The organism is Halomonas sp. S3-1-1 (assembly GCF_023757625.1).
In the GTDB taxonomy this organism is placed as follows: Bacteria; Pseudomonadota; Gammaproteobacteria; order Pseudomonadales; family Halomonadaceae; genus Vreelandella.
In genome coordinates this window covers 1-57,437 of the sequence record NZ_JALGBZ010000002.1, presented here as the reverse complement: position 1 = coordinate 57,437, position 57,437 = coordinate 1, and the positions used below count along the sequence as shown (strand labels likewise).

Here is a 57,437-nt window from a genome sequence, read left to right as displayed (position 1 = left end):
GCATGCGTCATTAGAGTTCTCCGGCCTACAATGAGGCAAACGGAGAGCAACATGAAGAAATTACGGTACAGCGAGTCACAGATCGTCAAGATTCTGAAGGAGGTTGAGAGCGGTCGACTGGTCAAGGTGTTGCGACGTTGGGGCATGAATGGAATCGCAAGCGGTTCCACCGGCTGTATTGTGTACTCAACCTGAATAAACGACGACAGGGCAAGCAACGGCTCCCGCCAAGATTCCCGGAGCCATTGAGCGTACCCGCCACCGTTAATCGATACGGGTCCATGGATTTCATGAGCGACAGTCTGTTCTGTGGCCGCCGGTTCCGAACGTTTAACGTGCTGGACGACTTTAACCGGGATGTTACAGTCATGACCTATCTGGCTGCCGTTACACCAAGCCAAAACTGAATTAAAGGACGAAAAAATGGCACTACCAGTTACGGGCAGTGCCATTTATTTCAGTCCAGATATCAACTGAACAAATAACTTTCTAGATCCGTTTCAACGCCAATAAGATTAGCCGGATCAAGATAATTATCCACCTCTGATCGGCTGAGCTGCTGGTGCTCAGCGGAGTCAGTAAATGCCAATACCATATCAATCAAGCTGACCTCATCGTTTTGCATGACCTCTTGCCAATACTGCTCACCTACCGTATCAGGCGCCCGATTCAGTACCTGCTCATAAAGCGTATCGATTAATGCCTCGACATTTAATGGCTCCCCATTCGTTAACAACTCTTGGCTTTCCAGCAAGCTTTCCGCTAACGCTTCTGGCGATTGGCCACTCTCCAGCCATTCACTAAACATTGCTTCATCGGGCACTTCACCTATCAAGCCGGTATAGAGTCGCACCAATGTTTCCGCCAGTGGGTCTTGATCTACCGATACGCCGGTATCAAAGCCTAACGAACGCATTTCCATTTGCTCAAGATTCACACCCCAGGCCAGCAACTTGTTCCCGTTCACGATTGGGGTGCTGACGTTAATATACTCCTGTGATTGGACAAACCAGCGGGCGACCTCGCTACGATCCCCGTTACTATCCAGTAAGACGTCTAACCAGTAATCACGGCCGCTTTCATCCGCAGCGCGGCCAAGCGCGTCTTGATAAAGTGTCTCCACAAAGGTGGCATTATCGCTACCCATGGCTTGCAACGCAGTGACCGTCTCTTCTGATAACATGAAATCTTGAGCAATGTGGTTGAAGCTGCCCCCAGCGTTTTGTTGTGTTACCCAGTACTCCAAACCCTCTCGCTCAGCAACGCGATCAAGAATGCCGTTGTACAAACGGATGATAGGCGTCAGCACCATATCGAACTCAGGGTAACGTACAAAGGTTGTCGTATTACGCAACTGTTCCAGAAGTTCAGATGGTAATTCCCATCCCTCCGCAGAAAGTATATTAACAAAGTTAACGAGCTCGACTGGTTCGGGCTCAGGTTCCGGCTCCGGCTCCGGTTCTGGCTCAGGTTCTGGCTCAGGCTCAGGTTCAGGCGTCGGTGAGGCTTCCACGTTAAAGGTCAAAGTGCCGGAGACACTCTCCACGCCATCTTCACCTCCATCAGCCAGGGTAAAGTCAAAGCTGGCATTGCCTGCACTGCTGCCTGCGGTAAAGGTCACCAAACCACTATCGATGTCTTGTTGGGTAAAGGTTTCACCTGCTGTCAAGGCAGTGCCGTTAAGCAGCAATGCGCCTGAAGTTGGCAGGGTATTCAGGGTATAAGTGAGCCCATTGCCATCATTATCCGGATCGCCTGCGTCCAGGTTAGCCGTTGTTAAAGTGATGCTACGTCCCGCTTTTACGCTAGGGCCTACGTTGGTGGCGATGGTCGGCGCATTGTTAACTCCTTCCACTGCCACCGTTAGAGTAGAAGAACTGACATTGCCTGCAGCATCTTGAACATCGACGGTCACGCTGGTGGTAAGTGTTTCGCCGTGGGCAAGGGCCTCAAACTCGCCATTGGGATTGAAGCTGGCCGTGCCATCAGCATTGACGATAAAGCGTCCACCGTTGCTGCCCACCACCGCGTTGCCCAGCGCATCGGCGCGATTATTAATTGCGGTCACCGGGGCTGTATCGTCAGCGCCTATGTCGTTATCGGTTAGCTTGTCGCCTGCTCCGTTAACGTTGGTCAGCAGGGTCTCCCCCGCATCTTCGCGTACTGTGGCAGTCGTATCATTATTGGCCGTGGGCGCGGTGGTATCCAGAGTCAACGCAAGATCCGCAGACGCACTGCTGGTATTACCTGCGCTATCGCTAACAATGGTATCAATGGTGTTGATGCCTTCGCTCAAGTCGCCTGCGGCCAGGGTGAAGGCCCAGTCGCCGCTGCCATTGGCAGTGGTGCTACCCACGCTGTTGCCATCGACACGCACCGTCACGGTAGCCCCCGCTTCGGCGCCTGTGCCGGTCAGCGTGGGCGTTGTGTGGTTGGTGAGGTTGTCGCTATCGCTCACGCCGCTATCGGAATCGGCCGCTAGCGTGGGCGCTGAGGCAGCCGCGGGAGAATTAGCATCAACCGACAAATTAGTATTATCGGCAAGGTTTTGCCCGCTGGGTAACGTATCAAGATTCGCCGCTATGCCGTTATCGTGGGCGACTAGCGTGGCTCCACCCGTCAGATTTAGCGAGGCGACGTTAAGCCCCGTAGCATCGGTCTCACCTTCTTGCACCGTATAGCGGCCACTAAACTGCACTTGATTAGCGGCATCGCTACTAGTGAGGAGAATCGTTGCGCCGGTGTTGAGCGTGGCCGTCAGTGCACCGCCGTTGGCCGCAAAGTCGACCGCTTTATCGAAAGACACGGTGACATCTATGCTGCTGCCTACCGCAAAGGTGCCATCGGCGGTGGGCGAGGTGATCGCCTGAATAACCGGGCTGGTAGCGGTCACTACGCTGAAAACATCGCTTTGCGTTACGGCTGTCAGCGTATTACCCGCTGCATCCTGAGCATCGCTGATGCGCACGTCCACGTCCTTGATTACTTCATTGGCATCGGTGGTATCAAAGGTGGCGATATAGGTGGTCGCATCCACCCAACTGCCAACGTTAAAGGTAAGGGTATTCGTGGGGTCTTCCGTTGGGAAGGTGATGGTGGGGGCGATGCCCGTATTCATCGCTTCGTTGAAATTTAATGTCAGGGTAAAACTACTACTGCCGATCTGGTCGTCAGTAATGGTGGTTAGCGACGGTACGATAGCGCCATCCAGGCTGGGGCGAACAGTGTCAATGGCATCACTGCTCTGGCTGATAGCATTGGTGTAAGCACTAGAGCTATTGCCCGCCGCATCGGACAGCACAAAGTTAATGGGGATGTCGTCGCCTTTAGCGCGAGAGGTATCCCCCTCCCGTACCGTGTAATTGGCGGTGTAGTTGCCGCCGCCCTGATCGGTAAAATCGGTGACCGCTACCCCGTTCACCGCGCCAGCATCCAGCGATAAGCCTGCCTCTCCCGCGCTAATGGTGACGGTCACAGTATCGCCGATTTTATGACTGTTATTGGGTATAGAAACGCTCGTGATGACGGGGGCGACGGCATCAATGAGGATGTTCTTGTTCGAGCTCAGCGAGTTGGCGGCACCCGGTGTGGGCAGAGTAAGTTCGCTGTTGTTACCAGTTGCATCACGAATTGAGCCGCCATTGAGTATGATTCCGGCATCGGTCAGCGCGAGGTCACTGGACTCGTCCCCCGCCTGAACGGTATAAGCAAACGTCAGCGTGTCGGTACCTGAGCCGGCCACATAATCTATGGTGCGATCCGTTGCCCCGGTTTCCAGTATCAACTGCGGTGTACCGCTGACCGTCACGGCTTCACTGAAGGCTAAAGTGATGTAAACTGTGTCGCCCGCTTTATAAGTCCCGTCGGCATTCGGAGAGGTGATGTTGCTCACACTCGGTTGCACTCGATCAACGCCGTGTGCCGAACCGCTGGTATAGGCGGCTGCTATATTCCCCGCAGCGTCCTGTACGTCCGTATTACTGTCGAAATCAAGGCGCAGAGTGCCGTCGCCAGTAAGAGTGTCCACGGTGACGGTGTAGCTACTGCCGGAGCCGGAAATGGAGGCGATATTACCCGAAGCGCTGCCGGTGGGGTTGAGTATGAAGTCATCGATAGAAATACCGTCGACGTCTTCGCTAAAGGTAACAATGTAATCCACAGAGGATGCATTAGCCGCAGGCGAGCCGCTGGGCGCAATACTCGTAATGCTAGGTGCGACGGCATCAATCACAATATCTTTATTGCTACTCAAAGAGTTAGCATCGCCTGAGGCGGGCAAGACTAACACCGCGTCGTTACCTGCCGAGTCCTTTATAGAGCCGCCATTAAGGATGATCTCGGTACCCGCCAGCGCCAGATCGCTGGTTTCATCCCCGGCCTGGACGGTATACCTAAACATCAGCGTATTGGTGCCAGAGCCCGAGATATAACTAATGAGTCGGTCGGTCGCGCCGGTTTCCAGCGCTAGCTGTGGCGTACCGCCCCCCGTGTTCACCGAAACGTTTTCACTAAAGGTCAGCGCAATATCAACGGTGTCACCCGCTTTATACGTCCCGTTGACCGTCGGCGAGGTCACGTTGGTGACGCTCGGTTTTACCAGATCAACGTTGTGGATCGTGCCGCTGGTATATCCTGTCGGGGTATTGGTGGCCCCATCATCGATATCGGTGCCACTGTTAAGATCAAGACGCAGGTCGCCTGAACCACTAATACCGGTAACGCTGACCGTATAGCTATCACCGCTGCCAACAACCGCAGTAATCGTGCCAGACGCCGTACCGGTGGCTGTGAGGGTGAAGTCGTCGACCGATACATTGCTGACGCTTTCGCTAAAGTTAACGGTGTAATCTACTGAGGCGGCATTAGCATTCGGCGGGCCGCTGGGCGCAATGCCAGTAACGCTAGGGGCCACATCATCGATGACGTTGATGGTGACACTTTCAGTTGAGGGTGTCGTGCCATCGGTAGCTCGTATGCTAAGTGTATAGCTGCCGTTGGCACTGGCGTTGAGCTGGCTGGTATCGCTCAGGGTAATCTCGCCAGTGGCACTGTTGATAGCGAAGACGCTACCCGTGTTGCCGGATTCGATGGAGTAGGTCACCGAGTTATCGTCACCCGTGGTAGCGATAGTGCCTACTGAGGTGCTATTAGCATCGCTCTCGTTAATGCTGAAGGATTGGCCGGTGGTGATGACAGGGGCGATATCGTTAATTGAAATGGTGATGTTTTGAGTGGCGATGTTGTTAGTACTTTCGCCATCGTCGGCCTGCACCGTCAAGGTATAGCTAGTGGCTGTTTCATAGTCGAGCGCTGCTGCACCGGCGGCATTAAGGCGGACCTTACCATCGTCAGGATCGATATCAAAATAGCTTTGCCCCGTACCGCCTGTAATGGAATAGGTAATACTGGCGTCCGCCACACCACTATCGCCATCATCTGCCTGCACATCCAACAGCACGATGTTGTCGTTGGTGGCGGTTTCATTAATAGCGAAGGCGTTTACAGAGTTAAATTGTGGAGGGCTATTGGGAATGACCGCGTTATCAACCACAATATTGTTAATGGAGGAGTAGCCGCTGCCGTCGGCGTAATAGATGCGGACTTCATCAACGTTTGCAAAATCTGGATTGGCAGATAAATCTTGAGTTACTCGAACAGATGTGGCATTGGCACTAAAATTGACGATTGCACCAACACTAAGGCCATCGCGAAAGGCCTCGATTAATACCGTCTCACCTATTTGGTTGCCCCAGTCGTAAAAATCAAATCCATTAAATTTAAATTCTTCACCGTCACGACTTTTGACGGCAAGCCCGGCCCATTCATTAAAATAGCTAGAATAATCGATAGTGATGCCATTAAAACCATCACCTGTGGCAAGATCATTACTACTGTACCAATTTATAGAGTTGACTTTATCACCGGCGGCACTGCTAATATTATAAAACTCCAGCACTATCATGGGGTAATCAGCACTTCCCCCTTCACCATCTTGAGCAATTGAATCCGTATCCCAATTAGGGTCGTCCGCACTAAACGTAATGGTCGTGGGTGATAATAGATGCTGATAGGTAGTTACAGCGAGGCTGGAACCATGCGATGGTGCTGTGGTGATATCAAATCGCCAACTACCCCCTAACAAGTCGCTGCCGATAGGCGTGCTTGATGCGCTAATATCGACATCAAGTAGAGCATTTAATCGGCTTATCAAAAAAGCGCCATCATCGCCTTTAGCAGTAGAACACGAATATAAAAATAGCTCTTGTTGAATCAGCTGACCAAGCTTCTCTAGCTGAGGTGCAAGCTCGGCAAAATTATCATTAGCAATACGTGTATTGCCAAGGTAAATGGTGCCTGGCTGCCCATGACATAAAAGATGCAGCGCCTCAACCGGCAGGGGTTGTGAAGAGAGCTGTTCAATCAGGAAGCCAAGGCTATCCTGGTCATGTGTAAGGTACAGCACCTTCATGCCATGCGACGCCGCAGCGTTAGCAAGCACATTATAATCCGGCAGAGCAGAGTCGATAACGGCGACGGCGGTCATGGCAGCCTCATTAACAGTGAACAGGTACAGTTTGTCTTCAATGTTAGTTAATTAATTGTTGGTATTAAGGGCGGGGTGAATAGAGGCCATTAATCGCAACACAGTAACGAATACCCTGCTGGGGAGGCAGGTTGCTGAAAGGTACTGCTTGCCCTGTCGATCCTACCTGAACCTGACCACCCTCGACGCTTACAGGAAAGGGGGACGTCAAAGTCTCAGACCAAATGGTTGCACTGCCAGGGCCGCCCCCTGAAGCGGCAAGATAGGGATTAGCACTGCCAGGTGCGGATGAATTATTGCTATTGTTACTCGAAACCGGCAATTGTGTATTGGTGACAGTAGCTGCATGGGTATGTGGGGCTAGATTGGCACTCATCAAGGTAGTTGTTTCGGTACCACGGGTTTGACCAGCAGCAACAGGGGATAATCCTGGTCCATTACCTAAACCCACCGGAGTCCGCCCCTGTAAATCGGGTAGTCCAAATGTCTGTCTACCATCGCCGCCATAGGTAGTACCCAGCAGCGAAAATAAAGCGGTGTTTTGTGCGATAGACATCAACTGCCCTCTCGCCTCAAGGTACTGATCCGGACAATAGCTAGCGGCGGTCAAACATATTGACCCCATGTAGGGTTCGCTACTGCAGGTGGCATTAGCAGGAGAAGAAAATACAGCCATTCCTAATATAGACAAAGATAAAGCTGGTGAAAAAAAATTCATATCCCACCCCGTTTTTTGTCTTTTATTTCTCTATGATTAGCTATTTTTTCTTACTTGTCACTAAAAAATACTAGTTTTCTCAGGAATAGATCAAATTTATTTAACACCTTGAAATATATAAACTTATTGCCAACACCTCAGCTTTTGCTCTTGAGTCGACGCCAGAGTAATCTGGACCTTTCGTGTTTTTCTTGAACCATCCAAACATTGTCATCTCCTGGCCTAAGTTAGGCCTCATCATGAGGCAGCAGCTTTGGATTCCATACCACCTCCCAAAGGTGCCTGTCGAGGTCTTGAAAGTACCCTGCATAGCCACCCCAGAACGTTTCATGTGCCGGCTTGACGATCAAGGCGCCAGCCGCTTCCGCTTGCTTGGGTCATCACTTGATCGACCTCTGCTCTGGAAGAGACATTATGGCCGAGTGTTAGATCAGTGGCGCTTGGCCGATCGACCGGCAAACCCGAATCATGGGCAATACTCGCCTGGGGCCAAATGGCCAGCTTCAAACCGGGCTGGAGGTCGCACGAATAGATCTTGAAGAGCAACGGTGATATCCATCTTTCGCTAGCGGATAATCTATTGAAAGTACCGGCATAAATCAGGCTTGCTCGATGTCTTTAACGCCCTTTTCAGAGGCTCACTGCACTGCCTGGTTACGCAAGTATGGCGTTTATCAATAACGCGACAGATAGCGCAAAACCACCGATGTAAGTACCCAACGCACCGATGAAACGCAAAGGATTTGGCTTCGCCATGGTTTTGGGCGCCACAATTCCAATAGCCGCCAAATACCGGCATGCAGTGACGAATACCATGCACCAAAGCACCCAATCCGATGGTGCACCCTGGCCCAGAACGTAAATCAACAAAGCAATGATGGGCACATATTCGATTGCATTGCTGTGGGCGCGCACTGATTTATACAAATGGTCTTCTGGATCCTCTTTATAGCCGTACATGGCTTTTGACTTGGCTCTAGCCATGGAAACGTTGAACCCAAGGCCGATAACCAGTGCCGAGAGTAATGCGATACACATTAATGAAATTGACATGAATTTTCCTCGATTAGATTGAATGCATAACGCTTGAATTCATTGGGCTGCGCGTTTTCTTTGCGCAGCTCCGATGGAGCGAATCGTTAGCCGCTATCACATTATGTTTGCGCTTTCCCTACCCACTTGTTAACCGTAGGTGGTTCGTAGCGGGTGAATCGCTCGAGCAGCGTTTCAGATGAAGAATCGACCATCAACATCGAGCGGTGAGGTTGTTTGACGAACTGCTCTGCTACAGCATGATCAAAAAATGTCGTTAACGCGTCAAAGTAGCCTTCCACATTGAGCAAGCCACACGGTTTTTGGTGGAATCCAAGCTGGGACCACGTCCAAACCTCGAAAATCTCTTCCAGCGTGCCTATCCCTCCGGGCATGGCAATAAACCCGTCAGACAGTTCAGCCATCAGGGTTTTCCGCTCATGCATGGACTGCGTTACATGCAGTTCGGTCAGGTTTGGATGAGCGACCTCCTTTCGCACCAACGACTCAGGGATGACCCCAACAGCCTGCCCTCCAAGTTGCAAAACGGTATCGGCTATCAGACCCATGATGCCAACACTGGCGCCACCGTAAACAAGCGTTAGGTTTCGGCTGACCAGCGATCGTGCAAGGTCACGGGCTGCTCTGGAGTACGCCTCTTGCCGACCAGGGTTTGAACCACAATATATACATAGGCTCTTCATGGCATTCCTTGTTCGCTAGCGACATTGACCGCCGAAATCGGTGAATAGCCTTGGTTTATCAGCGTGTTCAAGGGTGGAAATAGGGGTCTTGGGAGAGCATCCCATTCAAACCATGTCCAGCCTTCGCATTTGTCTGGCTCCATCAGTTTAGGCTCACCGCCCTTAGGGCTTGCCAGCACGAAGACGGTGACATAATGCTTCTGATCGGCTTCGAACACGTTATTGGTGAAAGGCCCGTGCTGAATACCCTGGAGCACAAGCCCGGTTTCTTCCATCACTTCCCGTCGGGCACAGGAATCGATTGATTCCCCAAATTCAAGATGACCACCGGGTGCCGACCAGGTGCCCGCGCCATGAGCGCCCTTTCTCTTTCCAAGAAGTACGCACCCATTCTGAATAATCAGAACACCTACCCCCACTTGCGGCGAAGACATACAACAAAACCTCTTTGTGATTAACGCCGCAATTCACGCGTTTGTCGCGGCCATTGCCTGGTTAGCCGCATTCAACTGAATATCCGGCAGATTATCGAATACCTCAAGATAGGTCTTTTGGGATAGAAGCACGTCGAGAACAGGCGTTATTGGCGCTGCCCATATTTGCGGCAGATCCGCTTCCCCCACAGTGGCTATAGAAAATGCCAAACGCTCAGTCGGTGGGCAGAAATCAGTCGTGACACCCTCTTTATTTCCTCTAGCATCGACCCGATACCAGCCATGTTCCTCAAGATATAGAGCGTTCAAACCATGAAGACAAAAAGGTGGCCCATCCCCATCATCACTAATGGTTAAACGTTGATAGCATAGGCCTGCCGGTATTCCATTTGCTCGAAGCAATGCTGCCAGCAGGTGGCTCTTCGCGTAACAGTAGCCTGTTCCATGTTTCAGCACGTCAGATGCCTTACATGTCACATGGGTCACACTCGTAATCCCAACTATGCTTGATTTGATCGCGCACAAAGACAAAGCATTTTTCTGCGACCTGCTCGGGACACTCTGCGCCAGCGGCTAGTAACTTCGCCATAGCCAGCACCTCTGGTGAACTCCAGTCTATATATTCCGTTGACTCTAGATACTCATGCATGGTCTTAATTTCAAACATGGCTAACGCCCGCATTTGTGGATGGTTTGGAGCGCAGCGTAAAACCACTCCGACAACATGCGCTTGTTATCTTTTGACACTACGTAAAGTCCATTGTGTAGATGACTTCCGAGCACTCAGGGCACTTAAACTTGTAGACAGCAGGATTCCCCCCTTTTTCGTAATGCTCGAGAATCTTTTTCCAAACCTCCGGTTTTATCATTTCAACACTTAGAAACCTTTCTAGCGCTTCGCCCGTCAACTCAACTAAATCTTTTTTCTCTGCATCTCCATGGAACTCACATGCTGTACCGCAATGTGCCTGCCATACTTCCTGCTGCCATGAGTTATACCCTGGAGTCCTCTTGCACACCTCTGAGATTACCTCCTCTGGTACACCGGCCTCTTGCAACGGGTAGTCATCAGAGAACATGCCATCAAATTTTTGAGCGGCGGATCCATCTGCTATACACCACGGACAGATAAACTCAATTTCTTCCTCAGTGTAAAAAGTTGATGTATACACATACCCTCTAGCCTGTTCACAGCACTCGCAGACTTTCCTGCTTTCCTTGATCGCACCAGTAGAAATTGGATCGGGGTGATATTTGTACCTCGGGAGTTCCACGATTGCTCCTCAGAAAGTTAACAGTGATTATACAGAAGGCTACGTAACCTCAGTAAACGCGATGGCACATTCATTGAGGTTATGCTACCGCAGAAATTTACTCTATCCCATTGTTTCTATTGTGCGCAAAGCAAGATTTGGCGGCATACCCAAAATTCGCGTGCCTGCGCGTTTTGCCGGTTTCAATCATACTGCCGTTGGCGCACCACTCTGCAATGCGCTTATCGACGAAGGGCACAATTCAGGGGGCTCGTTATAAACAGGTAAGCAATTACATCAGCCCCACATAGATCACCTGCACACCCAACCACTGCTGCTTTAGCCCGCCGCTGCTTTAGCCCGCCGCTGCTTTTCGTTAGGTACTCGCGCAATGGACGAGCGGATGGCAGCCTAGCAAGGTGCTTTCGAAGCCTGCGCTGATAAAAAAACTGCTCCGCAGGCACGTGCAGCGGCGTAGATGTGGGTTCGGTGGTTTTTTTGCCAAGCATCAGCCATTGAGGCAAAACCGCCGCTTTATCCTTCGTTTAGGCGACGCTTGGCAGGTCCATAAGAAATGCGCGCTCGGCTTAAACTGCCTCTACTAGCAGTCCTTCGAAGAAGCTTACCGCGTTCGCTTCGAGCCCTTCTAGGTAATACCCACCTTCCTGCACCACCAGCGTGGGCAGGTTCAGCGCTGCGATTTGTCGGCCCAGCTCATGAAAACCCTGGGTGGAAACGGCCACCTTGGCTTGGGGGTCTCGCTCAAAGATATCGAAACCGAGCGCCAGCACCAGAGCGTCGGGTTCGAACAGGCGGATGGCCTGATGGACCTGCTCCAGGCGCTCGAAGAATACTGACTCAGCAGAGCCGTGCGGCATCGGGAGGTTGAGGTTGTAGCCGAGCCCTTCGCCTTCGCCGCGTTCGTTCTCGAAGCCGCTGACCGCCGGGTAGAAGTTGGTGGTGTCGCCGTGAATCGAGATGTAAAACACGTCACTGCGAGAATAGAAAATTTCCTGAATTCCTTGGCCGTGGTGCATGTCGGTATCGAGCACCACGATGCGCGGATAACGCCGGGTCAAATGCTGGGCGGCGATGGCGGCGTTGTTGAGAAAGCAGAAGCCGCCGGCAGAGTCGATGCCCGCATGGTGGCCCGGGGGGCGCGAAAGCGCGTAGGCGAAGCGCTCGCCGCTCATCAGCGCCTCGGCGCCGGCCACCGCGCTCTGAGCCGACCAGTAGGCAGAGTGCCAGGTATGCTGACCCACCGGGGCGCTGCCGTCGGCCAGGTAGCGGGCGGCCTCGGCCAGAATGCCCTGTAATGCGTTGGGCGAGCGTACGAAGATGTTGGAAATCACTTCTTCGCCCCAGTCCTCGCCCACCGCGTGCCAGCGGGCATGGGCGCTTTCCAGAAAGCGCAGGTAAGCCAGCGAGTGCACCGCTCTAAGGGGGCCAACGCCGTAATCTTTAGGCGGCGCTAGTTCGAACCCTAGCCGTTCGGCGGCGGCCAACAGGTGAGTGGCGCGCTGAGCGACCTCCTGGGGTGTGCGCATCTTGCCGCGCGAAAAATAGGTTTGCGGCTGATGCCACTTCTGGTCGTCGTGAAAGAACGTCTGCACTGCCAGGTCTCCTCGTTTCGTGCCATAAAAGCGCCATGCAATAAAAGCTCGGTAGAAACGCATGCGGTCACCGCGCGCCGCCCTCCTCCTGCACACCTGCTTCATTGATCCCGCGCACCACGGAATCTCTCGCCACACCGATGTGGTAGTCGATCGCTTCCCGGCAGGCCGGGCCGCTTTGGCTCGCCAGCGCCTCCAGCAGCTGATAGTGGCTGGTCGCAATGGTTTCCGGCGCTTCGTGGGTCCGCGTGATCAGAGTGATGCACAGGCGCAGCTCGTGCGCCAACCCCTCGAAGGCACGCAGTAGCCGCTCATTGCCGGCGTAGTGCAGCATCAGGCGGTGAAACTGCAAATCCTCTTCGATACGCCGCGTGCCGCTGTCGCTCGCAGCCGCTTCGCAAAGTACGTCCACCTGACGCTCGAGCGCGAGCCGTGCCTCAGGGGTGTAGCGCTGGGCGAGGCGTTCTATGGCGTGGCGCTCGAGGCACAGGCGCAGGTCGAACACGTCCTGTAGTTCGACCGCGTCGAGCGCCTTGACGAAAAACCCCCGCCGCGGGCGCGAGACCAAAAGTCCGCGGCTTTCGAGGAGCCTGGCCGCCTCGCGCACCGGTGCGCGGCTGACGCCCAAATCCTTTGAAAGCTGTACTTCCGAGAGCCGCTCGCCGGGCATGAAGCGCTGCTCGATCACGCCTTGAGTGAGAAAATCGGCCACTTGCTCGACCAGATTCTTTTGCTGGATCAACCCTTGGGGAGCCATGGGTAACAAGGCCATGGGCACCTCTCTTTGTAAATTGTTTTCGACGTTCAGTATGACGCAAAAAAGGGCACTGTCGATAAACGACTGCCGACTGTCGACAGTTTAAAAGAGCGATGCTATGGTCAAAAAGGCCCTAAAAAACCCATTTCAACGGGCTCCCTAGCACCACGCCTCGCTTGCTAAAAAGACAAAACATCACGTTATTGACGTGAATAACCGAGGAGTAGGAACAATGAAAACACCTTTGGCTCTCGCGATTTCCGCAGCGGCCCTGGCCGTTTCTTGCGCAGCGATGGCGCAGGAACCCAAAACCGGCGGCACCATCGATACCATCATTCAGCCCGAACCGCCGGGTCTGGTACTGGGCATGATCCAGAATGCCCCCACCCGCACCGTCGCGGGCAATATCTACGAAGGGCTTCTACGCTACACCACCGACCTGGAACCGATGCCGCAACTGGCCGAGTCCTGGGACGTGAGCGAAGATGGCCGAGTCTATACGTTTCACCTGCGCGATAACGTTACTTGGCACGATGGCGAAGCCTTCACTGCCGACGACGTGGTGTTCTCCGCGGACGTTTTTCATCGCGAACTCAATCCCAGCGCTCGCGCCGTGCTCGAACACGTCGAAAGCATTGAAGCCACGGATGAGCACACCGTCGTGTTCACGCTGGCCGAACCCTTCGGGCCGTTTCTGCTCTCTTTCGAGGCGGGCACGTTCACCATGGTGCCCGAACACCTCTACGCGGGTACCGACTTTCGCAACAACGAGCACAACGACCACCCGATCGGCACCGGCCCGTTCAAGTTCGCCAACTGGGAGCGCGGCACCGTCATCGAGCTGGTCAAAAACGATGACTACTACGAAGAGGGCCTGCCCTACCTGGACGGCGTGAACTGGCACATCATTCCCGACGGCGGCTCCCGGGCCGTGGCGTTCGAAAATGGCACCGTCGACGTGCTGCCCAGCGGCACCGTAGAGAACTTCGACATTCCGCGCCTTTCCGACATGGACGGCGTCTGCATGACCGAGCAGGGCCACGAGTACTTCAGCCCCTTCGCCATGCTGTGGATGAACAACCGCGAAGGCCCGACCGCCGACAAGCGCTTCCGCCAAGCAGTAATGTACGCCATGGACCGCGAGTTCGCCCGCAACGTGCTCTGGAACGGGTTGGGTAACGTGCCGCTCTCTGCCTTCGGCTCCAACGCGCGCTTTCAGGACGACGACCTCGAGCCCTACGATTACAACCCGGACCGCGCCCGCGAACTGTTGGACGAAATGGGCTACGACGGCGAGGAGATCAGGCTGTTGCCGCTGCCCTACGGCGAAACCTGGACCCGGTGGGCCGAAGCCGTCCAGCAGAACCTGCGCGAAGTAGGCATCAATGTCAGCACTCAGGCCACCGATGTCGGGGGCTGGAACCAACGGTTGGGCGACTGGGACTATGACCTGGCCTTTACTTACCTCTTCCAGTACGGCGACCCGGCGCTTGGCATCTCGCGCACTTACCTTTCGGACAACATCGCCAAGGGCTCGCCCTGGAACAACGTGGAAGGCTACGAAAACGCCGAGGTCGATGCGCTTTTCGACGAAGCGGCCACGGCCTACCCGGATTCCGAACGCGAGGCGCTGTACCAGCAGGTGCAGGAAATCCTTCACGAGGATGTGCCCGTAGGCTGGCTAATGGAGCTTGGCTTCCCCACGATTTACCGCTGTGACGTCAACGACCTGGTGACCTCCGGGGTCGGTGTCAACGACGGCTTCAGGGATGCCTGGCTCGACCGCTAAGTCAGACCTTGCCCGGCCGGCGTGCCCCGGCCGGGCTAAAAAAACGTCAGGAATTCCATCATGGTCTATGCCCGCTTGATTGCCATGCGGCTCATCAAAGCCGTTATTGTGCTGTTTCTTATCGTCATTTTTAACTTTCTGCTGATCCAGCTCGCCCCCGGCGACCCGGCATCGATTCTGGCCGGCGAAGCCGGCGCGGCGGATCAGGAGTTTCTCAACCAGCTGCGCGAGCGCTTCGGGCTCGACCAGCCCATGTACGTGCAGCTGTGGCGCTATGTATCGGGCATCGCCATGCTCGATTTTGGCTACTCCTACCGCTTGGGCGTCCCGGTGTTCGACCTGATCATGGCGCGCCTGCCCGCTACGCTGCTGCTGACCGGGACGGCCTTCGTGCTCTCGCTCTTTCTGGGTATCGTTGCCGGCTCCATGGCCGCCGCCCGGGTGAAAAAACCTTCCGGCTCGCTGATCATGGCGCTTGCGCTGGTGTTCTACGCAACGCCCTTGTTCTGGGTGGCGCTGATGTCGGTGGTGGTGTTCTCGGTCTATCTGGGGTGGCTGCCTGCCTACGGTCTCTACACCGTGGGTGCAGGCCATACGGGGCTTGCGCTGGTGTGGGACGTTGCCCAGCACCTGGTGCTGCCTGCCACTACCCTGGCGCTGTTTTTCATGGCGATCTACACCCGCATGACGCGTACCTCGATGCTCGAAGCCGCCCAGCAGGATTACGTCAAGACCGCTCGCGCCAAGGGCTTGAAGCCGCGCATCATTCAGCGCCGCCACGTGCTGCGTAACGCCCTCCTGCCGATCATTACGTTGGCCGGCTTGCAGGCAGGGCAAATGGTCGGCGGGGCGATCCTCACCGAGACCGTGTTTGCCTGGCCCGGCATTGGCCGACTGATGTTCGAGGCGCTTCAGCAGCGCGACTATAACCTGCTGTTGGGTATCTTCTTTTTCTCCGCCGCGCTGGTAATCGTCTTCAACATCATGACCGACCTGGTCTACCGCCTCGCGGATCCGCGCATCAAGGGGGCCTCATGAGCTTTTTCGCACGCTTTGCCCAGAACCGCGGCGCTTTAGTGGGGCTCGTCATTCTGGCGCTGATCATCGTCATGGCGATACTAGCGCCACTTCTGTTTCCTGAGTCGCCCTGGCGCATGGTGCAGCGCCCGTTTCTGCCGCCGCTCGCTCAGGATGGCTTTATCCTGGGCACCGACACCATGGGCCGCAACGTGGCCGCGGGGCTAATGCACGGTGCCTGGGTGTCGCTTCTGATCGGGCTGGTCTCCACCAGCGTGGCGCTTTTGATCGGCGTGCCCATGGGCGCTATCGCCGGCTACTACGGCGGCCTGATCGACGACGTGCTCATGCGCTTCACCGAGTTCTTCCAGACCATTCCCAACTTCGCCCTGGCGATCGTGCTGGTAGCGATCATGCAACCCAGCGTCACCTCAGTGGTGCTGGCGATCGCGCTGGTGAGCTGGCCACCGGTGGCGCGTCTGGTCCGCGCCGAGTTCATGTCGCTGCGTCACCGTGAATACGTCGAAGCCGCACGGCTGGTGGGCCAGACCAATACCACCATTATCCTCAAGCAAATTCTGCCCAACACGCTCTCGCCGATCATCGTGCTGGCATCATTGATGGTGGCCACGGCCATATTGCTGGAGTCCGGGCTTTCGTTTCTCGGGCTGGGCGACCCCAACGTGATGTCCTGGGGCTACATGATCGGCGCGGCGCGCACCGTGATCCGCCAAGCCTGGTGGCTCAGTTTCTTTCCTGGCGTTGCCATCTTGCTCACCGTGCTGGCGCTGAACCTGGTGGGCGAAGGCCTCGACGATGCGCTGAACCCCAAACTGTCCCGCGAGCGCTAGGAGAGAGACATGACGCAATCGAACCAATCCCAGGCGCCGGGCGAGGCGGTACTTCGCATTCGTGCCCTGAGCGTGGCGCTGCCCAAGGGCGCGGATCGCGCACTGGCGGTAGAGAACGTGAGCTATGACGTGAACCGCGGCGAGATCATGTGCGTGGTGGGTGAATCCGGGTCGGGCAAGTCCATGGCGGCCAATACGGTGATGGGGCTTTTACCCAAGGGGGTACGCCCGGTACAAGGCGAGATCACCTTCGAGGGCCAGAACCTGCTCACCCTCACCGAGAAGCAGCACATGGCGCTGCGCGGGCTCAAGATCGGCATGATTTTCCAGGAGCCGATGACCGCCCTGAACCCGCTGATGCGCGTGGGCGCCCAGATCGCCGAGGTATTCGAGGCCCACGGCCGGCTGCCCCCTTCCGAGCGCCAGGCTCGCGCGCTGGAGCTGTTGATCGAGGTGGGCCTACCTCAGCCGGAAAAGGCGATTCGCGCCTACCCCTTCGAGCTCTCCGGCGGCCAGCGCCAGCGGGTAATGATCGCCATGGCCCTGGCACTCGAGCCGGTGCTCCTGATCGCCGATGAGCCTACCACCGCTTTGGATGTCACGACCCAGGCGCAGATCCTCGAGCTGATTCGCGACCTGCAGCGCCGCCGGGGAATGGCGGTGATGTTCATTACCCACGATTTCGGCGTGGTGGCCGAGATTGCCAACCGTGTCTGCGTGATGCGCCACGGTAAGATCGTCGAAATCGGGGAAGCCAAGGAGGTGCTTGGCTTCCCGCAGCACGAGTACACCCAGGCACTGATCGCCGCGATCCCGAGCAACGCCGTACCGCCCCACCGAGAGGCGCGTGAGCCCGCGGCGCTTCTGGATATCAAGCATCTCAATAAGGTGTTTCGCTCTCGCGGAGGCTTTTTGAAACCGGCGCGCGAGGTACGCGCGCTGAATGATGTTTCGCTGACGCTTGCTCGCGGCGAAACCGTCGGCATCGTCGGCGAATCCGGCTCGGGCAAGTCGACACTTGGGCGCTGCGTCGTGCGTTTGGAGCACCCGGACGACGGCGAACTACTGCTCGACGGCGTGAACCTCTCGACGCTCAAGGGCGATGCCCTGCGTCGCGAGCGCCACCGGGTGCAGATGATCTTTCAGGATCCTTATGCCTCGCTCAACCCGCGCACCAAAGTGGGCATGGCGATCGCCCAAGGGCCGATCGCCAACGGCACGCCCAAGGCAAAGGCGTTAGAGCAGGCCGGTGAACTGTTGGACATGGTGGGCCTGGGCGCCGGCGCTCTGGACCGTTTTCCCCACGAATTTTCCGGCGGCCAGCGCCAGCGTATCGGCATTGCCCGGGCGCTGGCGCTCAATCCGGAATTGATCGTCGCGGACGAGGCCGTCTCGGCGCTTGATGTCTCCATTCAGGCCCAAGTGCTGGAACTGCTCGAGGAGCTCAAGCAGCGCCTGTCGCTCTCGCTACTGTTCATCACCCACGATCTGCGCGTGGCCGCGCAGATCTGCGATCGCATCGTGGTCATGCAACACGGGCGCATCGTCGAGCAGGGAAGCGCAGAGCAGATCTTTTTACACCCCCGCGAGCGCTATACCCGCTCGCTGCTGGAGGCCATCCCCGGGCGCGAAGCGCCGGTCGCGGCCAGTGTCTAAAGCGCTATTTAAAAAATATGGTATTGTTTCACATACATTTTTATTACATGACGGCTTGTTCTCGGCCTCGTCATCGAAAGGAACATGAATGAAGATCACCGTGGACGTGCTGCGCACGATCGTAGGCGCTAGCCATGTATTGACCGGCAACGATGTGACGAGTCGGCAGGAAGATTGGATGACCGGCGCGCCGTGTCAGGCCGGCGCCATCGTTCGCCCGGCCAGTACCGAGGAACTTTCAGCGGTGATGCGCGCCTGCTTCGAGTGCAAGCAGACCGTGGTGACCCACGGCGGGCTGACCGGTCTGGTTCACGGTACTCAAACCAGCCCTGACGATCTGGTCATCTCGCTGGAGCGCATGACCGCCATCGAGAGCGTCGATCCGGTAGGCGGCACGCTGACGGTTCAGGCCGGCACCCCGCTTCAGCGCGTGCAGGAGGCCGCCCAGGATGCCGGGCTGCAGTTTCCGCTGGATTTAGGTGCGCGGGGCAGTTGCACCATCGGCGGCAACATCGCCACCAACGCTGGCGGCGTGCGGGTGATTCGTTACGGCATGATGCGCCAGCAGGTACTGGGGCTCGAAGCGGTAATGGCCGACGGGCGCGTGGTTAGCTCGATGAACCACATGCTTAAGAACAACGCCGGCTTCGATCTCAAGCAACTGTTCGTGGGCACCGAAGGCGTACTGGGTATCGTGACCCGTGCGGTGCTGCGCCTGCAACCGCCTACGCCCTACGAACACACCGCGATGGTCGCCTGCCCTTCTTTCGAGGCATTGACGGCACTGCTCGCTCAGATGGGAAAGACGCTGGGCGGCGCGCTCGGAGCGTTCGAGGTGATGTGGCAAAACCACTACCAGCTGCTGACCGACACCTCGGGCCGGCACACGCCGCCGCTGTCCACCGAGTACCCTTACTACGTGATTATCGAGTGCCTGGGAAGCGACGACGCCCGCCTCGAAGCGCAGTTTCGCGATGCGCTGGAACAGGCCATGGAAGCGGAGCTGATCATCGATGCGGTTATCGCGCAGTCCAGCAACCAGCGTGACGGCCTGTGGGCGATACGGGAAGATATCGAAGGCCTGAAGGAGGGTCTGGACCCGGTGCTGACCTTCGACGTGAGCCTGCCGATCGCCGACATGGAGCGTTACACCCAGACGCTCGAAGCGAGGCTTAAGGAGTCGTGGCCCGATTATCAGCTGATCGTGTTCGGCCATCTGGGTGACAGCAACCTGCATATTTCGGTCGGCGTGGGTAGCAAGGAGCCCACGGTCCGCCGCGCCGTGGAGGCGCTGGTTTACGAGCCACTGACGGCGCTGGGCGGCTCCATCTCCGCCGAGCACGGCATCGGCCTTGAAAAGCGTGCCTGGCTTGGAAGCTGTCGAAACGAGGCGGAGATCGAACTGATGCAGACGCTGAAAAAGTCGCTCGACCCCTTTGGACTGCTCAACCGCGGCAAGATACTCGACGAAGCGCTTTTTGAGTAAAAACCGGCCCACGAGTCAAAGCCAATACTTTCAGGATACCGTTATGCCCCGTTACCCCGAGCACCTGACCGGTGAAGGTCCGATCAACCCGTTTCCCGGCATCAAGGTGCTGGAGCGCCGTTTAGGCCAAAAGATTCCACATCAGTTGGGCTCCAACGAAGGTCTGGACATGCCCCATCAGGCGCTACGTGCGCACTTTGGCGACGCCCTGGCCGAGCACGTTTACGGCTACGGCGATGCTGAGGCCTTGGGTGTACGCCAACGGCTGAGTGCCCAGCAGGGCATCCCCCTTGAGCATCTGCTGGTGGATGCCGGCGCGGACAGTCTGATCGCGCTGGCCGTGCGCACCACTTGCGAGCCCGGCGTCACGGTCATCGCCACGGCGGGCACGTATCCCACCTTTGGCTATTTCGCCAAAGGAGCGGGGTGTCGTTTGGTAGAGCCCGCCTACCATGAAGCGCCTGGCGTCCTGGCGCCGGATCTCGAAGCGCTGGCCGCCGCAGCACATCGCGAAAATGCGCGCCTGGTCTACCTGGCCAACCCGGACAACCCCAGTGGGCATCTACACAGTGACCGCGCGATTCTCGAGCTGCGCGAGGCGCTGCCGGATACCTGCTGGCTTTTGCTCGATGAGGCGTATAGCGACTTCCGGGACGACGCACCCAGCGAATTCACGGCCAAGGCGCTGCCTGGTGTGATTCGTCTGCGCACGCTATCCAAAGCCCACGGTTTGGCCGGGCTGCGCATCGGGTACGCCATCGCCGAACCGACCGTGCTGGCCATGATGATGAAGGTGCGTATTCACTACGCGGTATCGACACTGACGCTAGCCGCTGCGGAAGTGGTACTCGACCATTCTGATGAGGTGCGCCAGCACATCAAGGATGTCAAAGCGCGCCGTGAGCAGCTATCCAGACACTTTCACGCCCTCGGGGCCGACGTTCTGCCAAGCGCTACCAACTTTGTCGGTATTCGCCTGCCAAGTGCCGACGTAGCCGGGGCGGTGCATCAACAATTGCTGGAGGAAGGCGTACTGGTTGCGCGTCTCGCCCATCCGGCCCTTTCCAACGTGATTCGCATTACCGCCGTAGCAGATGCCCTGGTGCCCGGACGACTCGCAACGCTCGAACAAGCCATCCAAACACCTTCTTGAAAAGCCATGCTTTTGTGTCGATGGCCGGCCCCGGCTACGCCGGGGTCAGCCAGTGGCTGAATTCCTCAAGCTCTCCACGCACCGCCTGGCGATACAAATGCTGCAACCGGGCGGTCACGCTCTCCTGATTGATCGGTTCACCGACCGGCGGCGCACCGGCGCGGGTGCCGATATGACGCCCATCGAGCTCGCGCAGCGGCAGAATCTCCGCAGCGGTGCCGGTCAAGAACGCCTCGTCGGCGGTGTAGAGTTCGTCGCGAGTGATGCGCCGCTCGCGTACCTCTAAACCGAGCACCTGGCGGGCCAACTGAATGACGCTGTCTCGTGTGATGCCCTGCAGACACGACGTGACTTCCGGGGTGTGCAGTACGCCGTCGCGTAGCAAAAAGACGTTGGCCGCCGACGCTTCGGCTACATACCCTTCCGGATCGAGCATGATGGTTTCGTCGAACCCCGCCTTCACTGCGGTATTCAGCGCCAGTATCGAGTTGACGTAGTGGCCGCTGGTCTTGGCGCGGCACAGGCTAATGTTGACGTGGTGGCGTGCCCAGGAGGAGGTCAGCGCGCGAAGCCCGTGCGTGGCCGCCTGGGGCGAAATGTATGGCCCCAGATCCCAGGCGGCGATCATCACATGCGTTTGTAGCCCTTGAGCGCGTAACCCCAAACCTTCGGCGCCGAGAAACACGGTCGGTTTGAGATAGGCATCCGTTAGCGCGTTTCGCGCCAGGCAAGCGCGCTGGGCTTCGATCAGCGCTTCTTCGCTGAACGACAGCGGAATATCCAGCGAGTGGGCGCTTTCCACCAGCCGCCGGGTATGCTCCGCCGCTCGAAAGATATGTGTCCCGCCCGCTCCTTCGTAGGCGCGCACGCCTTCGAAGCAGCCCATACCGTAGTGCATGGTATGGGTGAGCAGGTGCATTTTGGCGGCTCGCCATTCGAGCCATTCACCATCCTGCCAGATCCAGCCGTCCCGGTCGTATAGCGGTGTCATCGTTGGTTGCGCTCCCTCTCCGTTTGCCAATGGTCGATCAGCGCGCGCTGATGCGGCTGTAATGCCTGGTAGCCCCAGGCGGCGATCTCGTCGTTTTGCGGGTCGTACACGGCGGTATTGCTACCGGCCAGTGCCTGCAGCGTGGCGTGGCCACAAAGCGGTGCGTACCCTTCCGAGTAGCCACCTTCATGAACGAGCACGAGCCGGCCTTTGCAGCAGCGCTCGGCCAGCACCTTGAGCCTTGACGTCATCTCGGCAAAGGCTTGGCTATTGAGCAGCATCTTGCCAAGCGGGTCCTTGGCGCAGGCGTCGAAACCGCAGGCGACGACGATCATCTCTGGCGCGAAGGCCTCGATAGCCGGCAGTACCAGACGCTCGAAAGCGTACTCATAGGCGCCGATACCGCACCCGGGCGGCAGAGGCAGGTTGAGATTGGCGCCCTGCCCCTCGCCTTCGCCCTGCTCGTCGAATCCACCGCTATCCAGCGGGTAGTTGGCCGCCTGGTGGATCGAGACGGTGAGCACGTCGGGCTCTTCATAGAACGCAGACTGCTGGCCATTGCCGTGGTGCACGTCCCAGTCGAGAATTGCGACCCGTTTGATTTGACTCAGAGCACGTGCGCGCATGACCGCCACCGGAATATTGCCCAGCAGGCAGAAGCCGCGGCCCTGGTCAGCTTCGGCGTGATGGCCCGGCGGTCGGCAAAGGGCGTAGGCGTTGTCGACCACGCCGGTCGCGACCGCCTCGACCGCGGCGATGGCAAGCCCCGCCGATTGAGTCGCCGCCGCCCAGCTACCCGGCGTATAGGGGGCGCAGTCGCCGCCGTTTCCGCCCAAGCCTTGGTCGCCGGCTTGCAGCGCATCCAGATAGCGCTGGCTGTGGAACCGCTCGAGATCCTCACGGGTCGCCGAAGCGGGTTTGACGACGTGAAGTTCGTCGATCAGCCCGCTGACTTCGAGAATGTTCTTGAGACGCCGCTTGCTATCCGGGCTTTCTGAAGCGGGTTGGGGCTGAAGGAACTCGCCAGGGGCGGAAAACACGCCGATGGCGCCCTGGTCGTGCCAAAAACAGCGCTCGTGCCAGTAAAAACCGGTCTGGCTCATCGTTTCTCCCTTTTAAAGTTGTTCGCCGGGACCTGGATTAACGTTCCCATATGTAATAGCTAACGCGGCCAATCGCCAGCGCCAGGTAAGCGCCCAGGGATCAAGCCTCGGCCCCCGACAGCGTCTCCCACACCTCGACCGCCGCGGCGAGATCTTCGAGGGAGGCGCCGACGGACTTGAATAGCGTGATCGCCTCACGCGAGGAGCGCCCGGGGTGCGCACCGCTTAGCACCTCACAAAGCTCGGCATGAATGTCATCAAAGCGAAACGCTTCTTCATCGATGGCCTGCAGAATATCGCCCGCCTCGCCTTTTGCGCCGGCGTAGGTATCCACGAATACCTCGCTCAAGCGCAGGCACTCGGCATCGGTTTCGCGCATCTGCGGACGAAAGGCGCCGATCAAATCCAGGTGGGTGCCCGGCGTTAGCCATTCGCCTTTGATCAACGGCTGGGTAGAGAGCGTGACGCAGCTGACGATGTCCGCCGCTGCGACCGCCTCGGCCAAATCCTCGACGGTACGGGTCTCGAACCGGTCCGCGTAATCCTTGGCAATGGCGGCGGCCTTGTTCGGGCTTCGCCCCCACACCAGCACTCGCTTGATGGGGCGCACGCTTGCGTGGGCCTCGATCACCATGGGCGCGAGCTTGCCGGTGCCCACGACCAGCAGCGTCTCGGCGGTATCGAGCGAGAGCTTTCGGGCCGCCAGCGCGGACGCCGCGGCGGTGCGGCGCCGGGTCAGTTCGCTGCCGTCGATACAGGCCAAGGGCTGGCCGTGCTTACCTTCGCTGAGCAGATAAAGCCCGGAGATCGCCGGCACGGCGGCTTCGGCGTTCTGGGGAAAGACGTTCACCATTTTCACGCCGATGTAGCCGGCGGCTTCCCAAGCGGGCATCAGGAGCATCGTCGCTTCGCCGTCGGGGCGATGCATGGCGTGATGGTGACGCGGCGGTGACTCCACGCCAGTGAGGAAGGTTCGTTCGAGTCGTTCGATCAGACATGCCCATTCAAGGTGACGGGCCACCTCCTCGCTCGAAATCACTCGCATGTAGCCTCTCCGTTCGGGTTGTCAGTCATGAGCCTTGCGCTTTCGCGCACGCCCCCGCTGCGCTCAGTGGCCCCATGAAGTTTACTCAAAAATAGCGCCTATTCAGACCCCAATCTCGGGCGCACTCAACGAAAAACCCCGGCGGGCGCCGGGGTTTTCTAAAGCGGGGATCAAACGAGCGATGGATCAGCCGTTTGCCAGCGCCGCCACGATCATGATTTCGACCTTCCACTCGGGCTTGGCCAATTTGGCTTCAAGGGCGGCGCGCACCGGCGGGTTATTCGAGCCGATCCAGGCTTCCCAGGCGGCGTTCATCGCATCGAACTCGGCCATATCGGTGACCCAGACTTGTGCGGAGATCAGGTGCGCCTTCGAGGAGCCCGCTTTTTCCAGCAGCTCGTCGATGCGCGACAGCACCTGCTCGGTCTGGCCTTTCATATCGGCGGTGGCGTCGGCCGGTACCTGGCCTGCCAGGTAGACGGTGCCGTTATGAATGGCGATTTGGCTCATGCGGGCGTTGCTGTCGTGGTAAGTCACGCTCATCGTGTTTCTCCGTGCATTAAATAAAGAACGCTCCGAGACTACGACATACGCGGCAGAAATGCTTGCTCAACGTGATGAAAACCGCCTCCTGGAGTGAAAAAACCACAATGAACCTCAGTAGTTGGCAAGAAACACAAGCCACATCCCGAGGTAAATGAGCCCAACCACCAGCACGGTCAGTAGCGCGCCAATGACCAACGACACCAGCGTGATGCGTGCACTCTCCTTGCCTGAAAGCGGCGACGTGCCGTCTTCACGTTGGTTTCGGTTAGGGATCAACGCGATGACGATAAGCCCCCAGAGTGGCAGTAGAATCCCGATTAAAATACCCAAAAAAGTCGGGTAGCCTTTCTTTCTGGCAAAGGCCGTATTAAGAACAATGCCGGTTACAGCGATGAAGACCCACCCGATGAACGTGTAGTCCATAGCGACACCCAACGGCTACAAAGCCTTTAGTAGAAGCCAATAAAAAAGGCCTAGCGAAAACGCTAGGCCTTTTTTTACAAGTTGGTACCGGTGGCCAGACTCGAACTGGCACGCCTTTTACAGCGGCGGATTTTGAATCCGCTGCGTCTACCAATTCCGCCACACCGGCAATGGCTGGGCATTATACGGAGAATCGCTGCCGGGTCAATCACATCGACTGACTTTATCGCGTGAAAGCGCTATCCTAGGGCGCCTGTTCGACCACCCACAAGAGCCCTTTAATGCAGCGCGCGGACTTTCATTTCGAGCTACCCGAAGAGCTGATCGCTCGTTACCCCTCCGAGCAGCGCAGCGACTGCCGGTTGCTTTGTCTAAGCGGCCAGGACGGCGCCATCGACCACCGCCGCTTCACCGATCTTCTCGCGCTTTTGGAACCCGGCGATCTGTTGGTGTTCAACGACACCCGCGTGATTCCCGCCCGCCTGCACGGCCAGAAAGCCAGCGGCGGCAAGGTGGAAATGCTGCTGGAGCGCCCGCTCGATGCCCACCGGGGCCTGGCGCACCTGCGTTCGAGCAAGTCGCCCAAACCCGGCACCGAGCTGATCTTCGAAGGCGGCATTCACGCCGTGGTGGAAGGCCGCCGCGACGCGCTCTTTGAGCTGCGCTTTTTAGGCGAGACGCCGATGATCGCGCTTTTGGAAGCGCACGGCCACATGCCGCTGCCGCCTTACATCACTCGCGACGACGAACTCAGTGACCGCGAGCGTTACCAGACCGTCTACGCCCGTCGCGACGGCGCGGTGGCTGCGCCCACCGCGGGGCTGCACTTCGACCAGCCGCTGCTGGACGCGCTCAAGGCCAAGGGCGTGGAGAGCGCCTTCGTCACCCTGCACGTCGGCGCGGGCACCTTTCAGCCGGTGCGGGTGGACAACATTCTCGAGCACCACATGCACAGCGAGTGGATCGAGGTGGGCGAAGAGGCCTGCCAAAAGGTGCGCGACGCGCAACAGGCGGGCCGGCGCGTGATCGCCGTGGGCACTACCAGCGTGCGCTGCCTGGAGAGCGCCTGCCGGGAAAGTGCGGACGGTCAGATCGCCCCTTACAGCGGCGATACCGACATCTTCATTTACCCGGGCTACGAGTGGCGCTGCGTGGATGCGCTGATCACCAACTTCCACCTGCCGGAGTCGACGCTATTGATGCTGGTGTCCGCCTTCGCGGGTTTTGACAACATCCAGCGCGCCTACCGGGAAGCGGTCAGCGAGCGCTACGCCTTCTTCAGCTACGGCGACGCCATGCTGCTGACGCGCTAATCGCGGCCGCCTCAACGAATTCAGATACGAGTCTAGACATGCGAAACGAATGCTTTATGCGCTTCGAGCGCCTGGCCGAGGACGGCCGCGCGCGCCGGGGCCGCCTTCACTTCCCCCGCGGCACCGTCGAAACCCCGGCCTTTATGCCGGTGGGCACCTACGGCACCGTCAAGGGCATGACGCCGGAATCGGTAAAAGAGATCGGTGCCGAGATCATTCTGGGCAACACTTTTCACCTGTGGCTGCGCCCGGGCACGGAGGTGATCGAGGCCCATGGCGACCTGCATGACTTCGCTCAGTGGGACAAGCCGATTCTCACCGACTCCGGCGGCTTCCAAGTCTTTTCACTGGGTGAGATGCGCAAGATCACCGAGCAGGGCGTACATTTTCGCTCGCCGGTGGATGGCAGCAAGGTGTTCATGGGCCCGGAGGAGTCGATGGCGGTGCAGCGCTCGCTGGGCTCCGACGTGGTGATGATTTTTGACGAGTGCACGCCCTACCCGGCAACTTATCATGAAGCCGAAAAATCCATGGAGCTTTCGCTTCGCTGGGCTCAGCGCTCCCGCGATGCCCACGGCGACTCGCCCTCGGCGCTGTTCGGCATCATTCAGGGCGGCATGCACCCCGAGCTTCGCGAGCGTTCGTTGAAGGGGTTGATGGAGATCGGCTTTGACGGGCTAGCGATTGGCGGGCTCTCCGTCGGCGAGCCCAAGGAAGAGATGATCAAGGTGCTCGACTATCTGCCGACCTGGATGCCGGATGACAAACCGCGCTATTTGATGGGCGTGGGCAAGCCCGAGGATCTGGTCGAAGGCGTGCGCCGGGGCGTGGACATGTTCGACTGCGTGATGCCGACGCGTAACGCGCGAAACGGCCACCTGTTCGTCGCAACCGGCACCGTCAAAATTCGTAACGCCACGCACCGTCATGATACCCGCCCGCTCGATGACGAGTGCGACTGCTACACCTGCCAAAACTTCTCGCGCAGCTACCTGCACCACCTGGATCGCTGCAATGAAATGCTCGGTTCCATGCTCAATACGATCCATAACCTGCGCTTTTATCAGCGGGTCATGGCGGATTTGCGCGCGGCAATCGAAGCGGGTACATTGACCGCCTTTGTGGAAGGCTTTTATGCCCAGCGCGGCCTGCCCGTGCCACCGCTTGCGAATTGATCGCCACTCGCCCTGGCGGGTGGTCTGACCGCTTTACCCATTAACAATTAACCCATTAACACGTAACCCAGGAGTTCGCTCGATGCTGGATTTCTTCATCTCCCCGGCGCATGCCGAAGGTGCCGCCGGCGGCGGCGGTATTGCCCAAATCGTCATGCTGGTCGGTTTCGTACTGATTTTCTACTTCCTGCTGTGGCGCCCGCAGGCCAAACGCGCCAAGCAGCACAAGCAACTGGTCACAAGCCTGGATAAAGGCGATGAAGTGGTCATCGGCGGCGGTCTGGTCGGTCGCGTCACCAAGGTCAGCGACGAATTTTTGACCCTTGAAGTATCCGAAGGCACCGAAGTGAACGTGCAGAAAAACGCCGTGGCCGCGGTACTGCCCAAGGGCACTATCAAGTCCATCTAATCTTCGCGCCCCACCCTGCCGACACGTGCCAGCCACCCCGGCACGGGTGAGATGGTCGATGATGGTAAACGTTGCCGTACGCGGGCTGCCCGCGTACGGCAATTCCGTATGTCATTGAAGGCAGGGCTTACATGCTCAACCGTTACCCCCTGTGGAAGTATCTGCTGATACTGGTCGTTTTGATCGTTGGCCTTATCTATTCGCTTCCCAACTTATTTCCCGCCGATCCCGCCATTCAGATTAGTAGCGCCCAGGGCGATGCGCTGAGCGAGCGCGATGTCTCCCGCGTGCAAGACGCCCTCGATGAGCGCGATATCGACGTCACCGGCGTCGAGCAGGAGAACGGCCAGTGGCTGATTCGCCTGGCAGACGACGACGACCAGCTCGACGCTCGCGACGCGGCAACCGAAGTACTGGGTGGCGATGCCACCGTGGCGCTAAACCTGGCCGATGCCACCCCGGGCTGGCTGCAGGCGTTCTCCGCCTCGCCGATGACCCTGGGGCTGGATCTACGCGGCGGCGTGCACTTCCTTTTGGAGGTGGACATGGATGCTGCGATCACCCAGCGCCTGGAAGTCAACGCCAGCGCCATGCGCGAGCTTCTGCGCGGCGAGCGTATTCGCTATCGCAACACCGAGATCGACGGCCAAACCCTGTCGCTCGATTTTGCAAGCTCGGAAGACCGCGACGACGCCCGCCGGCTGATCAGCCGCGAATTCCCCGACTTCGACTACGCCAGCAACGGCAGCGGCCGTTCGGCGAGCCTGGCCATGACGCTCAGCGACCAGGTCGTCAGCGAAATTCAGGACTACGCCATCAACCAGAACCTGACCACGCTGCGTAACCGGGTCAACGAGCTGGGCGTGGCAGAGCCGATGGTGCAGCGCCAAGGGCCGAACCAGATCGTGGTGGAGCTACCGGGCATTCAGGACACCGTGGCCGCCAAGCGCATCGTCGGCGCCACCGCCAACCTGGAGTTCCGCCTGGAAGCGCGCAACGACACGCCGGACATGGAAACCGAAAGCTTCGGGTTTCGTAACAACGACGGTCGCAGCGCCCAACTGATGCGCGATGTGATCATTACCGGCGACAGCGTTTCGAGCGCCAGCAACAGCTTCGATGAAAACGGCCGCCCCCAGGTCAACATCAACCTGGACGGCACCGGCGGCACGCTTATGAACCGCGCCACGCGCACCAACATCGGGCGCAACATGGCGGTGCTGTTCATCGAGCATAAAAGCGAAGACACGGTGGTCACCGACCCGGAAACCGGCGAGCAGACCATCGAACGCGAGCCCTACACCGAGCGCGGGCTGATCAGTCTGGCCACCATCCAGAGCGCACTGGGCAACAGCTTCCGTATTACCGGGCTCGACTCCCCCACCGAAGCCGGCGAACTCGCGCTGCTGCTGCGCTCAGGCTCGCTCGCCGCGCCCATCTACTTCGTGCAGGAGCGCACCATCGGACCAAGCCTGGGCGCCGAGAACATCGAGCGCGGGCTTTTGTCGGTGCAGTTGGGCCTATTGCTGGTCGTGCTGTTCATGCTCGCCCGCTATAAAGTCTTCGGCGTGTTCGCCACCGTCGCGCTGGGGCTAAACCTGACGCTGCTGGTCGCGGTGATGTCGATGCTGGGCGCCACGCTTACGCTTCCCGGCATTGCCGGTATCGTGCTCACGCTCGGTATGGCGGTGGACGCCAACGTGCTGATCTTCGAGCGCATTCGCGAGGAGCTCAAGAACGGGCTCTCGATCCAGCAGGCCATTCACGCTGGCTACGAGCGCGCCTTCACGTCGATCGTCGATGCCAACATCACCACCCTGCTGGTGGCGGTGATCCTGTTCTCGATCGGAACCGGGCCGGTGAAAGGCTTTGCCGTGACGCTCTCGATCGGTATTTTGACGTCGATGTTCACCGCACTGATGGTGACGCGCGCCATGGTCAACCTGACCTACGGCAGCAAGCCCGTTAAAAAGCTATGGATCTAATCGACATGCTTTCGATCCTTGCGCTTCGCCCCGACTTCAAGAGGTGGTCATGAAACCCCTATCGCATCTGAACATCGACTTCATGGGTCGGCGGAACATGGCGTTCATCGCCTCCGCCGTCATGCTGGTCGTGTCGATCATCGCCATCGCCGCGCTTTCGCTGAACCTTGGCCTGGACTTCACCGGCGGCACGCTGATCGAAGTGCGCTATGGCGCCGCGCCGTCGCTCGACGCCGTGCGCCAACTGCTGGAAAACAGCGGCTTCCAGGACGTCTCGGTGCAAACCTTCGGCGCCTCCACCGAGGTGCTGATTCGCCTGCAGCAGGCTTTCGACCCGGACGTGGGCACCAGCGTCGTCAACCTGCTGCGTGAAAGCGGCGAAAGCGTCGACCTGGTCCGCGCCGAGTTCGTCGGCGCCCAGGTGGGCGATCAACTGCGTGACCAGAGCGGCATGGGCCTAATGGTCGCGCTCGGCGTGGTCATGCTCTACGTGGCGCTACGCTTTCAGTACAAGTTCGCCCTCGGCGCGCTTTTGGCACTGATTCACGACGTCATCATCGTGGTCGGCGTCTTCGCGCTGTTCCAGCTCGACTTCGACTTGACCGTACTGGCGGCGATCCTGGCGGTCATCGGCTACTCGCTCAACGATACGATCGTGGTGTACGACCGCATCCGCGAGTCGATTCGCACCTCGCGTATCGACGACATGCCGCAGATCTTCAACGAAGCGATCAACGCCACGCTCTCCAGGACGCTGGCGACCTCCGGCACCACGATACTCGTGCTGCTGGCGCTGCTAGTACTCGGCGGCGACATGATTCAGAACTTCGCCATCGCGCTTCTGATCGGTATCGGCGTGGGCACCTTCTCCTCGATCTACATCTCCGGGGCGCTGCTGCTGCCGCTGAAGCTCTCGCGTGAGGATTTGATCCCGACGAAGAAAGCACTCGACGAAGAGGAAGAGGAGCTGCCTTAGGGCGCTTTTCAACCACGGGCTTTCGAGTCACAAAAAAGCCCCTGCCGGGTAACCGGCAGGGGCTTTTTATCGCTCGTTACTTACTACTCATTACTCATTTTACTCACTACTTGCTACTCACCACTTACTAACCACGAAGCAGGATTCACCCACATCAAACGTGCGGCGCCAGCTGCTTGATCAGCGCCTTGTAAAGGCGGGGGCCGGCGGCCATCAGCTGGCCTTCGGGCTTGACCGAGGGCTGGCCTTGCAGGGTGCCGATCAGCGCGCCGGCTTCTTTCAACAGCAGCGTGCCGACCTGCAGGTCCTGCTCTTCGAGCCCCAGCACGAAGGCGCTATCGACGCGCCCGCAGGCGAGCTCGCAGATATCCAGCAGGCCGCTGCCGGTGGCGATCAGGGTATCGGTTTGCGGAGCGATGTGCTGCGCGACGCTCAGGTACGCCGGCAGGTGCGCCTCACGCAGCCAGGAGGGCGGCAGGCTCATCGCCATCCGGGTACCGGGGAGCGCGGTGGACTTGCTCACGCGCATACGCTTGTCGTTGTGCTGGGCGCCGCTGCCGCGGCTGACGATGTACTCGTCGTCGCCGAAGGGCGCGATGATGACGGCGTGCTCGGGCCGCCCCTTGATCAGACACACCACCGTGAGTGCAAAGCCTTTACCCGCCACGGATACGTTGGAGTAGCCGTGAAACGGTTCAATCTTCCAAAGGGTCTCGGCCCCGTCGCCTTCGCCCGCTTTATGGGGGGTGTAGCGACCGGTCACGCCGTGCTGCGGGTAGCCGCGCTCGAGCTGGTGCACGATCGTAGCTTCGGCCTTGCGTGCGGTATCTTCCAACAGGCGCTCGAGGCTGGATTCCTCGTGGGCGTTTTCGATACGTTCGCGAACGCGTAAGAATTGTTCGGCTGCGCCACGCGCGGCGCGCAGCGCAAACTGGACCATCGGATTCATGATCAAACCTTGTCACAGTGATGTTAAAGAACGGTGGGCCGCCCGGATAAAGCCAGGTAAAGATTCCAGGTAAAAATCGGGTGGGCGAACCTTTGGCGCGCAATTCTAACAGAGCCCCCTCGGGCTTGCTATCGACTCATGCTAAACTGCGCGTTTTCATCATTACCGAGCCTTTTCATGCTTGAGCGCATTCGCATCGTTCTTATCGGCACCAGCCATCCCGGCAACATCGGCGCCGTGGCCCGGGCCATGCACAACATGGGCCTGGCGGATTTACGTCTGGTCGCGCCGCGCTGCGAAGTGATCACCCAAGAGAGCATTTCGCGCGCCTCCGGCGCGGATCACCTACTGCACAGCGCCCAGGTGGTCGAGACGCTGGAAGAGGCGGTGGCGGATGCCACCTTGGCCGTGGGCGCCAGCGCCCGCTCGCGCACCCTCCCCTGGCCGATGCTCACCCCGCGCGAGCTCGGTGGCCGGCTTTCCGACGAGTGCCGGGCCGACAGCGCCCGCGTGGCGCTGGTGTTCGGCCGCGAGGACAGCGGGCTGACCAACGCCGAGCTTCAGCGCTGCCACGCCCACGTGCATATTCCCACCAACGCGGACTTCAGCTCGCTGAACCTGGCCGCGGCGGTGCAAGTCGTGGCCTACGAGTGCCGCCTGGCCTGGCTCGACGGCCAGCAAAGCGCGCCTTCCGAGAGCGACGCGGATACCGAGGCCGAGCTTGCCACGCACGAGGAGCTCGAGCGCTACTTTGAGCACCTGGAGCGCACGCTGATCACGATCGACTTTCACGACCCGGACAAGCCGCGCCAGCTGATGGCAAGGCTTCGAAGGCTCTACCTACGTGCCCGGGTCGAGAAGATGGAGATGGGTATCCTGCGCGGCGTGCTTACCGCGACAGAAAAAGCGGCCGCTGACAAGGCGCGCTAAACTACCTGTCAGACTCGAATTCGAATGCGGCCACGTTAGAGCTTGACGTTAGAACTTAACGCTAGAACTCGAAGCGCCGCGCCGTCGCCTGGACGAAGGACCCTACATGTTTGAACGTTTGCGTGAAGATATTAACAGCGTGTTCGACCGCGACCCGGCGGCGCGCAACTTTCTCGAAGTGCTGACCAACTATCCAGGGCTTCACGCGCTGCTTCTACACCGCGGCGCCCACTGGCTCTGGAAGAAAAACCTCAAGTGGCTGGCGCGCAGCATTTCAACCTTTGGGCGCTGGCTCACCGGCATCGAGATCCACCCGGGGGCGACCATCGGTCGGCGCTTTTTCATCGATCACGGCATGGGTGTGGTGATCGGCGAAACTGCGCTGGTCGGTGACAACGTCACGCTTTATCAAGGCGTGACCCTGGGCGGTACCAGCTGGAACAAGGGCAAGCGCCACCCGACTCTGGGCGATGGCGTGATCGTCGGCGCCGGGGCAAAAATCCTGGGGCCGTTCACCGTCGGCGCCGGAGCGAAGGTCGGCTCCAACGCGGTGGTCACCAAGGAAGTGCCCGCCGGCGCCACGGTCGTGGGTATTCCAGGCAAAATCGTCCAGCGCCCGGACCCGGATGTAGAGGCAGCGCTCGAGGTCGACCCGGCCCGGCGCGAGGCGATCTGCCAGAAATTCGGCTTCGACGCTTACGGGGTGAGCCAGGACATGCCGGACCCGGTCGCCCGCTCGATGCAGGCGATGCTCGATCACATGCACGCCGTGGATGGGCGCCTGGAGCGCATGTGCGCCACCCTCAAAAAGCTCGACGCCGGCTACCGTGAGGGCCAGCTTCCCGAGCTCAACAACGAAGACTTCGCCGAGGTGCTCGACGAGCCCACGCCGGGTTGCGAGAGCGTTGACGCCGCGGCCACCTCGCGCGCACCGTCGAGCAGTACAACGAGTAATACAGAGAGCGACACGCCCCGGCACTGATTCGACCGTCTTTTGATTCGCCCACACCGTCATTCGACTCCCCCGGGCGGAGCAGGCCATGAGCGCCATAATAGTTGACCAAAGTACTCGGGATTTCCCATAATGGTCCCACACTTTCGTCCGTGCGCTCATGACCGGCACCGGGATACTCTATGCGTTTGACCACCAAAGGCCGTTACGCCGTGACGGCGATGCTCGATCTGGCGCTGCACGCCGAGCAGGGCCCGACGTGTTTGAACGATATCTCCAAACGTCAGGAAATTTCGCTCTCCTATCTCGAGCAGCTCTTTGCCAGACTGCGCCGGGCGGGGCTGGTCACCAGCGTGCGCGGCCCCGGCGGCGGCTACCTGCTGGCCAGAGGGCTCGACGATATCAGCGTGTCTCAGGTGATCGATGCGGTCGACGAGCGCGTTGACGCTACGCGCTGCCAGGGCATGTCGGATTGCCAACAGGGCGATATCTGCTTAACTCACTATCTATGGTGCGAGCTCTCGAACCAGATTCGTCAGTTTCTCGATGACGTCACGCTGGCCCAGCTCGCCAGGCGCCCGGACGTGCTGCAAACGGCGACCCGTCAGCGCCACCGCGTCGACGCGAGCATTCTCGCCTCGTCGCAGTAGCCGCCCTTTTACTTTTTGATTAGCCGCTGGACACCATGCCGACAACCTCCGCTCCCCCGCTCCCCGTTTATCTGGACTACGCCGCCACTACGCCGGTGGACGAGCGCGTGGCCGCGGTCATGCAGCGCTATCTGACGGTGGATCAGCTGTTCGCCAATCCGGCCTCGCGTAGCCATATGCTTGGCTGGCAGGCGGAGCAGGCCGTCGAGCAGGCGCGCCGCCAGGTCGCCGATTTGATCAACGCCGACCCGCGAGAAATCGTCTGGACCAGCGGCGCCACCGAAGCCGACAACCTGGCGCTGACCGGCTTCATGCGCGCCAACCGCGAACGCGGCATGCATCTGGTGACCTCCACCATCGAGCACAAGGCGGTGGTAGATACCGCCAGGGCGCTCGAAAGCGAGGGTTTCGAGGTCACTTGGCTCACCCCGGGGCCTGATGGCCGCGTCACCCCTGAGCAGCTCGAACGCGCGCTTCGCGACGACACCACGCTGGTGTCGCTGATGGCGGTCAACAACGAGCTTGGTACCGTCAACGACCTCAAGGCGTTGGCTGACGTTGCCCACGGCTTTGGCGCGGCGTTTCACACTGACGCTGCCCAGGCGGTGGGGCGTATCGAGCTTGACGTTGCCGCCCAGCAGGTGGATTTGATGTCGCTCTCGGCGCACAAGGCGTACGGGCCGAAGGGAATCGGCGCGCTTTATGTGAAACGCCACCCGGATATTCGTGTCGAAGCCTTGATTCATGGTGGCGGTCACGAGCGCGGCATGCGCTCCGGCACGCTGCCCACCCATCAGATCGCCGGCATGGGCGAGGCGTTTGCGCTGATGGGCGAGGTCGGTGAGGCCGATCGCCCCCATATCGATGCGCTCAAGGCGCGCTTTTTGGCCGGGCTTGCCGCTATCGGCGGCGTGCACGTCAACTCGCCGGCCGAGCATGGCGTTTCGAGCATCGTCAACGTGGCGTTCGAAGGCGCGGACGGCGAGGCGCTATTAATGGCACTACGTGATTTAGCGGTATCGACCGGCTCGGCGTGCAACTCGGCAAGCGTGGAGCCCTCTTACGTACTGCTTGGCATCGGCGTGCCGCGGGCGCTGGCCCACTCGTCGCTGCGCTTTAGCTTCGGGCGTTTTACCACCGAACACGAAATCGATCATGCGCTCGGTCTGATTCGTCACGCGCTTGGCGGGCTTCGCACCCCGCAAGCCTCGAACTGACCTTCATCGGACTGCCCTACTCAAGGCTGACACTTTCAAGGAGCATGCCAATGGCAACCCTCACGATTACGCCAAACGCCGCCAAACAGATCCGTCACGTGCTGGACGAACGCGGTCAGGGCTTGGGCCTACGCGTTGCCGTCAAACCCAGCGGTTGCTCGGGCTACAGCTACGTGCTGGACTTCGCCGACGAAGCGTTCGATGACGAAGTGCGTTTTGAAGAGCACGGTGCCTGCGTGTTCGTCGACCCCGAAGCGCTTGCAATGCTCAACGGCAGCGAAGTCGATTACGTCAGCGAAGGGCTCAACCGCTACTTTCGCTTCAACAACCCCAACGTCAAGGACGAGTGCGGCTGCGGCGAGAGCTTCACCGTTTAGCCGAATCGGTATTCATCCCCGGTGGGAGGCGCTATAATCGCGCCCACTTTGCCGGGCGGGCTCCGTACCGGCTTTTGATCACCTTGTGCGCCGCTTCGCAAGAAGCGGCACTTTCTGTTTTAGACCCCCAAAGGAGTTAGACCATGGCGACCGAACGCACTCTGTCCATCATCAAGCCCGACGCAGTTGCCAAGAACGCGATTGGCGAAATCATCGCGCGTTTCGAAAAGGCTGGCCTCAAGGTCGTGGCCGCCAAAATGCAACACCTTAGTGAGGAGAAAGCCGGCGGTTTCTACGCCGAGCACAAGGAGCGCCCCTTCTTCAAGGATCTGGTTGGCTTCATGACCTCCGGTCCGGTTGTCGTACAGGTACTCGAAGGTGAAGGCGCCATCGCCAAAAACCGTGACCTGATGGGCGCGACCAACCCGAAAGAAGCCGAAGCCGGCACCATCCGCGCCGATTTCGCCGAAACTATCGATGCCAACGCCGTTCACGGCTCCGACTCTTCCGAGAGTGCCGAGCGCGAGATCGCCTACTTCTTCGGCAACGACGAGATCTGCCCGCGCTAAAAGCGCCGACTCGAACCGCGTTGCTGGCCATTTTCGCGGGGGCTTGCCCCCGCCCTTTCCAAGCGCTGAGCCATGACCACCACCGTAGCCCAACACACGCCCGAGGCGAACGCCGCCACTCAATCCACGCAGAGCGTCTCGAACGCCCCGGCACGGGAAAACCTGCTGGGTCTTTCGCGCGCGCAGATGGAGGCGTTTTTCCTCTCCATCGGCGAGAAGAAATTTCGCGCCGCCCAGCTGATGAAGTGGATTCACCAGGAAGGCATCGACGACTTTTCCGCGATGACCAACCTCTCCAAGGCGCTGCGTGAAAAGCTCGCTCGGGTGGCGGAAATCCGCGGGCCGGCGGTGGTCTACGAAGGCACCTCCTCGGACGGTACCCGCAAGTGGGTGCTCGAGGTGGAAGACGGCAGCTACGTGGAAACGGTGCTGATCCCGGCGGAAAACGGCAAGCGGCGCACGCTCTGCGTGTCGTCGCAGGTGGGCTGCTCGCTGGACTGCAGCTTCTGCTCCACCGGCAAGCAGGGCTTTCAGCGCAACCTCACCGCCGCCGAGATCATCGGCCAGGTGTGGGTTGCCCAGCGAAGCGTCGGCCCGCGCCGCGACACCGCCAATCGTCCGGTGACCAACGTGGTCATGATGGGCATGGGCGAGCCACTTTTGAACTTCGACAACGTCGTGCCGGCAATGAAGCTGATGCTCGACGATAGCGGCTACGGGCTCTCCAAGCGCCGGGTCACGCTCTCGACCTCCGGCGTGGTCCCGATGCTCGACAAACTCGGCGACGAGATCGACGTGAGCCTTGCGATCTCGCTGCACGCGGCGACCGACGAGCTCAGAAACGAGCTGGTGCCGATCAACCGCAAGTACAACATCCGCTCGCTTCTGGACGCCTGCCATCGGTATCTCGCCAAGTGCCCGGAGAACCGGCAGGTCACTATCGAGTACACCCTGATCAAGGATGTGAACGATCAGCAGGAGCACGCTGAGCAGCTCGCCGAACTCTTAAAAGAGCTCGCGTGCAAGATCAACCTGATCCCGTTCAATCCGTTCCCGAATTCCGGCTACGAGAAGCCTTCTCGTAACCAGGTGATGCGCTTTCAGCAGTGGCTTTACGATCTTGGCTATAACGCCACCGTGCGCATGACTCGCGGCGACGACATCGATGCCGCCTGCGGGCAGTTGGTGGGTCGCGTGAAAGACCGCACCAAGCGCAGCGCCCGCTACATTCAGTCGGTCCAGCTCGACGCCGACTAACGCGCCTTGACTTCCGTTTCACACAGCGCTTTGATGAACCCTGTTTTTACCCGGCATAATGGTGCACTCACCGCCGGGGTCCGGCGAAAGCCGCCGTTTTATCAAGGACCGGCGCCTACGGCGACGGGGTAATATTCATTCACGAGGGCGACCATGATTGGCTACGGTAGGCGCACCACCTTCCTCCGAGTACCGGCGCTGTCCATTATAATGGGCAGCCTGCTACTCGCCGGGTGCGCCACGCGAGGCACCGAGCCCTCGCCGCAAACCGGTCAGGACGCCGCCGACGCCTATAGCCAACTAGGCGTGGCCTATCTGGAGCGTGGCAACCTGTCCCGGGCGCTCAACGCGCTCGACCGCGCCATCGAAATCGACCCTCGCCATGCCGAGGCGCTACAAGGTATGGCGCTGGTCTATCAGCAGCAGGGCGAAACTCAGCTGGCTACCCGCTATTTTGAACAGGCCGTCAGCGCCGCCCCCTCCTTTACTCGCGCGCGTAACAACTACGCCGCGTTTTTGTATCAGCAGGGCCAGTACCGCCAGGCCTGCGAACAGCTTGAAATCGCATCGACCGATGCCCAGTACGCCAACCGCGCCCAGCTTTTCACCAACCTGGGGCAGTGCTACATGGCGCTCGACGATGTCCCCCGCGCGCGCGAGCGATTCGTACGCGCCCAAAGTATCGACCCGCGGAGTCCGCGCGGGTATTTAATGTTAGCCGAACTGGAAGTTTCTCAGGGCAATTTCGAGCGCGCTTGGGCGCCACTGCAAAGTTATCTGCAGCTGGCAGGCCCGGATCGACAGGCGCTGACGCTGGCCGCTTCTGTTGCCCGCGCCCGCGGCGACGAACAGGCCGCCGCCGAGTATCAGCGTCAGTCGATGGCCGCAAGCGCCCCCTGATCACCTAATTATTGAAGGATGCTCAGCCATGAGCGACATGCATTTACACGAGAATACCGCGACCACCACCGCTTCACCCGGCGAGCTTTTGAGCCATCAGCGTGAACAGCTCGGCGTGGCACTGTCCGACGCCGCAAGGGCGCTCAATTTGCGCCCCGCCGTGGTCGAGGGCCTGGAGCGCGACCAGTACGATGAAATTCCCGTGGCCGCCTACCGCCGAGGCTATCTGCGCGCCTACGCCAAGTATTTAGGCATGGACGAACACCTGGTGCTCGACGCCTACAAGGCGCACTTTGGCACCGCTGAAGCCGAGAGCAAGGTGGCGCCGGTCACCACCTCACGCCCGCCTTCACGCGTCGGCGCTTGGCTTTTCAAGCTCGTCACGCTGTTAGTGATCGCCGGGCTGATCGGCGTAACGGTGATGTGGTGGCAAAGCCGCGGTGGTAGCGAGCCGCCGAGCATGGGGGCAGCGCCCACCGCCGAAGAGCAGAGCCAGCTAGACGCCGCAAGCACGGACGCAGCGCTGCCTGACACGCCTGCCTCCGCTCCGGCCAGCTCTGATGCGGCCACCGGCCAGGCAAATGGCGCCGACGTCAACGATAGCGCCGCGCTGGAGGCCACCTCCGAGCCCGAGCCGGTAGAACTTTCCGAGACCGCCATCGACGCCGCGCTTGCGCTGAACGAGGCGCAAAACCAGGGCGACGCCAATACGCTCGAGCTGAGCTTCGCCGAGCAGTCCTGGACCGAAATTTTCGATGCCAACAACCAGCGCGTATTCGTGGGCCTGCAAACGCCGGGCACCACGGCAACGGTTGAAGGCGAGCCGCCCTTTCGACTCACCATCGGTAACGCAACCGGCGTGACGCTGGACTACATGGGCGAATCCGTCGATCTCGCTCAGCGCGCCGGTGCCAATAACGTTGCCCGCTTTACTCTAGGAGAGTGATCCGTCCCATGTACGCCCCTTCTCCAATCAAGCGCCGCCCTTCCCGTCAGATTCACGTCGGCAAGGTCGCGGTCGGCGGCGATGCCCCCATCGCCGTGCAGAGCATGACCAACACCAACACGCTGGACGTCGACGCCACCGTCGGCCAGATCCAGCAGTTGGAAAAGGCCGGTGCGGACATCGTGCGCGTCTCGGTGCCGGACATGGACGCCGCCGAAGCCTTCGGGCGCATCAAGGCGCGCGTCGACGTGCCGCTGGTCGCGGACATCCACTTCGACTACAAGATCGCGCTGCGCGTGGCCGAACTCGGCGTTGACTGCCTGCGCATCAACCCGGGCAACATCGGCCGCGAAGACCGCGTCAAGGCGGTGGTCAACGCCGCCCGCGATCACGGCATTCCGATTCGAATCGGCGTCAACGCAGGGTCGCTGGAAAAGGATCTACAAAAGAAGTACGGCGAGCCGACCCCGGCGGCGCTGGTGGAATCCGCCATGCGTCACATCGACTACCTCGACCGGCTCGACTTCCAGGAGTTCAAGGTCAGCGTCAAGGCCTCGGACGTGTTCATGGCGGTCGCCGCCTACCGCGATCTGGCCGCGCGCATCGAGCAGCCGCTGCACTTGGGCATCACCGAAGCCGGCGGGCTGCGCTCGGGCACGGTGAAATCCTCGATTGGCTTGGGGATGCTATTGATGGACGGCATCGGCGACACCATTCGCGTATCGCTGGCCGCTGACCCGGTCGAGGAGATTAAGGTCGGTTTCGACATGCTCAAGAGCCTGAAGCTGCGTGCCAAGGGCATCAACTTCATCGCTTGCCCGAGCTGCTCGCGCCAGAATTTCGACGTCATCGACACCATGAACCAGCTCGAAGAGCGTTTGGAAGACGTCATGACGCCGCTCGACGTCTCGGTGATCGGCTGCGTGGTCAACGGCCCGGGCGAGGCCAAGGAGACCGATATCGGCCTGACCGGCGGCTCACCGGCGAATCTCGTCTATATCGACGGCAAGCCCGCAAGCAAGCTTCGCAACGAGCATCTGGTCGACGACCTGGAAGCCCTGATCCGCGAAAAAGTTCGCCTCAAACAGCAGCAGCAAGACGCCGTTATCACCAAAAGCGTATAACGTCGCGCAAGACGGAAAGCCTGGCTTTTCGTGCTTACAAGGAGTTTTCATTGAGCAAGTCCGGTACCAAAAAGATCCAGGCGATCCGCGGGATGAACGATCTCCTGCCCAGCGATAGCCCCCGCTGGCAGTTTTTCGAAGCGAAAGTGCGCCAGATCATGCAGCGCTACGCCTTCGATGAAATCCGCATGCCCATCGTCGAGCAGACGGCGCTGTTCGCCCGCTCGATCGGCGAAGTGACCGATATCGTCGAAAAAGAGATGTACACCTTCGAGGACCGAAACGGCGATAGCCTGACGCTGCGCCCGGAAGGCACGGCGGGCTGCGTGCGCGCCGCCATGGAGCACGGGCTGCTCTACAACCAGACCCAGCGGCTCTGGTACCAGGGCCCAATGTTTCGCCACGAGCGCCCGCAAAAGGGCCGCTACCGCCAGTTCCATCAGGTCGGCGTGGAAACCTACGGCTTCGAAGGCCCGGACATCGACGCCGAGGTGATTCTGCTCTCGGCCCGGCTCTGGAAGGAGCTGGGGCTTTTCGAGCACGTCACCCTCGAGCTCAACTCACTCGGCTCGCTCGAGGCGCGCGCGGCCTACCGCGACACGCTGGTTGCCTACTTCAACGAGCACTTCGAGCTGCTCGACGAAGACTCCCGGCGGCGCCTGGAGAGCAACCCGCTGCGCATTCTGGACTCAAAGAATCCGGCGATGGCCGAGATGCTCGACGCCGCGCCGCAGCTTCTGGACCACCTGGACGAGGCCTCCATCGAGCACTTCGAGTCGCTGAAAGCCATGCTCGACGCCGCCGGTATCGGCTACGTGGTCAACCCGCGCCTCGTTCGCGGGCTCGACTACTACTCGCGCACGGTGTTCGAGTGGACCACCACCGCGCTTGGAAGCCAGGGCACGGTATGCGCCGGCGGACGCTACGACGGCCTTGTCGAGCAGCTCGGCGGCAAGCCCACCCCGGCGGTGGGCTTCGCCATGGGCATCGAACGGCTGATTCTGCTGCTCGAGACCCTGGATCTCGTCCCCGCTGAGGCGCTCGGCAAAAGCGACGTTTATCTGATGGCGCTGGACGACACCGCCACCACCGCCGCGCTGACGCTGGCCGAAACGCTCAGAGCAGAGCTTCCGGCACTGAAACTGCAGCTACACTGCGGCGGCGGCAGCTTCAAAAGCCGCATGAAAAAGGCCGACAAAAGCGACGCCGGCATCGCCCTGCTGCTGGGTGAAGACGAAGTGGCCAACCAGACGGTCACGCTCAAATTTTTACGCGACGATCGCGAGCAGCAGAGCGTGGCGCAGGCAGCGCTTGCCGCAACGCTTAATGATCTGATCATCCGCTAACCCGATCAACCGTGTCGGATCATCGGGCCCGCCTGCCTGATCCGCCATGCCCGAACAAGGAGACCGCCCGTGGCGGAGCTGAGAAGCGAAGAAGAGCAGCTTGATGTGATCAAGCGCTGGTGGAAAGAGAACGGCACCTCGCTGATCGCGGGGGCGGTGATCGCCGCGGCCGGCGTGTTCGGCTGGCACGCCTGGCAAGACTACCAGGAGGGCCAAGCAGCGGCGGCGTCCGTGCGCTACCAGCAGCTTCTGACCATCGCCAACCTGCCGGAGCAAGGCGCCGAGCAGCTCGATAGCGCCAAACAGCTGGTCGCCGAACTCAACGACGATTACGGCAGCACGCTCTACGCCGAGCTTGGCTTGCTGCTCGAAGCGCGCCTGGCGGTGGGCCAAAACGATCTCGACGGCGCACGTGACGCGCTCGAGCGCGCCGCCGACGGCGCCTCACGCGACTACGTGAAGAGCCTGGCCTGGCTGCGCCTGGCGCGTATCGAGATCGCCCAAGGCAATCCGGAGCAGGCGCTTTCGCTTCTGGACGAGCCGCTCGTCGACGCCCTGAACGCTCAGCGGCTCGACGTGCGCGGCGACGCCTACGCCGCCCTTGGTGATCGCGACAACGCGCGCAAGGCGTGGCAAGAAGCGCTGGCCGCCGACGGACAGAACCAGTCACTTTACGGCATACAGTTTAAGCTAGACGACCTTGGCGCCGAGGAGGCGACCTCCTAATGACGATCAGCCTTTCCCAACCGTTAATTTCCAAATCGCTGCTGCGCACCGCCCTCGGCGCGGCGGCGCTGGCGCTTCTGGCCGGCTGCGCGAGCAAGAGTGAGCCCACCAACGTGCCGACCCCGCTTACAAGCTTCAACGAGACCACTACGGTGTCGAACGTGTGGCGGCAAAACGTCGGTGACGGCCTGGGCCGCGCCCGCTACCCGATCGAGCCCGCCCGCGAAGGCAACACCGTGTTTGCCGCCGACGCCCAGGGCGTGGTCATGGCGCTGAATGCGACCAACGGCAACCGCCAGTGGCGTATCGAGCTCGACACGCCGCTTTCCAGCGCCCTGAACGCCATTGCCGGCCAGCTCTATCTGGGCACGCGCAACGGTGAAGTGATCTCGATCGATCAAAGCGATGGCAGCATCAACTGGCGCTCTCGGGTCTCCAGCGAAGTGCTGGCCGCCCCGCAGGCCAACCCGCAACTTCTAATCGTGCAGAGCGTGGATGGCCAAGTCACCGCGCTCGACCGCGCTACCGGTCAGGAGCGCTGGGTCTACTCGAGCTCGCAGCCAGCGCTGACCCTGCGCGGCACCGGCACGCCCATGGTGATCGAGCCGGTCACCTTCGTCGGCTTTGCCAACGGCCGTTTGGCGACGCTGGATAACCGCAGCGGCCAGCCGCTATGGGAGCAGCAGATCGCCACGCCCCGCGGGCGCAGCGAAGTCGAGCGACTGGTCGATCTCTCCGGCCAGCCGGTACTCAGCCAGGACGGTCGCCTGTTCGTGACCAGCTATAACGGTCGCGTCGTGGCGCTCGAGGCCACCCAGGGCGGCGTGCTGTGGGAAACCACTCTCTCCAGCCGTCACACGCCGGTGCTGGTCGGCAACGCTCTGTTCGTCGTCACCGACGACAGCCAGATCGTCGCCCTCGATGCCAACAGCGGCCAGGAAATCTGGCGCAACTCGGCGCTCGAAGATCGTCAGCTGACCGCTCCCGCCTTCGTCGATGGCCGCCTGGCCGTCGGCGATTTCGAAGGCTACGTGCACCTGATCGACGCCCGTGAAGGCTCGATCGTTGGCCGCACGCGGGTGCATAAATCCGGCATCACCCTGCGCCCGGTCGGCGAAGGCAGCACCCTCCATGTACAGGCCAACAATGGCCGGCTGCAAACGTTGGAAATCGCTCCATGACACCCGTCATTGCATTGGTCGGTCGGCCCAACGTGGGCAAGTCGACTCTGTTCAACCGTCTGACGCGCTCGCGCGACGCGCTGGTGGCCGACTTTCCCGGCCTGACACGCGATCGTAAGTACGGCAACGGCCTGCTGGGCAACAAGGCCTACACCGTCATCGACACCGGCGGTATCAGCGGTGACGAGGAAGGCATCGACGCGGCGATGGCCGAGCAGTCGCTTGCCGCCATCGATGAGGCGGACATCGTGCTGTTTCTGGTCGACGGCCGCTCCGGGCTCAACGTCGCCGACGAGGCGATCGCCAACCACCTGCGGGTCAATCAGAAAAAAACCTGGCTGGTGGTCAACAAGACCGACGGGCTCGAAGAACACTCGGCCATGGGCGATTTCTGGGGGCTCGGCCTGGGTGATCCCTGGCCGATCGCCGCTGCCCACGGACGCAACGTCTCGCAATTGATCGATATCGTGCTCGAAACGTTTCCCGAGCGCGATGCCGACATTCCCGCCGACACCGGCACCAAGGGCATTCGTATCGGCGTCATCGGCCGGCCTAACGTGGGTAAATCCACCCTGGTCAACCGGCTGCTCGGCGAGGAGCGCGTGGTGGTGTTCGACGAGGCTGGCACCACGCGTGATGCCATCGAGATTCCCTTCGAGCGCCGCGGCAAGCCTTACGTGCTGGTCGATACCGCCGGCGTGCGGCGGCGCAAGAACGTCAGCGAGATCGCCGAGAAGTTCTCGATCATCAAGACGTTGGACGCGATCAAGGAGTGCCACGTCGCGATCATGGTGCTGGACGCGCGCAGCGGGCTGGTCGAGCAGGATTTGCACCTGTTGGACTACGTACTGACCACTGGCCGCGCGCTGGTGCTGGCGGTGAACAAGTGGGACGGGCTCGAGCATGAAGCCCGGGAGACGATGCGCAGCCAGATCAAGCGCCGGCTGGGCTTTGCCGACTACGCCGAGATGCACTTCATCTCGGCGCTGCACGGCACCGCGGTGGGCGATCTCTACCCCTCGATCGAGCGCGCGTTCGACGCCGCCAACGCCCACTGGTCGACCAACCGTCTGACCACGCTCCTTCAGGATGCCGTCAGCCAGCATCCGCCGCCCATGATCAACGGCCGGCGCATCAAGCTGCGCATGGCCCACCAGGGCGGCAGCAATCCGCCGATCATCGTGGTCCACGGCAACCAGACGAGCTCGCTGCCGGAAGCCTACCGGCGCTACCTGACCAACACCTTCCGCAAGGTGCTCAAGGTGCGCGGCACGCCGATGCGCTTCGAGTTTCGCTCCGGCGACAACCCGTACGACAACATGGCCGGCGCAAGCGACAAGGAAAAGGCCAAAAAGCGCGAACTGGGCCGTACGAAAGAGGCGCGTCAGAAACGCCGTTAAGCGTGCCTTCCTAGCCCAAACAAGCGCCCGTTTCGAGACGGGCGTTTCTTTAAGCTTCTCGCTCACCCCGGCAGCGCTTTGCGCTGCATCGCTGGCTAGCGCCTGCTCCTACAACGACCCAGTGGTATAAGTGCACGCCAACCGTAGGAGCCGAATTCATTCGGCGATGGCGGCGCCAAGCCGCCCTTGCTCGATGTCTCGCGCGGTCTCTGGCTTTGCATGCAAACCAGTTGACAAAGCACGGCGCGCTACCTCAAATAGCCCCACTCCAACGGTTTCGTCGCTGGATCTTTCCAAGGAGGTCTCATGCGTTACTTACGTGCTCGCGTTCGCTGGCTCGCGCTTTTGAGCGTCACCGTATGGCTTACTGGCTGCATGGCGCTGCCCCAGGCCGGCTTCAACGCCTTTCGTCTATCGGTGAACTCGGCCACTGTCGAGAACGTTCGGGTCGGCTCGCTCGACCTGAACCGCGGGCTCGATACCGCAAGCCTTCCTGCCCTGCTGGCCTCGAGCGTGCGTTCGGGGAGCCTGCCGATTCAGGCCACCCTCGCCCTCGGGTTGGATCTGCCGCGGGGCATGCCGGCGGTGAATATGGCGGGCTTCAATTGGGCAGTGGATATGCCCGGGGCGGACCCGGTCACCGGGCGCTACGATAAAACCGTATCGCTGACGCCGGGGGCGGGGCCGAACCTTCGCCTGCCGCTGTCGCTTGACGTTCTCGCCAGCGACCCGCAGCGCCTGCGACCGATGATCGACCTGGCCCGTGAGCTGGCCGCCCGCGGCTCGTTGCCCCAGGGAAGCGAGCTTGCGATCACGCCGGGAAGCCTGAGCGGGCTGGGCGTGACGCTGCCCACCGGCGTACTGACACCGACGCTGCGCTTCAACGTCGGCCCCGACGGTCAGCTCTCTCAAATACGCTAGCGTTTGCGGCGCGGCGCCGGGCGGACAGACTTGCCAATTCGCCGCCCGCATTTGACCGCTCGCTGCGTTATGATAAAACTACTCGAAACGGATCGTTCACCTTCATACGGCTTTTCGCCAACAAGGAATTTATATGCGCTGGCTTCGCCCTTTCGCCGTTACCGCGCTGTGCGCCTCGCTCGCCGCCTGTAGCACCTCGCCCACTGGCCGATCGCAGCTGTTGCTGTTGTCGGATGCCGAACTGAATCAGATGGGCCAGCAGGCATTTACCCAGTATCAGCAGGACGTGCCGATGGGTGATCAGGCGAGCCTGCGCTACGTGCAGTGCGTCACCAACGCCATCGTCGACGTGCTGCCGGAGCGCCAGCGGAGCATGGACTGGCAGGTGCGCGTGTTCAAGTCCGAGCAGCCCAACGCCTTCGCCCTGCCCGGCGGCTACATGGGTGTCAACACCGGCATGCTCGACATCGCCACCAGCCAGGACCAGCTCGCCTCGGTCGTGGGCCACGAGATCGGCCACGTGCTGGCCAACCACGCCAACGAGCGCGCCTCGACCGAAAGCGCGACCTCGCTGGGACTATCGGTGATTTCCAGCGCTGCAGGCCAATCCGCCGGCGGCCAGCAGCTCATGGGCGTGCTGGGCATGGGCGCGCAGTACGGCATCGCGCTGCCGTTTTCGCGGACGCACGAAAGCGAGGCGGACACCATCGGTCAGAACCTGATGGCCCAGGCTGGCTTCGACCCGCGTGAAGGCGTAACGCTGTGGGAGAACATGCAGGCGGCATCCAGCGGCGGCGCTCCGCCCGTGTGGCTTTCGACCCACCCAAGCCAGGGCCAGCGCATCGAAGGGCTGCAGTCCACCATAAGCCAGGCCATGTCGATCTACGAGCAGGCCAGAGGCCAGGGCCGCACGCCGAACTGCCCGCGCCCCTGATCGCGCACTTCTTCCTTTGACTCCGTTTGCCTGCCAGGCGCGTGCTGCGCGCCTGGCAGGCAGGCGCTCACCCCTCGATAAGCGTTTTTCTTAACAGCGCCTGCACCGGCGCCGTCTCCGGGCGCACGTGGTGCCAGATAAAAAATGCCTCCGCCGCCTGCTCGACCAGCATGCCGAGCCCGTCGATCGTGCGCGCTCCGCGCTTGCCCGCCCAATGTAAAAACACCGTGGGGGTGGCGGCGTACATCATGTCGTAGGCCACCGCGTCTGGTTCGAACAGCGTCTCGGGCAGCGGCGGCAGCTCGCCGGCAAGGCTTGCGCTGGTGCCGTTGATGACCAGATCGAAGCGCCCGGATAGCGCCTCGTACCCGCCGCCGGTGACGCTTCCCAGATCGCGAAAGTCCGCGGCTAGCGCCTCAGCCCTGGCGCCGGTGCGGTTGGCGATGACAAGCTCCCGCGGCGCTTCATTCAACAGCGGCTCGAGCACGCCGCGTACCGCGCCGCCGGCCCCCAGAATCAGCACGCGCTTGCCGGCCAGGGGCACCTCACAGGCCTTCAAATCCCGCAGCAGGCCGATGCCGTCGGTATTGTCGCCATAGATACGCCCGTTCTGACCGAGGCTGAGCGTATTCACCGCGCCGGCGCGCCGGGCGCGAAGGCTCTGAGTATCGCACAGCGTGAACGCCTGCTGCTTGAACGGCACGGTGACGTTGGCGCCGCGCCCGCCGCTTTGGCAAAACGCACGCCAGGCCTGGTCGAAGCCATCGAGCGGTGCGAGCTCGGCGGTGTACTCCAAAGGCTGACCGGTCTGCGCGGCGAAGGCGCGGTGAATCAGCGGCGATTTGGAGTGTTTAACCGGATTGCCCAGCACGCAGTAACGGCTGCTCATGCGCTCACTCCCGCTTTTTCGGCTTCGGCCAGCCAGTCGCGCGGTGTCAGGTAGTCGTTCAGGTGCGCCTCCGGGCTTCCCGGGCCCGGCGTGTAGCCGTACTCCCAGCGCGCCAGCGGCGGCATCGACATCAGAATCGACTCGGTGCGCCCGCCGCTTTGCAAACCAAAGAGCGTGCCGCGGTCCCACACCAGGTTGAACTCGACGTAGCGCCCGCGACGATAAAGCTGGAACTCGCGCTCCGGCTCGCCCCAAGGCGTATCGCGCCGGCGGCGGGCGATCGGCAGGTAAGCCTCCAGAAAGCTATCGCCGACCGCGCGCTGAAAGGCAAAGGCAGACTCGAAATCCGGCTCGTTGAGATCATCGAAAAAAAGACCGCCCACGCCGCGGGTCTCGTCGCGGTGCTTGAGGTAGAAATACTCGTCGCACCACGCCTTGTAGCGCGGGTAAACGTCCTCGCCGAAAGGCGCGCAGGCAGTTTGGGCCACCCGGTGCCAGTGTACGACGTCCTCGAACACCGGGTAGTACGGCGTCAGGTCGATCCCGCCGCCGAACCACCACACCGGTGCCTCGCCCTCCTTTTCGGCGATGAAAAAGCGCACGTTGCCGTGACTGGTGGGCACGTGCGGGTTCTCGGGATGCAGCACCCAGGAGACGCCCACGGCATGGAAGCTGCGCCCGGCAAGCTCCGGGCGCGAGGCGGTGGCCGACGGCGGCAGCGTCTCGCCAAAAACGTGGGAGTAGTTGACGCCGCCCTTTTCGAACAGCGCGCCGTTTTCGATCACCCGCGAGCGTCCGCCGCCGCCGGCTTCGCGCTGCCAGCTCTCTTCTCTGAAGGTGCCGCGCCCATCCGCGTCGGCCAGCGCCTCGCAGAGTTGGTCCTGCAGGTTCATCAGGTAGGTTTTAACGTCGTCCAGATGCTCGTGGGCCACAGTGTCTCCAAAGCCGTGCAGGGGTAGACGTCAATGGTAAGGGGTAAAACAGAAGCGGTGAAGGGGCGCCGCACTCAGTCGTGGCGCTGAAAGCGCACCAGCGCGCGGCGGTAGGCGCCGCTTCGCACCGCGCGGCTGATCATCGGTATCGCGCTTTTGATGCCGGCGCGCACCAGCCGGCGCTGCACCCGGGGCATGTCGAGTGACAGCGCCCGGGAGCCCCACTCGGGCAGAAGGTCGATGCCGGCGCGCATGAACAAGGCGCCTGCCGGGCGCAGAATCAGATGGCGTGGCGGCGCGCCTAAAAGCACTCGCACCACGTCGCGGGTGCGCTTGTCGCAGACAAGCTCACCTCGCTTGGCCTCGAGATACGCCGCCACCGCGTCGCGGCTGTCCGGCACCTGGCGGGCGCCGAGCGCCTCGGCGATGCAGGCGGTTTCGAAAAAGTAGCGGTCCTGGTCCGCCGCGCTGAGCGATGGGTTGCGGTACACCAGGTGCGCGGCCATGAAGCGGCTCATCTCCGCGACGTGCACCCAGGTGAGCAGGTCCGGGTCGTCGGCGGCGTAGGCGCGCCCATCGGCGGCGTGGCCGCGCACCTTTGCGTGCACTCGGCGTACCCGAGCGATCGCCTCTTCTGCCTGGGCGAAATCGGCGAAGCTGGTGGTCGCGATGAAGTCGCTGGTGCGCCTGAGGCGCCCGACCATATCGTGGCGAAAGTTGGAGTGGTCCCACACGCCGGCCAGCGCCAGCGGATGCAGCATTTGTAAAAGCAGCGCGCTGATGCCGCCGCACATCATCGGGGTGAAGTCGCCGTGAATGCGGCGCACGAGGCCACCTTCCGGAAACGGGCCAGGGTTTTCGTCGGCCCGCGCCGCGCCGAGCCTGGCCACCATGGCGTCGTGCAGGAAGTGGCTCATGTCAGGCGCGCAGCACCTCGTTGGTCACCAGATCGCGAATGGTGCTGGGCCGGGTCTGACCGCCGAGTTCGCCGTCGAGCACGGCACTGATCTCGTCGCCGAAAACGGCACGTACCTCGTCACGGCTCATCGCCGGCGGCTCGGCGGCGCGGTTGGCGGAGGTCGACACCAGCGGCCCGCCGAAGGCCTCGCAAAGGGCCTTCATAACGGGGTGGTCGGTCACCCGCAGCGCCACGCTCTGGTGGGCGCCGCGCACGAGGCCGTGGCTGCGCCCGTTGTCCGGCACCAGCCAGGTGTGGGGGCCAGGCCAGCTCGCGGCGAGCGGGGCGTGCAGCGCCAGCGGCAGCGACTCGAGCCAGGGGCCGAACTGCTGGATGCTAGCGGCGACCAGAATCACGCCCTTGGCCGGGTCGCGCTCTTTCAGGCGCATCAGGTGCGCCAGCGCCTCGTCGTTGTCCGGGTCGCAGCTCAGCCCCCATACCGCCTCGGTCGGGCAGGCGATCACGCCGCCCTGGCGTAGGGTCTGGACCACGCGCTGAAGATTGTCCATCGAAGTCATCACGTCCTCCTGTGAATGCGCGGCGCTGCCACGGTTCGAACCGCCATCTTACCACGCTGCGCGATTCGGCCTGCTTGATCGGATCTAACCCAAGCGCACCCAGCCGCCCGCCTGCTGGGCCACGCGGCCCTCGAGCTCCAGCATGAGAAGCCTTTGCTGGCACTGCCCCACGCTCTGGTCGGTATGCTGCACCAGCAAATCGATCGGCGTGGGGGTCGAGGAGAGCGCGGCGAGCAGCGCATCCTGAGTATCGAGCGCAAGCGACGCATTCATCTGGACCGGGCCGGGCGCGGCGGGTTCCGCTGGGCTTCGCTCGGCTCCGGGCAGGTACGCGCCGGCCCAGTGGCCGAGCTCCTCAAAAATGTCGTCGACGTGGCGCGTAAGAATGGCTCCGCTTTTCAGCAGCGACAGGCACCCGGCGGCCTGCACGTTATAAAGCGAGCCCGGCAGCGCGAAGAGCTCGCGGCCCTGCTCCAGCGCCAGCCGCGCGCTGACCAGGCTGCCGCTTTTTTCCGTGGCCTCGACCACCAGCGTGCCAAGCGAAAGCCCGGTAACGATTCGATTGCGCCGCGGAAAGTACGCCGGCCGCGCGCGGGTGCCCGGCGGGTGTTCCGAGAGCACCAGCGCCCGCGGCGTTTGGGTGAGCTGCTGATAAAGCGCGCGGTGGCTCGCCGGGTAGATGACATCCACCCCCGAGCCCAGCACCGCCACCGTGGCGCCGCCTTCATCGAGGGCGGCCTGCTGGGCCAGGCCGTCCACGCCCAGCGCCATGCCGCTGACCACGCACCAGCCGCGAGCGGCAAGCGCGCGGGCAAACTCCCGAGCGTTGCGCCCGCCTTCCGCGGTCGGCTTGCGGGTCCCCACCATCGCCAGGCGCGGGCCGGTCAGCGCGTTGAGATCGCCCTGGGCCCACAAAACCGGCGGCGGGTCCGGCAGCTCGTCGAGAAGCGTCGGCCAGCGTGGGTGGCCCGGGTGTAGCACGTGGCGGCGGGGGCCGGCCTCACGCCAGGCGCGGGTGGCATCGATTGGCGCCTGAAGCGGGCTTTTATTTGGGTGGTCGAGCCAGAGCCTGAGCGCGCTGGCCGCCGGCGCCGGGAGCGCGGCGAGCCACCCCAAGGGCCAGTCCGGCGCCTGATCATAAAGCGCCTTGAGCCGGTGCGCGCCCATATGGGGCAGCGCGGCCAAAACCAGCCACGCGTTGGCATCCATACCCGCCTCCTTTTTAGTTTTAAGCTTTTTCACCCCGGGCTGTTTATCGCGCCCGTTTCATCATGGCCTGGGCGTGCGCACCTCGTCGCCTACCGCCAGCACGTTGGAGGCCTGCATCACCAGTGCGTAGCTCATGCGACTATAAGGTTTGAACACCATCAAAAGCCCGCCTTCGGTGTTGGGCAGTTGGAACAGCTCGCTGGTGCGCGGGTCGTTGATGAGTTCGCCCTGCTGGTCGACGCGCAGCACGTGCCCGGGTTGCAGGCCATCCTGAGTGCCGAGGTCGATGGCCACGACCTGCAGCCGGCCGATGAAGCGCACCCCGCCGGGGGCGGCGATGATGTGGCCGGCCACCTCGGCCTGCGGCGCGCGCGGCTGAAAGTCGCCCTCGATCCTGTTATCGAGCGCGATCACGATGTCGTCGTTGCGCACCTCTTGCCTGGCGCTGAGCGCCTCGACCCGGGCGATCTCGCCCTGCTGGTCGATCAGGCGCGCCTCGCCGATGAAGACCAGCTCCTGGCCCAACACCTCGCCGCTGGCAGAAAGGTAGGGCTCGCCCGGGCGATAAAAGCCCAGCGGCACGCCCGAGGGCAGCTCACCGCGCACAAAGAGCGTGTCGCCGGCGCCGCTGATGAAGCGCTGGTTCTCGCCGCCGACCACGTAGCCAAGCTCCCCGAGCGCCCGGCCCGCTTCCAGAAAGCGGTGCTGGCGCAGAAACACCTCGACCACGTCCATCGGCAGCGCCAACACCGCCTCGCGCGGCTCGATGGTGCGCACGCGCGGCGAAAGCTTCACCACCGGCTGGCCTGTTTCCAGCGCAAAGCAAGGGGCGCCGGCGCAGTCGCGCAGTACCAGCGTGTCGCCGGGGTAGATCAGGTGCGGGTTGCGAATCTGCGGGTTGGCCTCCCAAAGCGACGGCCACTGCCAGGGGTTTTGCAAAAAGCGCGCGGCGATGCCCCAAAGCGTGTCGCCTTTGACCACCACGTAGCGCTCGGGGGCGTCGCTTCGAATACGCTCCCAGCCCTGTGCGGCGTTGGCAAACGCGGCGACACTCACCAGCAGCGCGGCAAGGGCACCCAAGCGAAAGGTTTTATGCATGAGCATGGCGGATCCTAAAGCGGTGGCAGCGGTCAACGACACGCCCGCGTGCATGCCCAGAAGTACCGCCAGCGTGATATAGTGGCCTATAGTAAAGCACAGGGTCGCGCCCGCCCATTGCAACGCGAGCGCGACTTTTTGGCTCCTTTTTCAACCCTACCGCGTTTGAAGCGCCGGGGCTCCCCGTTTCAAACCGCAGATTCAACAACGGTGATTGTAACGCCATGGCCAAACGTCCCATTCTCGAATTCCCCGATGAGCGCCTGAGAACCAAGGCGAAGCCGGTGGAGACCGTTGACGATGAAGTTCGAAGCCTGGTCGACGACATGCTGGAGACCATGTACGACGCCCGTGGCATCGGCCTTGCCGCCACCCAGATCGACGTTCACCGCCGCGTGGTGGTAATGGATGTCTCCGAGGCGGGCGACTCGCCGCTGGCCATGATCAACCCGCGCTATGAGCCGATCGGCGAAGAGAAAGAGCCGCTTTCCGAAGGGTGCCTTTCGATTCCCGAGCACTACGCGGATGTTCCACGCTTTTTGAAGGTGAAGCTCAACGCCCAAAACCGCGACGGCGAGGCGTTCGAGCTCGAAGCGGACGGGCTGCTTGCCCACTGCATCCAGCACGAGTACGACCACCTGGAAGGCGTGCTCTTCGTCGATTATCTGTCCGCGCTCAAGCGCGATCGCATCATGAAGAAAATGCAAAAGCGCCACAAGCTGATGCAGGACGCCTAGACGCCGTAAAAGCCGCCCGTGGGCGGCTTTTTCACGTCCGTTTATCCGGCCGCCCTCTCCACCGTTTTTCGAACAGGTAGATCCATGCCCTCACTGCGCGTCGTCTTTGCAGGCACTCCGGAGTTCGCCGAATCCCACCTCTCCGCCTTACTCAAAAGCGACCACCAGGTGGTGGGCGTTTACACCCAGCCCGACCGCCCGGCCGGGCGTGGGCGAAAGCTCACCCCGAGCCCGGTCAAACGCCTGGCGCTCGAACATGACCTGCCCGTGTACCAGCCGCAAAGTTTGAAAGACCCCGCCGCCCAGGCCGAGCTGGCAGCACTTAACTCCGACCTCATGGTGGTGGTGGCCTACGGACTCTTGCTGCCGCAGGCGGTGCTCGATACGCCGCGGCAGGGCTGTATCAACGTTCACGCCTCGCTGTTGCCGCGCTGGCGCGGCGCCGCCCCGATTCAGCGGGCGATAGAAGCCGGCGACGCCGCCTCCGGAGTCACCATCATGCAGATGGACGCCGGCCTCGATACCGGCGACATGCTGCTCGAGCTCGAAACGCCGATCACCGAGCAAACCACCGGCGGCCTGCTTCACGACCGGCTGGCCGAGGACGGCGCCAAAGCGCTGATCGAGGCTCTCGACGCCCTGGCGGGAGGCGGGCTTACGGCCACGCCCCAACCCATTGAAGGTGTGACCTACGCCGCCAAACTGAGCAAGACCGAGGCCGAGCTCGATTTTCACCAGAACGCCTGCACGCTTGCGCAGAAGATTCGCGCCTTCAACCCTTGGCCGGTTGCCTGGTGCCAGCTTGGCGACGAGCGCCTGCGCCTTTACATGGCCCGCGCCGAGGAGCGCGCAAGCGACAGCACCGATGACGCCGTCGAGCCGGGCACGCTGCTCGCCCACGGCCGCGATCATCTGCGCATCGCCTGCGGTGAAGAAGGCCGCGAGGTGCTGTGCGTCAGCCACGTTCAGCTTCCCGGGGGCAAAATGCTGCCGGTCAGCGCGCTGCTCAACGCCCATTCCCCACGGCTTGCGCCCGGCAGCCGCTTGGGCTCGCCCTTGACGCAACAGGAAGATAATTCATGAGCGCCAAACGCCCCCAGGAAGGCAGCGGCCAGGAAGTTCGCGCCGCCGCCGCTCGCGCCCTCGCCCCCGTTCTCAGCGAGCAGGGCTCGCTTGCCGGCCTCGACGAGCACAGCGTCATCGCCCGCGACCGCGGCCTGCTCAAGGAGCTCTGCTATGGCAGCTGCCGGCGCCTGCCGCGCCTCGAGGCGATCGCCGGCAAACTCTTGAAGCAGCCGTTCAAAAAGCGCGACCAGGACGTCAACGCGCTTTTGTTGATCGGTATCTACCAGCTGTTGTACATGCGCATTCCCGCCCACGCGGCGGTGGGCGAAACCGCCGGTGCGGCCAGGCTTTTGAAAAAGGAGTGGGCCACGCGGGTGTTGAACGGCTGCCTGCGCCGCCTGCAGCGCGAAAGCGAAACGCTCGTTGCCGAGGTCGACCGCGATGAAAGCGCAGCGCTCGAACACCCGGCCTGGCTTTTGAATGCGCTCAAGAGCGCCTGGCCCGAGCAGTGGCGCGAGGTAGTCGCCGCCAACAACGAGCCAGGCCCCATGACGCTGCGCGTGAACCAGCGCGTCAACGACCGCGAAGCGTATCTGGCCAGGCTCACGGAACAGGGGCTCGACGCACATCTTTGCCTTCACGCGCCAGACGCCATCACGCTGGAAACGCCCTGCGACGTCTCGCAGTTCCCCGGCTTCGCGGAAGGCCATGTCAGCGTGCAGGACGAGGCGGCCCAGCTCAGCGCCGCGCTTTTAGGTCCGGCGATCGCCCCACGCCCCGGCGCCCAGGTGCTGGACGCCTGCGCCGCTCCCGGCGGCAAGACCGCCCACCTGCTCGAGCAGTTCGACATCGCGCTAACGGCGCTGGATAGCGACAACCAGCGCCTGGCGCGGGTCGACGATACGCTCGGCCGGCTCAACCTGAGCGCCAATCTGATTCACGCCGACGCCGCTGAGCGCGACTGGTGGAGCGGTACGCTCTTCGATGCTATTTTACTCGATGCGCCGTGTTCGGGAACCGGCGTGATTCGTCGCCACCCGGATATCAAGAAGCTGCGCCGGCAAAGCGATATCGGCCAGCTGGCCAGGCTTCAGGCGGCGATTCTGGACAATCTCTGGGGGCTTTTACGCCCGGGCGGCACGCTCTTGTACGCCACCTGCTCGGTGCTTCCCCAAGAGAACGCGAAACAGATCGACGCGTTTGTGGCACGCACCCCGGACGCCCGCGTAACGACCCCGACAGACGTTGCCTGGGGTATGGCCAGCGGCCACGGTCGGCAGCTCTTTTCGCAACAAAATAGCCACGATGGCTTTTTTTATGCCAGGCTGGAAAAGCAACCGGCGTGATGCGAGCTTCACGCCCAATCGCCAACTATCGACAAGGATGAGATGACCATGAGCGATCATGTTTACAAGCACGTAGAAATTACCGGCTCTTCGGAAAAAAGCATTGAAGACGCGGTGCAAAAGGCGCTGGCCAAGGCGTCCAAAAGCATCGACAACATGCGTTGGCTCGAGGTGGTCGACACCCGCGCCCATCTTGAAAATGGCCAGGTCGCCCACTGGCAGGTGACCGCCAAGGTCGGCTTCACCCTCGAGTAATTCCCCACTGCTTTTCGACGGCGGCTGGTTTACACTGGCCGCCGTCTTTATTGCAGCGCCCTTCTCGTTTGACCATACCGCCGGCGCTTTCAACGGATTCGATTCACCATGAAAATCATCATTCTCGGCGCCGGCCAGGTCGGCGGTACGCTGGCCGAACACCTCGCGCGCGAAGAGAACGATATCACCGTGGTCGACACCAACACGGCCAAGCTCCGCGAACTCCACACGCGCCTCGACATCCGTACCGTCACCGGCGCCGGCTCCTACCCCATCGTGCTGCGCCAGGCCGGCTGCGAGGACGCCGACATGCTGATCGCCGTCACCAACTCCGACGAAGTCAACATGATCGCCTGCCAGGTCGCCCATACCCTGTTTCGCACGCCGACCAAGATCGCCCGAGTTCGCGCCACGCCGTACCTGACTCGCAAGGGCCTGTTCGCCCACGAGGCGATTCCCATCGACGTGCTGATCAGCCCCGAGCAGGTGGTCACCGATCATGTGCGCCGGCTGATCGAGCACCCGGGGGCGCTGCAGGTGCTTGAGTTCGCCGGCGGGCTCGTGCAGCTCGTCGCGGTCAAGGCGTTCTACGGCGGGCCGCTGGTGGGGCAGGATCTCGCCTTTCTGGGCCGCCACATGCCCAACGTCGATACCCGCGTGGCGGCGATTTACCGCCGCAACCGGCCGATCATCCCGCGCGGCGACACGGTCATCGAGGCCGACGACGAGGTGTTCTTTCTCGCCGCGCGGCGCGATATCCGCGCGGTGATGAGCGAGCTCAGACGCGTTGAGCGCGGTTTTCGCCGGGTGGTGATCGCCGGTGGTGGCAACATCGGCGAGCGCCTGGCCGAGCATCTCGAGCACAGCCACCAGGTCAAGATCATCGAACACAGCCTGGAGCGCTGCACCACGCTCTCCGAGCGCCTCGATCGCACCGTGGTGCTGCACGGCAGCGCTACCAGCAAGCGCCTGCTGGAAGAGGAGAACATCGAGGATTGCGACATCTTCTGCGCGCTGACCAACGACGACGAGGTCAACATCATGTCGTCGCTGCTGGCCAAGCGGCTGGGGGCGAAGA

The 57,437-nt window shown here is 61.2% G+C and carries 53 protein-coding genes, 1 tRNA gene and 1 pseudogene; 33 read left to right on the top strand and 22 right to left on the bottom strand.

Annotation, left to right across the window (positions count from 1 at the left end):
- Positions 1 to 111: 111 nt before the first annotated feature.
- Positions 112 to 362 (top strand): annotated as a pseudogene (locus MQW23_RS05345) (IS3 family transposase); the annotation flags it as partial.
- Between the two features lie 107 nt (positions 363 to 469).
- Here the strand turns inward: MQW23_RS05345 and MQW23_RS05340 are convergent.
- The 9 genes from MQW23_RS05340 to MQW23_RS05300 form a co-directional block, all read right to left on the bottom strand.
- Positions 470 to 6,544 carry a DUF4347 domain-containing protein gene (locus tag MQW23_RS05340; RefSeq protein WP_252106802.1) on the bottom strand — a complete coding sequence of 2,025 codons (6,075 nt, stop codon included), beginning with the start codon at positions 6,542 to 6,544 and terminating at the stop codon, positions 470 to 472.
- Positions 6,545 to 6,608: 64 nt separating this feature from the next.
- Complete coding sequence (locus MQW23_RS05335) at positions 6,609 to 7,262, bottom strand: phage tail protein (protein ID WP_252106801.1); 654 nt, start codon at positions 7,260 to 7,262, stop codon at positions 6,609 to 6,611.
- A 654-nt stretch (positions 7,263 to 7,916) separates the two neighbouring features.
- Complete coding sequence (locus MQW23_RS05330; RefSeq protein WP_252106800.1) at positions 7,917 to 8,315, bottom strand: MAPEG family protein; 399 nt, start codon at positions 8,313 to 8,315, stop codon at positions 7,917 to 7,919.
- Between the two features lie 101 nt (positions 8,316 to 8,416).
- Positions 8,417 to 8,998 (bottom strand): LOG family protein, encoded by a 582-nt coding sequence (locus MQW23_RS05325; protein ID WP_252106799.1) that lies wholly within the window; start codon positions 8,996 to 8,998, stop codon positions 8,417 to 8,419.
- Entirely contained in the window at positions 8,995 to 9,432 is a 438-nt protein-coding gene (locus tag MQW23_RS05320) for a nucleotide triphosphate diphosphatase NUDT15 (protein ID WP_252106798.1), read from the bottom strand. Before MQW23_RS05320 ends, MQW23_RS05325 begins: the two co-directional genes overlap by 4 nt.
- 33 nt (positions 9,433 to 9,465) lie before the next feature.
- Positions 9,466 to 9,888: a transglutaminase-like domain-containing protein gene (locus MQW23_RS05315; protein WP_319022804.1), complete on the bottom strand. Its 423-nt coding sequence runs from the start codon at positions 9,886 to 9,888 to the stop codon at positions 9,466 to 9,468.
- A 290-nt stretch (positions 9,889 to 10,178) separates the two neighbouring features.
- A complete protein-coding gene (locus MQW23_RS05310) occupies positions 10,179 to 10,706 on the bottom strand; it encodes a CbrC family protein (protein WP_252106797.1) in 528 nt (175 codons plus the stop codon).
- 566 nt (positions 10,707 to 11,272) lie between these two features.
- Positions 11,273 to 12,298, bottom strand: coding sequence for a histone deacetylase family protein (locus MQW23_RS05305; RefSeq protein ID WP_252106796.1), 1,026 nt, complete (start codon positions 12,296 to 12,298; stop codon positions 11,273 to 11,275).
- Between the two features lie 67 nt (positions 12,299 to 12,365).
- Positions 12,366 to 13,070 (bottom strand): GntR family transcriptional regulator, encoded by a 705-nt coding sequence (locus MQW23_RS05300; RefSeq protein WP_252106795.1) that lies wholly within the window; start codon positions 13,068 to 13,070, stop codon positions 12,366 to 12,368.
- Between the two features lie 217 nt (positions 13,071 to 13,287).
- Between MQW23_RS05300 and MQW23_RS05295 the strand changes: the two genes are divergently transcribed.
- The 6 genes from MQW23_RS05295 (at position 13,288) to MQW23_RS05270 (ending at position 21,007) form a co-directional block, all read left to right on the top strand.
- A complete protein-coding gene (locus MQW23_RS05295) occupies positions 13,288 to 14,844 on the top strand; it encodes an ABC transporter substrate-binding protein (RefSeq protein WP_252106794.1) in 1,557 nt (518 codons plus the stop codon).
- A gap of 60 nt (positions 14,845 to 14,904) precedes the next feature.
- Entirely contained in the window at positions 14,905 to 15,882 is a 978-nt protein-coding gene (locus MQW23_RS05290) for an ABC transporter permease (protein ID WP_252106793.1), read from the top strand.
- Positions 15,879 to 16,712 (top strand): ABC transporter permease, encoded by an 834-nt coding sequence (locus MQW23_RS05285; RefSeq protein WP_252106792.1) that lies wholly within the window; start codon positions 15,879 to 15,881, stop codon positions 16,710 to 16,712. Before MQW23_RS05290 ends, MQW23_RS05285 begins: the two co-directional genes overlap by 4 nt.
- Before the next feature lie 9 nt (positions 16,713 to 16,721).
- On the top strand, positions 16,722 to 18,368 hold the full coding sequence (locus MQW23_RS05280; RefSeq protein WP_252106791.1) for an ABC transporter ATP-binding protein: 1,647 nt from the start codon (positions 16,722 to 16,724) through the stop codon (positions 18,366 to 18,368).
- An 88-nt stretch (positions 18,369 to 18,456) separates the two neighbouring features.
- A complete protein-coding gene (locus MQW23_RS05275; RefSeq protein WP_252106790.1) occupies positions 18,457 to 19,854 on the top strand; it encodes an FAD-binding oxidoreductase in 1,398 nt (465 codons plus the stop codon).
- Positions 19,855 to 19,897: 43 nt separating this feature from the next.
- Positions 19,898 to 21,007: a pyridoxal phosphate-dependent aminotransferase gene (locus MQW23_RS05270; RefSeq protein WP_252106789.1), complete on the top strand. Its 1,110-nt coding sequence runs from the start codon at positions 19,898 to 19,900 to the stop codon at positions 21,005 to 21,007.
- A 34-nt stretch (positions 21,008 to 21,041) separates the two neighbouring features.
- Here MQW23_RS05270 and MQW23_RS05265 read toward each other — a convergent pair whose 3' ends face one another.
- The 6 genes from MQW23_RS05265 to MQW23_RS05240 all read right to left on the bottom strand — a co-directional run bounded on the left by MQW23_RS05265 (position 21,042) and on the right by MQW23_RS05240 (position 25,284).
- Complete coding sequence (locus MQW23_RS05265; RefSeq protein WP_252106788.1) at positions 21,042 to 21,998, bottom strand: branched-chain amino acid transaminase; 957 nt, start codon at positions 21,996 to 21,998, stop codon at positions 21,042 to 21,044.
- Positions 21,995 to 23,101: a histone deacetylase-like amidohydrolase gene (locus MQW23_RS05260; protein WP_252106787.1), complete on the bottom strand. Its 1,107-nt coding sequence runs from the start codon at positions 23,099 to 23,101 to the stop codon at positions 21,995 to 21,997. The genes MQW23_RS05265 and MQW23_RS05260 overlap by 4 nt, the downstream gene beginning before the upstream one ends.
- 100 nt (positions 23,102 to 23,201) lie before the next feature.
- A complete protein-coding gene (gene lhpI / locus MQW23_RS05255) occupies positions 23,202 to 24,146 on the bottom strand; it encodes a bifunctional Delta(1)-pyrroline-2-carboxylate/Delta(1)-piperideine-2-carboxylate reductase (RefSeq protein WP_252106786.1) in 945 nt (314 codons plus the stop codon).
- A 186-nt stretch (positions 24,147 to 24,332) separates the two neighbouring features.
- A complete protein-coding gene (locus MQW23_RS05250; protein ID WP_252106785.1) occupies positions 24,333 to 24,689 on the bottom strand; it encodes a RidA family protein in 357 nt (118 codons plus the stop codon).
- A gap of 114 nt (positions 24,690 to 24,803) precedes the next feature.
- Entirely contained in the window at positions 24,804 to 25,115 is a 312-nt protein-coding gene (locus tag MQW23_RS05245; RefSeq protein ID WP_252106784.1) for a hypothetical protein, read from the bottom strand.
- Between the two features lie 82 nt (positions 25,116 to 25,197).
- Positions 25,198 to 25,284: transfer RNA gene (locus tag MQW23_RS05240), tRNA-Leu, on the bottom strand.
- A 112-nt stretch (positions 25,285 to 25,396) separates the two neighbouring features.
- Between MQW23_RS05240 and queA the strand changes: the two genes are divergently transcribed.
- The 5 genes from queA (at position 25,397) to secF (ending at position 30,973) form a co-directional block, all read left to right on the top strand.
- Positions 25,397 to 26,428: a tRNA preQ1(34) S-adenosylmethionine ribosyltransferase-isomerase QueA gene (queA, locus tag MQW23_RS05235; protein ID WP_252106783.1), complete on the top strand. Its 1,032-nt coding sequence runs from the start codon at positions 25,397 to 25,399 to the stop codon at positions 26,426 to 26,428.
- A gap of 56 nt (positions 26,429 to 26,484) precedes the next feature.
- Positions 26,485 to 27,603, top strand: a complete 1,119-nt coding sequence (gene tgt / locus MQW23_RS05230; protein ID WP_442908593.1) for a tRNA guanosine(34) transglycosylase Tgt — start codon at positions 26,485 to 26,487, stop codon at positions 27,601 to 27,603.
- Positions 27,604 to 27,685: 82 nt separating this feature from the next.
- Positions 27,686 to 28,012 (top strand): preprotein translocase subunit YajC, encoded by a 327-nt coding sequence (gene yajC / locus MQW23_RS05225; protein ID WP_252106781.1) that lies wholly within the window; start codon positions 27,686 to 27,688, stop codon positions 28,010 to 28,012.
- Positions 28,013 to 28,143: 131 nt separating this feature from the next.
- The gene (gene secD, locus MQW23_RS05220; protein WP_252106780.1) at positions 28,144 to 29,997 is read left to right on the top strand and encodes a protein translocase subunit SecD; all 1,854 of its coding nucleotides are present in this window, start codon (positions 28,144 to 28,146) and stop codon (positions 29,995 to 29,997) included.
- A 49-nt stretch (positions 29,998 to 30,046) separates the two neighbouring features.
- Positions 30,047 to 30,973, top strand: coding sequence for a protein translocase subunit SecF (gene secF / locus MQW23_RS05215; protein ID WP_252106779.1), 927 nt, complete (start codon positions 30,047 to 30,049; stop codon positions 30,971 to 30,973).
- Between the two features lie 154 nt (positions 30,974 to 31,127).
- Here secF and MQW23_RS05210 read toward each other — a convergent pair whose 3' ends face one another.
- Positions 31,128 to 31,922 (bottom strand): inositol monophosphatase family protein, encoded by a 795-nt coding sequence (locus MQW23_RS05210; protein ID WP_252106778.1) that lies wholly within the window; start codon positions 31,920 to 31,922, stop codon positions 31,128 to 31,130.
- 177 nt (positions 31,923 to 32,099) lie between these two features.
- Here MQW23_RS05210 and trmJ point away from each other — a divergent pair, with 177 nt between their 5' ends.
- The 16 genes from trmJ to MQW23_RS05130 all read left to right on the top strand — a co-directional run bounded on the left by trmJ (position 32,100) and on the right by MQW23_RS05130 (position 47,352).
- Positions 32,100 to 32,852 (top strand): tRNA (cytosine(32)/uridine(32)-2'-O)-methyltransferase TrmJ, encoded by a 753-nt coding sequence (gene trmJ / locus MQW23_RS05205; protein ID WP_252106777.1) that lies wholly within the window; start codon positions 32,100 to 32,102, stop codon positions 32,850 to 32,852.
- Positions 32,853 to 32,958: 106 nt separating this feature from the next.
- A complete protein-coding gene (gene cysE / locus MQW23_RS05200) occupies positions 32,959 to 33,834 on the top strand; it encodes a serine O-acetyltransferase (protein ID WP_252106776.1) in 876 nt (291 codons plus the stop codon).
- Positions 33,835 to 33,986: 152 nt separating this feature from the next.
- A complete protein-coding gene (gene iscR, locus MQW23_RS05195; protein WP_252106775.1) occupies positions 33,987 to 34,454 on the top strand; it encodes a Fe-S cluster assembly transcriptional regulator IscR in 468 nt (155 codons plus the stop codon).
- A gap of 35 nt (positions 34,455 to 34,489) precedes the next feature.
- Positions 34,490 to 35,671: an aminotransferase class V-fold PLP-dependent enzyme gene (locus tag MQW23_RS05190; protein ID WP_252106774.1), complete on the top strand. Its 1,182-nt coding sequence runs from the start codon at positions 34,490 to 34,492 to the stop codon at positions 35,669 to 35,671.
- Between the two features lie 50 nt (positions 35,672 to 35,721).
- Positions 35,722 to 36,048, top strand: a complete 327-nt coding sequence (locus tag MQW23_RS05185; protein ID WP_252106773.1) for a HesB/IscA family protein — start codon at positions 35,722 to 35,724, stop codon at positions 36,046 to 36,048.
- 143 nt (positions 36,049 to 36,191) lie between these two features.
- On the top strand, positions 36,192 to 36,617 hold the full coding sequence (ndk, locus tag MQW23_RS05180; RefSeq protein WP_252106772.1) for a nucleoside-diphosphate kinase: 426 nt from the start codon (positions 36,192 to 36,194) through the stop codon (positions 36,615 to 36,617).
- Positions 36,618 to 36,689: 72 nt separating this feature from the next.
- Positions 36,690 to 37,874 (top strand): dual-specificity RNA methyltransferase RlmN, encoded by a 1,185-nt coding sequence (gene rlmN, locus MQW23_RS05175; protein ID WP_252106771.1) that lies wholly within the window; start codon positions 36,690 to 36,692, stop codon positions 37,872 to 37,874.
- A gap of 153 nt (positions 37,875 to 38,027) precedes the next feature.
- Positions 38,028 to 38,774 carry a type IV pilus biogenesis/stability protein PilW gene (pilW, locus tag MQW23_RS05170; RefSeq protein WP_252106770.1) on the top strand — a complete coding sequence of 249 codons (747 nt, stop codon included), beginning with the start codon at positions 38,028 to 38,030 and terminating at the stop codon, positions 38,772 to 38,774.
- Positions 38,775 to 38,802: 28 nt separating this feature from the next.
- Positions 38,803 to 39,720: a RodZ domain-containing protein gene (locus MQW23_RS05165; RefSeq protein ID WP_252106769.1), complete on the top strand. Its 918-nt coding sequence runs from the start codon at positions 38,803 to 38,805 to the stop codon at positions 39,718 to 39,720.
- 8 nt (positions 39,721 to 39,728) lie between these two features.
- Positions 39,729 to 40,844, top strand: a complete 1,116-nt coding sequence (ispG, locus tag MQW23_RS05160; protein ID WP_252106768.1) for a flavodoxin-dependent (E)-4-hydroxy-3-methylbut-2-enyl-diphosphate synthase — start codon at positions 39,729 to 39,731, stop codon at positions 40,842 to 40,844.
- Positions 40,845 to 40,894: 50 nt separating this feature from the next.
- Positions 40,895 to 42,190, top strand: a complete 1,296-nt coding sequence (hisS, locus tag MQW23_RS05155) for a histidine--tRNA ligase (protein WP_252106767.1) — start codon at positions 40,895 to 40,897, stop codon at positions 42,188 to 42,190.
- Between the two features lie 69 nt (positions 42,191 to 42,259).
- Positions 42,260 to 42,916 (top strand): YfgM family protein, encoded by a 657-nt coding sequence (locus MQW23_RS05150; protein ID WP_252106766.1) that lies wholly within the window; start codon positions 42,260 to 42,262, stop codon positions 42,914 to 42,916.
- A complete protein-coding gene (bamB, locus tag MQW23_RS05145) occupies positions 42,916 to 44,097 on the top strand; it encodes an outer membrane protein assembly factor BamB (RefSeq protein ID WP_252106765.1) in 1,182 nt (393 codons plus the stop codon). Before MQW23_RS05150 ends, bamB begins: the two co-directional genes overlap by 1 nt.
- Positions 44,094 to 45,497, top strand: a complete 1,404-nt coding sequence (gene der / locus MQW23_RS05140; protein WP_252106764.1) for a ribosome biogenesis GTPase Der — start codon at positions 44,094 to 44,096, stop codon at positions 45,495 to 45,497. Before bamB ends, der begins: the two co-directional genes overlap by 4 nt.
- Before the next feature lie 306 nt (positions 45,498 to 45,803).
- Positions 45,804 to 46,418 (top strand): hypothetical protein, encoded by a 615-nt coding sequence (locus MQW23_RS05135; protein WP_252106763.1) that lies wholly within the window; start codon positions 45,804 to 45,806, stop codon positions 46,416 to 46,418.
- Positions 46,419 to 46,551: 133 nt separating this feature from the next.
- A complete protein-coding gene (locus MQW23_RS05130; protein WP_252106762.1) occupies positions 46,552 to 47,352 on the top strand; it encodes a M48 family metallopeptidase in 801 nt (266 codons plus the stop codon).
- Between the two features lie 67 nt (positions 47,353 to 47,419).
- On the opposite strand, the gene aroE is transcribed toward MQW23_RS05130, so the two are convergent.
- The 6 genes from aroE to MQW23_RS05100 form a co-directional block, all read right to left on the bottom strand.
- A complete protein-coding gene (gene aroE, locus MQW23_RS05125; protein WP_252106761.1) occupies positions 47,420 to 48,241 on the bottom strand; it encodes a shikimate dehydrogenase in 822 nt (273 codons plus the stop codon).
- Positions 48,238 to 49,173 (bottom strand): oxygen-dependent coproporphyrinogen oxidase, encoded by a 936-nt coding sequence (gene hemF, locus MQW23_RS05120; protein WP_252106760.1) that lies wholly within the window; start codon positions 49,171 to 49,173, stop codon positions 48,238 to 48,240. Before hemF ends, aroE begins: the two co-directional genes overlap by 4 nt.
- 74 nt (positions 49,174 to 49,247) lie before the next feature.
- On the bottom strand, positions 49,248 to 50,090 hold the full coding sequence (locus MQW23_RS05115; protein ID WP_252106759.1) for an oxygenase MpaB family protein: 843 nt from the start codon (positions 50,088 to 50,090) through the stop codon (positions 49,248 to 49,250).
- Between the two features lies 1 nt (position 50,091).
- Complete coding sequence (tsaC, locus tag MQW23_RS05110) at positions 50,092 to 50,649, bottom strand: L-threonylcarbamoyladenylate synthase type 1 TsaC (RefSeq protein WP_252106758.1); 558 nt, start codon at positions 50,647 to 50,649, stop codon at positions 50,092 to 50,094.
- 84 nt (positions 50,650 to 50,733) lie between these two features.
- Entirely contained in the window at positions 50,734 to 51,858 is a 1,125-nt protein-coding gene (gene dprA / locus MQW23_RS05105; RefSeq protein ID WP_252106757.1) for a DNA-processing protein DprA, read from the bottom strand.
- Positions 51,859 to 51,918: 60 nt separating this feature from the next.
- Positions 51,919 to 52,962, bottom strand: a complete 1,044-nt coding sequence (locus MQW23_RS05100; RefSeq protein ID WP_252106756.1) for a LysM peptidoglycan-binding domain-containing protein — start codon at positions 52,960 to 52,962, stop codon at positions 51,919 to 51,921.
- Between the two features lie 218 nt (positions 52,963 to 53,180).
- On the opposite strand from MQW23_RS05100, the gene def reads away from it, so the two are divergent.
- The 5 genes from def to trkA form a co-directional block, all read left to right on the top strand.
- Positions 53,181 to 53,693 (top strand): peptide deformylase, encoded by a 513-nt coding sequence (gene def, locus MQW23_RS05095; protein ID WP_252106755.1) that lies wholly within the window; start codon positions 53,181 to 53,183, stop codon positions 53,691 to 53,693.
- Between the two features lie 84 nt (positions 53,694 to 53,777).
- The gene (fmt, locus tag MQW23_RS05090) at positions 53,778 to 54,776 is read left to right on the top strand and encodes a methionyl-tRNA formyltransferase (protein ID WP_252106754.1); all 999 of its coding nucleotides are present in this window, start codon (positions 53,778 to 53,780) and stop codon (positions 54,774 to 54,776) included.
- A complete protein-coding gene (gene rsmB, locus MQW23_RS05085; RefSeq protein ID WP_252106753.1) occupies positions 54,773 to 56,104 on the top strand; it encodes a 16S rRNA (cytosine(967)-C(5))-methyltransferase RsmB in 1,332 nt (443 codons plus the stop codon). The genes fmt and rsmB overlap by 4 nt, the downstream gene beginning before the upstream one ends.
- Positions 56,105 to 56,152: 48 nt before the next feature.
- A complete protein-coding gene (locus MQW23_RS05080) occupies positions 56,153 to 56,359 on the top strand; it encodes a dodecin (RefSeq protein WP_252106752.1) in 207 nt (68 codons plus the stop codon).
- A 108-nt stretch (positions 56,360 to 56,467) separates the two neighbouring features.
- Positions 56,468 to 57,437 (top strand): Trk system potassium transporter TrkA (gene trkA, locus MQW23_RS05075; RefSeq protein WP_252106751.1); only part of this gene is annotated, 970 nt, incomplete at its 3' end.

Bases quoted from the DNA above. Each gene is read 5' to 3' on its own strand.
- MQW23_RS05340 (WP_252106802.1), bottom strand. From the start codon at position 6,544: ATGACCGCCGTCGCCGTTATCGACTCTGCTCTGCCGGATTATAATGTG.
- MQW23_RS05335 (WP_252106801.1), bottom strand. From the start codon at position 7,262: ATGAATTTTTTTTCACCAGCTTTATCTTTGTCTATATTAGGAATGGCT.
- MQW23_RS05330 (WP_252106800.1), bottom strand. From the start codon at position 8,315: ATGTCAATTTCATTAATGTGTATCGCATTACTCTCGGCACTGGTTATC.
- MQW23_RS05325 (WP_252106799.1), bottom strand. From the start codon at position 8,998: ATGAAGAGCCTATGTATATATTGTGGTTCAAACCCTGGTCGGCAAGAG.
- MQW23_RS05320 (WP_252106798.1), bottom strand. From the start codon at position 9,432: ATGTCTTCGCCGCAAGTGGGGGTAGGTGTTCTGATTATTCAGAATGGG.
- MQW23_RS05300 (WP_252106795.1), bottom strand. From the start codon at position 13,070: ATGGCCTTGTTACCCATGGCTCCCCAAGGGTTGATCCAGCAAAAGAAT.
- MQW23_RS05295 (WP_252106794.1), top strand. From the start codon at position 13,288: ATGAAAACACCTTTGGCTCTCGCGATTTCCGCAGCGGCCCTGGCCGTT.
- MQW23_RS05290 (WP_252106793.1), top strand. From the start codon at position 14,905: ATGGTCTATGCCCGCTTGATTGCCATGCGGCTCATCAAAGCCGTTATT.
- MQW23_RS05285 (WP_252106792.1), top strand. From the start codon at position 15,879: ATGAGCTTTTTCGCACGCTTTGCCCAGAACCGCGGCGCTTTAGTGGGG.
- MQW23_RS05280 (WP_252106791.1), top strand. From the start codon at position 16,722: ATGACGCAATCGAACCAATCCCAGGCGCCGGGCGAGGCGGTACTTCGC.
- MQW23_RS05275 (WP_252106790.1), top strand. From the start codon at position 18,457: ATGAAGATCACCGTGGACGTGCTGCGCACGATCGTAGGCGCTAGCCAT.
- MQW23_RS05270 (WP_252106789.1), top strand. From the start codon at position 19,898: ATGCCCCGTTACCCCGAGCACCTGACCGGTGAAGGTCCGATCAACCCG.
- MQW23_RS05265 (WP_252106788.1), bottom strand. From the start codon at position 21,998: ATGACACCGCTATACGACCGGGACGGCTGGATCTGGCAGGATGGTGAA.
- MQW23_RS05260 (WP_252106787.1), bottom strand. From the start codon at position 23,101: ATGAGCCAGACCGGTTTTTACTGGCACGAGCGCTGTTTTTGGCACGAC.
- lhpI (WP_252106786.1), bottom strand. From the start codon at position 24,146: ATGCGAGTGATTTCGAGCGAGGAGGTGGCCCGTCACCTTGAATGGGCA.
- MQW23_RS05250 (WP_252106785.1), bottom strand. From the start codon at position 24,689: ATGAGCGTGACTTACCACGACAGCAACGCCCGCATGAGCCAAATCGCC.
- MQW23_RS05245 (WP_252106784.1), bottom strand. From the start codon at position 25,115: ATGGACTACACGTTCATCGGGTGGGTCTTCATCGCTGTAACCGGCATT.
- queA (WP_252106783.1), top strand. From the start codon at position 25,397: ATGCAGCGCGCGGACTTTCATTTCGAGCTACCCGAAGAGCTGATCGCT.
- tgt (WP_442908593.1), top strand. From the start codon at position 26,485: ATGCGCTTCGAGCGCCTGGCCGAGGACGGCCGCGCGCGCCGGGGCCGC.
- yajC (WP_252106781.1), top strand. From the start codon at position 27,686: ATGCTGGATTTCTTCATCTCCCCGGCGCATGCCGAAGGTGCCGCCGGC.
- secD (WP_252106780.1), top strand. From the start codon at position 28,144: ATGCTCAACCGTTACCCCCTGTGGAAGTATCTGCTGATACTGGTCGTT.
- secF (WP_252106779.1), top strand. From the start codon at position 30,047: ATGAAACCCCTATCGCATCTGAACATCGACTTCATGGGTCGGCGGAAC.
- MQW23_RS05210 (WP_252106778.1), bottom strand. From the start codon at position 31,922: ATGAATCCGATGGTCCAGTTTGCGCTGCGCGCCGCGCGTGGCGCAGCC.
- trmJ (WP_252106777.1), top strand. From the start codon at position 32,100: ATGCTTGAGCGCATTCGCATCGTTCTTATCGGCACCAGCCATCCCGGC.
- cysE (WP_252106776.1), top strand. From the start codon at position 32,959: ATGTTTGAACGTTTGCGTGAAGATATTAACAGCGTGTTCGACCGCGAC.
- iscR (WP_252106775.1), top strand. From the start codon at position 33,987: ATGCGTTTGACCACCAAAGGCCGTTACGCCGTGACGGCGATGCTCGAT.
- MQW23_RS05190 (WP_252106774.1), top strand. From the start codon at position 34,490: ATGCCGACAACCTCCGCTCCCCCGCTCCCCGTTTATCTGGACTACGCC.
- MQW23_RS05185 (WP_252106773.1), top strand. From the start codon at position 35,722: ATGGCAACCCTCACGATTACGCCAAACGCCGCCAAACAGATCCGTCAC.
- ndk (WP_252106772.1), top strand. From the start codon at position 36,192: ATGGCGACCGAACGCACTCTGTCCATCATCAAGCCCGACGCAGTTGCC.
- rlmN (WP_252106771.1), top strand. From the start codon at position 36,690: ATGACCACCACCGTAGCCCAACACACGCCCGAGGCGAACGCCGCCACT.
- pilW (WP_252106770.1), top strand. From the start codon at position 38,028: ATGATTGGCTACGGTAGGCGCACCACCTTCCTCCGAGTACCGGCGCTG.
- MQW23_RS05165 (WP_252106769.1), top strand. From the start codon at position 38,803: ATGAGCGACATGCATTTACACGAGAATACCGCGACCACCACCGCTTCA.
- ispG (WP_252106768.1), top strand. From the start codon at position 39,729: ATGTACGCCCCTTCTCCAATCAAGCGCCGCCCTTCCCGTCAGATTCAC.
- bamB (WP_252106765.1), top strand. From the start codon at position 42,916: ATGACGATCAGCCTTTCCCAACCGTTAATTTCCAAATCGCTGCTGCGC.
- der (WP_252106764.1), top strand. From the start codon at position 44,094: ATGACACCCGTCATTGCATTGGTCGGTCGGCCCAACGTGGGCAAGTCG.
- MQW23_RS05135 (WP_252106763.1), top strand. From the start codon at position 45,804: ATGCGTTACTTACGTGCTCGCGTTCGCTGGCTCGCGCTTTTGAGCGTC.
- MQW23_RS05130 (WP_252106762.1), top strand. From the start codon at position 46,552: ATGCGCTGGCTTCGCCCTTTCGCCGTTACCGCGCTGTGCGCCTCGCTC.
- aroE (WP_252106761.1), bottom strand. From the start codon at position 48,241: ATGAGCAGCCGTTACTGCGTGCTGGGCAATCCGGTTAAACACTCCAAA.
- MQW23_RS05115 (WP_252106759.1), bottom strand. From the start codon at position 50,090: ATGAGCCACTTCCTGCACGACGCCATGGTGGCCAGGCTCGGCGCGGCG.
- tsaC (WP_252106758.1), bottom strand. From the start codon at position 50,649: ATGACTTCGATGGACAATCTTCAGCGCGTGGTCCAGACCCTACGCCAG.
- dprA (WP_252106757.1), bottom strand. From the start codon at position 51,858: ATGGATGCCAACGCGTGGCTGGTTTTGGCCGCGCTGCCCCATATGGGC.
- MQW23_RS05100 (WP_252106756.1), bottom strand. From the start codon at position 52,962: ATGCTCATGCATAAAACCTTTCGCTTGGGTGCCCTTGCCGCGCTGCTG.
- def (WP_252106755.1), top strand. From the start codon at position 53,181: ATGGCCAAACGTCCCATTCTCGAATTCCCCGATGAGCGCCTGAGAACC.
- fmt (WP_252106754.1), top strand. From the start codon at position 53,778: ATGCCCTCACTGCGCGTCGTCTTTGCAGGCACTCCGGAGTTCGCCGAA.
- rsmB (WP_252106753.1), top strand. From the start codon at position 54,773: ATGAGCGCCAAACGCCCCCAGGAAGGCAGCGGCCAGGAAGTTCGCGCC.
- MQW23_RS05080 (WP_252106752.1), top strand. From the start codon at position 56,153: ATGAGCGATCATGTTTACAAGCACGTAGAAATTACCGGCTCTTCGGAA.